45 protein-coding genes (1 of these 45 cut by a window edge) are annotated in these 45,469 nt (G+C 61.3%); 24 read left to right on the top strand and 21 right to left on the bottom strand.

From position 1 onward, the window contains the following. A protein-coding gene (locus tag ACQ4W6_RS06015) for a glycine zipper 2TM domain-containing protein (protein WP_436566269.1) crosses the window boundary here: on the bottom strand, positions 1-528 show its 5' portion. It extends 99 nt beyond the left edge of the window; 528 of the gene's 627 nt are visible here — the first part of the coding sequence; its start codon is at positions 526-528; the stop codon falls past the left edge of the window. 136 nt (positions 529-664) lie between these two features. Further along, a complete protein-coding gene (locus ACQ4W6_RS06020) occupies positions 665-1,099 on the bottom strand; it encodes an NINE protein (RefSeq protein ID WP_436566270.1) in 435 nt (144 codons plus the stop codon). A 287-nt stretch (positions 1,100-1,386) separates the two neighbouring features. Between ACQ4W6_RS06020 and rpsP the strand changes: the two genes are divergently transcribed. The 7 genes from rpsP (at position 1,387) to ACQ4W6_RS06055 (ending at position 5,903) form a co-directional block, all read left to right on the top strand. Further along, on the top strand, positions 1,387-1,638 hold the full coding sequence (gene rpsP, locus ACQ4W6_RS06025; RefSeq protein WP_010395524.1) for a 30S ribosomal protein S16: 252 nt from the start codon (positions 1,387-1,389) through the stop codon (positions 1,636-1,638). Between the two features lie 13 nt (positions 1,639-1,651). After that, positions 1,652-2,209, top strand: coding sequence for a ribosome maturation factor RimM (gene rimM, locus ACQ4W6_RS06030; protein ID WP_436566271.1), 558 nt, complete (start codon positions 1,652-1,654; stop codon positions 2,207-2,209). A gap of 50 nt (positions 2,210-2,259) precedes the next feature. Next, on the top strand, positions 2,260-3,006 hold the full coding sequence (trmD, locus tag ACQ4W6_RS06035; RefSeq protein WP_436566272.1) for a tRNA (guanosine(37)-N1)-methyltransferase TrmD: 747 nt from the start codon (positions 2,260-2,262) through the stop codon (positions 3,004-3,006). A gap of 131 nt (positions 3,007-3,137) precedes the next feature. Further along, the gene (gene rplS, locus ACQ4W6_RS06040) at positions 3,138-3,521 is read left to right on the top strand and encodes a 50S ribosomal protein L19 (protein WP_010395528.1); all 384 of its coding nucleotides are present in this window, start codon (positions 3,138-3,140) and stop codon (positions 3,519-3,521) included. 78 nt (positions 3,522-3,599) lie between these two features. Further along, positions 3,600-4,259, top strand: coding sequence for a CoA pyrophosphatase (locus ACQ4W6_RS06045; RefSeq protein ID WP_436566273.1), 660 nt, complete (start codon positions 3,600-3,602; stop codon positions 4,257-4,259). A gap of 97 nt (positions 4,260-4,356) precedes the next feature. Beyond that, positions 4,357-5,316: a CobD/CbiB family protein gene (locus ACQ4W6_RS06050; RefSeq protein WP_436566274.1), complete on the top strand. Its 960-nt coding sequence runs from the start codon at positions 4,357-4,359 to the stop codon at positions 5,314-5,316. A 251-nt stretch (positions 5,317-5,567) separates the two neighbouring features. After that, positions 5,568-5,903 (top strand): DUF3579 domain-containing protein, encoded by a 336-nt coding sequence (locus tag ACQ4W6_RS06055; protein WP_436566275.1) that lies wholly within the window; start codon positions 5,568-5,570, stop codon positions 5,901-5,903. A 116-nt stretch (positions 5,904-6,019) separates the two neighbouring features. Here the strand turns inward: ACQ4W6_RS06055 and ACQ4W6_RS06060 are convergent, their stop codons facing one another. After that, positions 6,020-6,178, bottom strand: a complete 159-nt coding sequence (locus ACQ4W6_RS06060; RefSeq protein ID WP_436566276.1) for a hypothetical protein — start codon at positions 6,176-6,178, stop codon at positions 6,020-6,022. Between the two features lie 329 nt (positions 6,179-6,507). Then, positions 6,508-7,248 (bottom strand): GntR family transcriptional regulator, encoded by a 741-nt coding sequence (locus ACQ4W6_RS06065; protein ID WP_436566277.1) that lies wholly within the window; start codon positions 7,246-7,248, stop codon positions 6,508-6,510. 389 nt (positions 7,249-7,637) lie between these two features. On the opposite strand from ACQ4W6_RS06065, the gene ACQ4W6_RS06070 reads away from it, so the two are divergent. The 3 genes from ACQ4W6_RS06070 (at position 7,638) to ACQ4W6_RS06080 (ending at position 12,956) form a co-directional block, all read left to right on the top strand. Further along, on the top strand, positions 7,638-10,400 hold the full coding sequence (locus tag ACQ4W6_RS06070) for a TonB-dependent receptor (RefSeq protein WP_436566278.1): 2,763 nt from the start codon (positions 7,638-7,640) through the stop codon (positions 10,398-10,400). 121 nt (positions 10,401-10,521) lie between these two features. Next, positions 10,522-11,847 (top strand): glycoside hydrolase family 18 protein, encoded by a 1,326-nt coding sequence (locus ACQ4W6_RS06075; protein WP_436566279.1) that lies wholly within the window; start codon positions 10,522-10,524, stop codon positions 11,845-11,847. Beyond that, positions 11,844-12,956, top strand: a complete 1,113-nt coding sequence (locus tag ACQ4W6_RS06080; protein WP_436566280.1) for an acyltransferase family protein — start codon at positions 11,844-11,846, stop codon at positions 12,954-12,956. The genes ACQ4W6_RS06075 and ACQ4W6_RS06080 overlap by 4 nt, the downstream gene beginning before the upstream one ends. A gap of 105 nt (positions 12,957-13,061) precedes the next feature. On the opposite strand, the gene ACQ4W6_RS06085 is transcribed toward ACQ4W6_RS06080, so the two are convergent. The 10 genes from ACQ4W6_RS06085 to ACQ4W6_RS06130 form a co-directional block, all read right to left on the bottom strand. Continuing rightward, on the bottom strand, positions 13,062-14,381 hold the full coding sequence (locus tag ACQ4W6_RS06085; protein ID WP_436566281.1) for a tetratricopeptide repeat protein: 1,320 nt from the start codon (positions 14,379-14,381) through the stop codon (positions 13,062-13,064). A gap of 171 nt (positions 14,382-14,552) precedes the next feature. Further along, positions 14,553-15,674, bottom strand: coding sequence for an ABC transporter ATP-binding protein (locus ACQ4W6_RS06090; protein WP_436566282.1), 1,122 nt, complete (start codon positions 15,672-15,674; stop codon positions 14,553-14,555). A 14-nt stretch (positions 15,675-15,688) separates the two neighbouring features. Beyond that, entirely contained in the window at positions 15,689-16,999 is a 1,311-nt protein-coding gene (locus ACQ4W6_RS06095) for an MFS transporter (protein ID WP_436566283.1), read from the bottom strand. Between the two features lie 26 nt (positions 17,000-17,025). Then, positions 17,026-17,874 carry a carbohydrate ABC transporter permease gene (locus ACQ4W6_RS06100; protein ID WP_436566284.1) on the bottom strand — a complete coding sequence of 283 codons (849 nt, stop codon included), beginning with the start codon at positions 17,872-17,874 and terminating at the stop codon, positions 17,026-17,028. A gap of 13 nt (positions 17,875-17,887) precedes the next feature. Beyond that, positions 17,888-18,757, bottom strand: a complete 870-nt coding sequence (locus ACQ4W6_RS06105; RefSeq protein WP_436566285.1) for a carbohydrate ABC transporter permease — start codon at positions 18,755-18,757, stop codon at positions 17,888-17,890. Between the two features lie 7 nt (positions 18,758-18,764). Then, the gene (locus ACQ4W6_RS06110; RefSeq protein ID WP_436566286.1) at positions 18,765-19,928 is read right to left on the bottom strand and encodes an ABC transporter substrate-binding protein; all 1,164 of its coding nucleotides are present in this window, start codon (positions 19,926-19,928) and stop codon (positions 18,765-18,767) included. A 193-nt stretch (positions 19,929-20,121) separates the two neighbouring features. Then, positions 20,122-21,135: an SIS domain-containing protein gene (locus ACQ4W6_RS06115; RefSeq protein ID WP_436566319.1), complete on the bottom strand. Its 1,014-nt coding sequence runs from the start codon at positions 21,133-21,135 to the stop codon at positions 20,122-20,124. Further along, positions 21,125-22,237: an N-acetylglucosamine-6-phosphate deacetylase gene (gene nagA, locus ACQ4W6_RS06120; protein WP_436566287.1), complete on the bottom strand. Its 1,113-nt coding sequence runs from the start codon at positions 22,235-22,237 to the stop codon at positions 21,125-21,127. Before nagA ends, ACQ4W6_RS06115 begins: the two co-directional genes overlap by 11 nt. Beyond that, on the bottom strand, positions 22,234-22,968 hold the full coding sequence (locus ACQ4W6_RS06125; RefSeq protein ID WP_436566288.1) for a GntR family transcriptional regulator: 735 nt from the start codon (positions 22,966-22,968) through the stop codon (positions 22,234-22,236). Before ACQ4W6_RS06125 ends, nagA begins: the two co-directional genes overlap by 4 nt. Then, entirely contained in the window at positions 22,962-23,843 is an 882-nt protein-coding gene (locus tag ACQ4W6_RS06130; protein ID WP_436566289.1) for a glucosamine kinase nucleotide-binding domain-containing protein, read from the bottom strand. Before ACQ4W6_RS06130 ends, ACQ4W6_RS06125 begins: the two co-directional genes overlap by 7 nt. A 346-nt stretch (positions 23,844-24,189) precedes the next feature. Between ACQ4W6_RS06130 and ACQ4W6_RS06135 the strand changes: the two genes are divergently transcribed. The 9 genes from ACQ4W6_RS06135 to bufB all read left to right on the top strand — a co-directional run bounded on the left by ACQ4W6_RS06135 (position 24,190) and on the right by bufB (position 32,691). Continuing rightward, the gene (locus ACQ4W6_RS06135; protein ID WP_086148127.1) at positions 24,190-24,477 is read left to right on the top strand and encodes a hypothetical protein; all 288 of its coding nucleotides are present in this window, start codon (positions 24,190-24,192) and stop codon (positions 24,475-24,477) included. 269 nt (positions 24,478-24,746) lie between these two features. After that, positions 24,747-25,280, top strand: a complete 534-nt coding sequence (locus ACQ4W6_RS06140) for a hypothetical protein (RefSeq protein ID WP_436566290.1) — start codon at positions 24,747-24,749, stop codon at positions 25,278-25,280. A 61-nt stretch (positions 25,281-25,341) separates the two neighbouring features. Continuing rightward, positions 25,342-27,009: an AAA family ATPase gene (locus tag ACQ4W6_RS06145; RefSeq protein WP_436566291.1), complete on the top strand. Its 1,668-nt coding sequence runs from the start codon at positions 25,342-25,344 to the stop codon at positions 27,007-27,009. Between the two features lies 1 nt (position 27,010). Next, the gene (locus ACQ4W6_RS06150; RefSeq protein ID WP_436566292.1) at positions 27,011-27,676 is read left to right on the top strand and encodes a general secretion pathway protein GspB; all 666 of its coding nucleotides are present in this window, start codon (positions 27,011-27,013) and stop codon (positions 27,674-27,676) included. Between the two features lie 110 nt (positions 27,677-27,786). Next, positions 27,787-29,274, top strand: coding sequence for an alkaline phosphatase family protein (locus tag ACQ4W6_RS06155; RefSeq protein WP_436566293.1), 1,488 nt, complete (start codon positions 27,787-27,789; stop codon positions 29,272-29,274). A gap of 108 nt (positions 29,275-29,382) precedes the next feature. Further along, positions 29,383-29,907: a molybdopterin-guanine dinucleotide biosynthesis protein B gene (gene mobB, locus ACQ4W6_RS06160; protein ID WP_436566294.1), complete on the top strand. Its 525-nt coding sequence runs from the start codon at positions 29,383-29,385 to the stop codon at positions 29,905-29,907. 58 nt (positions 29,908-29,965) lie between these two features. Further along, positions 29,966-30,166, top strand: a complete 201-nt coding sequence (locus ACQ4W6_RS06165; RefSeq protein ID WP_436566295.1) for a YjfB family protein — start codon at positions 29,966-29,968, stop codon at positions 30,164-30,166. Between the two features lie 483 nt (positions 30,167-30,649). Beyond that, entirely contained in the window at positions 30,650-30,970 is a 321-nt protein-coding gene (locus tag ACQ4W6_RS06170) for a BufA1 family periplasmic bufferin-type metallophore (RefSeq protein WP_436566296.1), read from the top strand. A gap of 32 nt (positions 30,971-31,002) precedes the next feature. Then, on the top strand, positions 31,003-32,691 hold the full coding sequence (bufB, locus tag ACQ4W6_RS06175) for an MNIO family bufferin maturase (RefSeq protein WP_436566297.1): 1,689 nt from the start codon (positions 31,003-31,005) through the stop codon (positions 32,689-32,691). On the opposite strand, the gene ACQ4W6_RS06180 is transcribed toward bufB, so the two are convergent. The 3 genes from ACQ4W6_RS06180 to fumC form a co-directional block, all read right to left on the bottom strand. Next, the gene (locus ACQ4W6_RS06180) at positions 32,688-32,972 is read right to left on the bottom strand and encodes a hypothetical protein (RefSeq protein WP_436566298.1); all 285 of its coding nucleotides are present in this window, start codon (positions 32,970-32,972) and stop codon (positions 32,688-32,690) included. The two genes, bufB and ACQ4W6_RS06180, sit on opposite strands and share 4 nt — an antisense overlap. 110 nt (positions 32,973-33,082) lie before the next feature. Beyond that, positions 33,083-33,304, bottom strand: coding sequence for an RNA-binding S4 domain-containing protein (locus tag ACQ4W6_RS06185; RefSeq protein WP_436566299.1), 222 nt, complete (start codon positions 33,302-33,304; stop codon positions 33,083-33,085). Positions 33,305-33,398: 94 nt separating this feature from the next. Then, positions 33,399-34,793 carry a class II fumarate hydratase gene (gene fumC / locus ACQ4W6_RS06190; protein ID WP_436566320.1) on the bottom strand — a complete coding sequence of 465 codons (1,395 nt, stop codon included), beginning with the start codon at positions 34,791-34,793 and terminating at the stop codon, positions 33,399-33,401. A 167-nt stretch (positions 34,794-34,960) separates the two neighbouring features. Here fumC and ACQ4W6_RS06195 point away from each other — a divergent pair, with 167 nt between their 5' ends. Continuing rightward, on the top strand, positions 34,961-36,115 hold the full coding sequence (locus ACQ4W6_RS06195) for a type IV pilus assembly protein FimV (RefSeq protein ID WP_436566300.1): 1,155 nt from the start codon (positions 34,961-34,963) through the stop codon (positions 36,113-36,115). A 445-nt stretch (positions 36,116-36,560) separates the two neighbouring features. On the opposite strand, the gene ACQ4W6_RS06200 is transcribed toward ACQ4W6_RS06195, so the two are convergent. Further along, entirely contained in the window at positions 36,561-36,857 is a 297-nt protein-coding gene (locus ACQ4W6_RS06200) for a flagellar protein FliT (RefSeq protein ID WP_436566301.1), read from the bottom strand. A gap of 237 nt (positions 36,858-37,094) precedes the next feature. Here ACQ4W6_RS06200 and ACQ4W6_RS06205 point away from each other — a divergent pair, with 237 nt between their 5' ends. Together ACQ4W6_RS06205 and ACQ4W6_RS06210 are read left to right on the top strand one after the other, a co-directional pair. After that, positions 37,095-37,730, top strand: coding sequence for a class I SAM-dependent methyltransferase (locus tag ACQ4W6_RS06205; protein ID WP_436566302.1), 636 nt, complete (start codon positions 37,095-37,097; stop codon positions 37,728-37,730). Positions 37,731-37,914: 184 nt separating this feature from the next. Further along, positions 37,915-38,100, top strand: coding sequence for a CsbD family protein (locus ACQ4W6_RS06210; protein WP_436566303.1), 186 nt, complete (start codon positions 37,915-37,917; stop codon positions 38,098-38,100). A gap of 84 nt (positions 38,101-38,184) precedes the next feature. Here ACQ4W6_RS06210 and ACQ4W6_RS06215 read toward each other — a convergent pair whose 3' ends face one another. Both ACQ4W6_RS06215 and ACQ4W6_RS06220 read right to left on the bottom strand, forming a co-directional pair. Next, on the bottom strand, positions 38,185-40,392 hold the full coding sequence (locus ACQ4W6_RS06215; protein WP_436566304.1) for a S9 family peptidase: 2,208 nt from the start codon (positions 40,390-40,392) through the stop codon (positions 38,185-38,187). A 204-nt stretch (positions 40,393-40,596) separates the two neighbouring features. Next, complete coding sequence (locus ACQ4W6_RS06220) at positions 40,597-41,991, bottom strand: MATE family efflux transporter (protein WP_436566305.1); 1,395 nt, start codon at positions 41,989-41,991, stop codon at positions 40,597-40,599. Positions 41,992-42,190: 199 nt separating this feature from the next. On the opposite strand from ACQ4W6_RS06220, the gene ACQ4W6_RS06225 reads away from it, so the two are divergent. Together ACQ4W6_RS06225 and ACQ4W6_RS06230 are read left to right on the top strand one after the other, a co-directional pair. Next, positions 42,191-43,147 carry a beta/gamma crystallin family protein gene (locus ACQ4W6_RS06225; protein ID WP_436566306.1) on the top strand — a complete coding sequence of 319 codons (957 nt, stop codon included), beginning with the start codon at positions 42,191-42,193 and terminating at the stop codon, positions 43,145-43,147. Positions 43,148-43,297: 150 nt separating this feature from the next. Next, positions 43,298-43,657 carry a beta/gamma crystallin-related protein gene (locus tag ACQ4W6_RS06230; protein ID WP_436566307.1) on the top strand — a complete coding sequence of 120 codons (360 nt, stop codon included), beginning with the start codon at positions 43,298-43,300 and terminating at the stop codon, positions 43,655-43,657. A 564-nt stretch (positions 43,658-44,221) separates the two neighbouring features. Here the strand turns inward: ACQ4W6_RS06230 and ACQ4W6_RS06235 are convergent. After that, the gene (locus ACQ4W6_RS06235; protein WP_436566308.1) at positions 44,222-45,232 is read right to left on the bottom strand and encodes a hypothetical protein; all 1,011 of its coding nucleotides are present in this window, start codon (positions 45,230-45,232) and stop codon (positions 44,222-44,224) included. Positions 45,233-45,469: the final 237 nt, after the last annotated feature.

Here is a 45,469-nt window from a genome sequence, read left to right on the forward strand (position 1 = left end):
ATATTGCACCGTGACGGTCCATGTCTTGGCGTTTTTCATGTGGCCTTCGACTTGCTTGCCGGCAAAAGCGCCACCGGCGGCACCGGCCAGTGTGGCCAGGTCCTTGCCGCGTCCGCTACCCACCTGACGCCCCAGCAGGGCGCCGGCCACGCCGCCGCCGATCATGCCCAGGGCGCCGCCTTCACCGGCTTTTTCGCTGACATTGACTGCCAGCACCTTGCCGCAGTCGGCGCAGATTTGCTGCTGTGCAGGCTTGCTGTTCTGGCCGGCATAGGAGTTGCCCGCTTTTTGTGCCGCCTTGGCGTGGATGATGGCCTGGTCGTACTCGCTCTTGGCGTCGCGCAGGCACTGCATGCGGGCTTTCGAACTGGTCTCTTCGGCGCACAATTTCTTATCGTCCGCATGACGCGTGCTGGCCTGCTTCGTATCGTAGGTGTATTGCGCCTTGGGCGAGAGGTTCTGCGCGAAGGCGGAAGTGCTGAACAGGGCCGTGATGGCCACTGCGAGGATGAATGGGCGACGTATCATGAACTTCTCCTGTGTGGGTGTTGAATGTGCCAGTAATGCCAGCATTGTGAATCCAGTATAGAGGAAAATCATGATTGCTTACCAACACTTACATGTGCGCCGGGTGCACATGACTGACGTGATTTTCACGCGAGAATTAACCGTAGGCGCCGCCCGTGTACAGCAAGTCGAACAGGCGCGCCATGGTAGCGATCAGCATGCCTGCGCCTAGCATCAAGGTGGCGACCAGCACCACGGCCAGTGGCCAGCCCGTGTCCGATTGGCGGCCTGTGCCGGCGTTGTAGCGCGCATCCCATTTGTCGTCCGGCATCAAGCCCAGTACCAGTGCTTCCAGGAAGCCGGCCAGCGCAGACAGGGTCAGGGGCAGGATCTGGTAAAACCAGTCGGCCTCGGGATACACCTGGCGCAGCAGCAGCGTGGCGGGCAGGGCGGCCAGGTGCAGCCAGCCCCAGGCATCCCTGATGCCGTGCAAATAAAAACGCTGCGCGCCCAGGCCACCCAGCAGGAAGGCCAGCAGGGTAGTGAACGCCTTGTTCTTGTGCGACTGTTGCAAAATGGTCGTGGTGGTCATGGGACTCCAGAGTTGCTTTTCGGTAAATATGGCCAGTATTGCGCATTGTCCGGCGCAGCGATAGCTCTTTCATGCAGCATTGTGCGATGATGTCGCGTGATCCAGCGGCATATTCATGCCATTGCCGGCACGATAGACGCACGCGCCTATTGCGTCTTCGGCGATGTCTGGTCATAATGTTTGATTAGCCCAAATTACACGCCCGTCATCATAACGCTTGCTGCCTGGCGGTAAAGCGCGCTATAATTTGCGGCTTTTTCCGCCTCAGCACACTTTTTGGAAATATTATGGTCGTTATTCGTTTAGCTCGTGGAGGCGCCAAGAAGCGCCCGTTCTTCAACATCGTCGCTACTGATTCGCGCAATCGCCGCGATGGTCGCTTCATTGAGCGTATCGGTTTTTACAACCCGATGGCGCAAGGTGGCGAAGTCCCACTGCGTATCACCGCAGACCGTCTGGCCTACTGGCAAGGCGTTGGCGCACAATTGTCGCCAACCGTTGCTCGCCTGGTAGCTAGCAACAACAAAGCAGCAGCTTAATTAGATCACTGGTTTGACGGTCAAGACTGCATCCGGGGTGAAAGTCCCCGATGACCTGGTACAGGTAGGCTATGTCTCCGGTGCCTATGGCATTGCTGGCGGGGTCAGGATCACTCCTTTCTCCGACGACGCGGATGCATTATTAAGCGTTAAAACCTGGTGGTTTGATAAACCGACCTTGCATGATGTCGAAGTCAGGCAGGCGAAGTTACACGGCGGCGACGTCGTGGCCCAGCTGGTGGGTGTGGTCGGGCGGGATGCCGCAGAAGCGCTGAAAGGCGTCTCTGTGCAAATTCCGCGTAGCCATTTCCCGACGCTGACGGCCGATGAATTTTATTGGTCCGATCTGATCGGACTGACAGTTGAGAATTTGCAAGGCGAGTGCCTCGGTGTAGTGACTGACATGATGAGCAATGGTCCGCAATCAATCTTGCGCGTTGCTCCGGTCGCCATTGCCGACGATTCCTTCGATAAGGCGCCTGAGCGCCTGATCCCGTTTGTCGGTCAATTTGTCATTAACGTTGACAAGACCGCCAACAAGATCACGGTCGACTGGGGCCTCGATTATTAAACCGCCTGCGCTTTATATTGCGCCGGGCAATGTTTTTGAGATGGCGAGCGATGCAATTTGATGTCGTGACCCTGTTTCCGGAAATGTTTGCCGCGCTGACGCAGTCGGGTGTGACCCGGCGTGCCTTCGAACAGAATAAATGTGGCTTGTCGCTGTGGAATCCCCGTGATTTCACGACCGATAATCACCGTACCGTGGATGACCGCCCATATGGCGGCGGTCCTGGCATGGTGATGATGGCCCGTCCGCTCGAAGCGACAATTAATGCCGCAAAGCAACGCCAAGCCGAACTCGGCCTGGCGGCGCCCCGCGTGGTGTTCATGTCGCCGCAAGGCCGTCCGCTGACGCACGAGCGTGTCACGCAGTTGAAAGCCGAGCCTGGCCTGGTAATCCTGTGTGGCCGCTATGAAGCCGTGGACCAGCGTCTGCTGGACCGTTGTGTCGACGAGGAAATCAGCGTCGGCGACTTCGTCCTGTCGGGCGGTGAATTACCCGCCATGGCGCTGATGGATGCAGTGATCCGCCTGTTGCCAGGTGTCTTGAACACCGAGGCATCGGCCATCGAAGACAGCTTCGTCAATGGCTTGCTCGATTCGCCGCACTATACGCGGCCGGAAACATATGAAGGCATGTTTGTCCCGCCCGTCTTGATGGGTGGCAATCATGCCGAGATAGGCAAGTGGCGCCGCCAGCGCATGCTGGAAGCGACCGTAAAGAAGCGTCCTGACCTGCTGGTCAGCGCGCGCGCCGCCGGCTTGCTCAGCAAGACCGACGAAAAATTCTTGGCCAGCTTGTAAAACCGTCTTCTGATGGCCAGCAGGGTGGTTGATAGTGCCGGGCATGTTGCCCATATGCAATACCCATCCTCTACCGGGCGGATAGTACGCTATCCACAGTGCGCCGGCATGATGGTTTTCGGAGTTATAAAATGGACTTGATTCAACAATTAGAGCAAGAAGAAATTGCTCGTCTGGGTAAAACCATTCCTGAATTCGCACCAGGCGATACCGTTATCGTCAGCGTCAACGTAGTCGAAGGTACGCGCAAGCGCGCCCAGGCATACGAAGGCGTCGTTATCTCCCGTCGTAACCGTGGCCTGAACTCGAACTTCATCGTTCGTAAGATCTCGTCCGGCGAAGGCGTTGAGCGTACGTTCCAACTGTACTCGCCGCTGATCGCTTCGATCGAAGTGAAACGCCGTGGTGATGTTCGCCGCGCCAAGCTGTACTATCTGCGTGAGCGTTCGGGTAAATCGGCGCGTATCAAAGAAAAATTGCCAAATCGCCGCGTTGTGGCGAAAGCAAGCGCGTAATATCAGCGTCTGCGTTGGGAAAAGGGTGCCTTTCGGCGCCCTTTTTTTATTGATGCTGTCTCAATGGAGAATGGCTGCATGGCCACCATCACATTTGATCCACAACAACTTGCCATCGATAGTATCGCAGGCGAAGCGGCGCTGGACGCCGAGCGCCTGACGGCCGGCTGGCTGCGCCAGCGCCTGCGCGAGCAGCCTGACTGGCGCCCCGAGATTACCCAGGATTTTCTGTCTGCCCGCGCCGAACCGGTGCCGGCCGCCGTGCTTATTGCCTTGGTGCAACGCCCGCAGGGCCTGACCATCCTCCTGACCATGCGCACCGATCACCTGAGCAGCCATGCCGGGCAGGTCAGCTTTCCCGGCGGGCGCAGCGAGCCGTTCGATGGCTCGCCGGTCGCCACCGCCCTGCGCGAAACGCAAGAGGAGGTGGGTTTGTCGCGTGCACATATCGAAGTGCTGGGCTGCCTGCCCGACTACCTGACGGGCACCGGCTACCGGGTCACGCCCGTGGTCGGCCTGGTCACGCCGCCGTTCGAGCTGCGCGCCGACCCGTCGGAAGTGGCGGAAATCTTTGAGGTGCCGCTGGCCTTCCTGATGGATGGCGTCAATCATCAGCGCCTGTCGGTGGAATTGCCGGGCGGACGCCGCTCGTTCTATGCCATGCCGTACGAGCGGTTCTATATTTGGGGTGCTACTGCCGGCATGCTGCGCAATCTGTTTCACCTCTTGCGCGCGTAAAATGGCGCCCCGCACGTAATAAGTTTGATTCCAGCACTGCACTGCGCTATCGTAGCGGGCATTGCGGTATTGCTGAAAAAGACAAAAAGGACGTTTGATGACATTTCTCTCCATACTTTGCGCATTGCTGATCGAGCAGCTCAAACCTTTGCGCGCGGACAATCCCATCTACGCCGAGATCAAGAGCCTGGCCATGCGCATGGAGACCTGGTTCAATGCCGGCCATGCCAACCATGGCCGCATGGGCTGGTTCCTCATGATCGGTGTGCTGATGGTGCCGACGGCGGGCGTGTACTGGATCTTGCTCCATTACCAGTTGACCCTGCTGGCCTTTGCCTGGAATGTCCTCATCGTCTATCTGACCCTGGGCTTTCGCCATTACAGTCATTACTTCACCTCGATCCAGCTGGCCTTGAGCGCCGGCGACGAAGCGACCGCGCGCACCTTGCTGGCCGAGTGGACCAAGCTTGACACGGTGGGCATGGAGTCGAGTGAAATTGCCCGCATCGCCGTCGAAAAAGCCCTGATCACCACGCATCGCAATGTATTTGGCGTTTTCTTCTGGTTCCTGTTGCCGCTTGGCCCTGCCTGCGCCGTGATGTACCGCGTGGCCGAATACCTGGCACGCGCCTGGAACGAGCCCGAGCACATGCGCAATGAAGCATTCGGTCAGTTCGCCGCGCGTGCCTTTTACTGGATCGACTGGATTCCCGTGCGCCTGACGGCCGTGGCGTTTGCCGTGGTGGGTAATTTCGAGGACGCCATCTATGCCTGGCGCAATTTCGCTCAGCGCTGGCAGGACGAGGCCATCGGCATCATCCTGACGGCTGGCGGCGGCGCCATGGGCGTACGCCTGGGCACGCCCGCAGAGACGGCGGCGCGCGTGGTCACCACACCGGACATGGCCGTCGATGACAGCGACAGCGAAGGCGATATCTTGCCGGGCGAAGAGCCGGGCGCGCGCGCATTGCAGAGCACGGTGGGCCTGGTATGGCGCGCCTTGCTGCTGTGGATGCTGCTGTTGCTGCTGATGTCGGGCGCCGTTTTCCTCGGCTGATGCCAGCGCCGCTACCGGCGCACAGCGCGCGTGCATGCGCCTTGCGCGTGGAACAGGGTTAAAATAGGGGGCTGACGTGCAATCCGCGTCAGCCCCTGTTTGCATCTGCAGGGCAGATCGAGGTAGAACCCAAGTCTTCTATAAGATATAATACTGACTTACCGCAGTACACGCAGCGCAGTTACACAACTGAACTACCAGCCCGGCTTACCCGCCGGGGCCATTCACGCAATCCAGTCCCGACAAGCCACATGGCCGAGTTATCTCAAAAAACAGGGGAACTCTCAGACGAGTTCTTCATCCTTGGTCTCACCAGCAATGGCAAGCAATTCCGACCCAGCGATTGGGCCGAACGCCTTTGCGGAGTGATGTCCTGTTTCAATCCTGAGGGTGGCGGGCGCAACGCGCACCTCCAGTATTCGCCCTACGTGCGTCCGACCGTCGTCAATGGCGTCAAATCGGTGGTGGTCAATACCAAGCTGCGCGAGATCGAGCCGCTGGCGTTTCACTTCGTGCGCGATTTCGCCAAGGATAACGACCTGCAGATCGTCGAAGCCTGCTTCCTGCCGCCACCCGAAGAAAAGTAAGACCCGTTCAATTGATTTGCCTCAAGCCCGCCACCGTGGGCTGGCGTAGCGTTGACATTCCGGTGGTGAGGGAGTGGCGACATGCGTATCGGCGCTATTGGCACTGTGCAAACGATTCATTGCCAGCGTGATACCCGCGTGATACCAGCGTGCAGCAAGCGGCGCCGCCGATGCGCCAGCACCACGTTGGCGACCAGGCCGTGGCCGGGCAGCCCAACGGCGAGCGCTCTGCCGTCGGCATCCTGGCCGAGCGCGCCATCGTCATCTCCGTCCATCTCCGTCATCGCCATCAGCGCACGCGCAAATGCGCTGGCCATGCAAATCGCTGCGATCGCACGCAAATGGCAGGCACATCGTCTCAGCCTGTTCAGGCGATCTTGGTACCGCGTAGAGCACGCGACAGGAAATGCTGCGTTCTGGTGCGCTGCGCCAATCCAGACCGCGCCAGCGTTTTATCATATTCCCCACGCGGCGACATAATCGCCGCTTTCTCTCACCATTGCCTTGCATATAGCCTGGCGCGATGCGGCAATAATATTGATTGCACTGCAATTGCACTGCAATCAGTGGTTTTGGCTGGTATGGGGAAACTCTACGATTGGTATTAATTGGTACTTAATTCGGCCACGAAGTCATACATATCGCCGCGGAAGTATGAGCGGCAAAATTCCACGGCGCGGCCATCGCGCAAAAAGCCCAGCCTTTCGACCGATAGCCCCGCGTCGCCTTCCTCCGCCTGCAGCAAACTGGCCTGGTCCCCCGTCAGCAATAAGGCGCTCAGGCGTTGCAAGGCCCGCGTGGGGCGGTTGCCTGCCAGTTCCAGCGCGTCGTACATGGAGACGTCGACGGCGTCCAGGCCCGGCAGGCAGCTGGCCACGATGGTGGCGTATTCCAGGCACATCGGCACGTCGTCCGCATAGCGGATGCGGTGGAAACGATAGACGGGCGCGCCCGGCGACAGCCGCAGGCGCAAGGCCTCTTCCGGCGTGACGGTTCCCTCTGAACGCTTGAGCCAGACGCTGCGCGGCGTGCGCCCGCGTGCGCGCATGTCCTCGGAAAACGAGGTCAGCTTGGCGAAGTTCTTTTCAATGCGCGTATTGATGAAGTTGCCCGAGCCGGGGCGCCGCACCAGCAAGCCTTCGTTGACCAGGCCATCGATGGCCTTGCGCACGGTGATGCGCGAAACGGCCAGGTCGCTGGCCAACTGGCGTTCGGCCGGCAAGGCTTCGTCGGGGCCGAGGATGCGTTTGTCGATCGCTTCGCGCAGCGCGCGCTGCAATTGCTGGTACAGGGGCAGGCTACTCGTCTGCCCCAGGCCTTGCATGATGTGAGCCAGGGTTGTCATACGCTTCAATGTCTCCGTTACGGCGCGTTGCAGACGCGCTCTGTCGCTGTTTTGTGTCGCTGGATAATACCAAAAAAGACCGTTATAAAACCAATTTCAATTATCAAGTCAACAATTTTTGTTTTTTCTCGCTGGTATGTCGTCCTGTCATACGGGCTACGCAATGAATGACCCAAAGTGGTCTGTGTGATGCAAACAACGTTATAAAAAAAAAGTTGCAACTGGTAGTGTTCTGGTATTGGATAGTAGTATATTGGCGTTGAATTGGTTTTGTAAGTGGTTGTGCCGAAGGGTCTGCAGTGTGCCAGCGAGAGTGGGCGGGCTGTAAAGAAGATCTACGTTAAAAATGAAAAGGTTCCAATCCTGGAGCTTAAATCAAGGGGGAGTACATGAAACGCAATTTGACAGCTAGCTCTGCAGCACGCAATTTGACGCCTATCGCCGCTGCTGTGGCTATGTTGATGGCAGGCGCGAGTTTTTCGGCGCATGCGCAGGAAGCCGTTGCAAAAGAGACCAAGCCTGCAGCAACGGCCGATGTGGATGCCGGCCAGACCGTCGTCGTGACGGGTATCCGTGCATCGCTGGAACAATCCTTGAACCAAAAACGTAATTCCGACAGCCTGGTTGAAGTGATCACGGCGGAAGACGTGGGCAAGATGCCCGATAAGAACGTTGCTGATTCCCTGCAACGCTTGCCAGGCGTCAGCGTGGCCGCTGCCGGCGGCGGCGAGGGCAGTTTTGGCGAGAACGACCGTGTCGCCCTGCGCGGCACACCGTTCGGCCTGACCCTGACCACCTTCAATGGCCACTCGGTTGGCAGCGGCGACTGGTTTGCCGACAACATCATCGGTGGCGGCCGCAGCGTCAGCTTCTCGCTATTCCCTTCGGAACTGATCGGCCGCGTGACGGTGCATAAAGGTTCGCAAGCCAACCTGCTGGAAGGCGGCGCCGAAGGCGTGGTCGATATCGAGAGCCGCAAGCCGCTCGACTTCAAGAAATCCTTGACGGGTCAGGTCAGCCTGGGCGCCGTCTATTCCTCAAACTCGGGCAAGAAAGATCCTCAGTTCAGCGGCATGATTAACTGGAAGAATGAAGCCAGTACGCTGGGCGTATTGGTGCAGGGTTTCCATCAGAAACGTACGCTGAGCCGCGTCGGCCAGGAAAATCAGATCTGGTATGACAAAGTCGAGCCAGGTTCGGCCATGGCCCAAGGCATCCCTGGTGCAGCTGGCGCCATGACCAACTATCTGGGTGGTACCGCCTGGTTTGAACAGCAGCGTACTCGCGATGGCGGCTTGATCGATATCCAGCTCAAGCCATCGAAGGACCTGATGCTGGACCTGACCCTGTTCCACTCGCAGCTCGACGCGCCGAACATCAACCACAACTTCATGCAATCGCTGGGCCGCGCAATCGGCAACACCTGGGCTTCGCCTGGCTATCCTGGCGCGAATGTCAGCGGTACCGTCAGCAATGGCGTCGTGACCAGCGTCAATACCACGATTCCCGCCAATTGCCCGACTTGCGCCACGATGTCCGGTTCGGTGCAGGAAATCTTTAGCCGTCCTGTCGCCAAGAGCAAGTCCGACTTCATCAATCTGGATGGCAAGTATCGCGTCAATGACCGCCTGATGCTGACCGGTAAGCTCGGCACCACCAAAGGTGTCGGCGAAACCGTGAGCGGCGCGCTCGGTGTCTGGATGCCTTGGACGGGCGGCGGCTACACCATGAACGGTGCAAACAATCCGATCAGATATAACATTCCTGGCGCTGACAAGTTTTCGATCGGCGGCAATAGCGGTGATCCATACACCTACGGCTCGCACGTGAAGGCAGTGGACAAGGAAACGTATGGCCAGGTCGACGCTACGCTGAAACTCGATTTGCCTGCCATTTCGTCCCTGCAGTTTGGCGTGCGCGTCGCGCAGCACGAGCGCAAACTGGATGCGATCGGCATCAATTCGAATGTCGCAGGCAACACCGCTGCTGGCGCCCTGGGCAATCCAGCCAATTTGCCATTCGGAGGCCTGACCTCGTTTCCAAGTGGTTTTAACGACCTGGGCACGAATGGCGCGGGCTATTGGACGTTCTCGCAAGATGCCGTCAATGGCTGGCTGAGCAAGTATGCCAACTACTCCGGCCACCTGCGCCAGAATGAATTCAACATCAAGGAGCCGACCCAATCGGCCTATGCAATGTTGAATTTCGGTGCAGACAGCTTCTCGGGTAATATCGGCGTGCGTTTTGTTCACACCAAGGAAGATGTCGACCGCTACGAATTGAATCCAGCGGCACAGTATGTCATCAAGAACTATACGAATACGTATAACGACTTCTTGCCTAGCGCTAACTTCCGCCTGGATGTGACGAAAGATGTCGTTGGCCGTTTCGGCATCAGCCGCACGATGGCGCGACCTGAACTGGGTATGATGGCTGGCCTGGACTTGCGCGATCAGCAATTGTTCGGCATTGTCGGCAATCCGGATCTGCGTCCGATCCGCGCCAACAATGCTGAAATCGGCGTGGAATGGTATTTCGCTCCGAAGTCGATGCTGTCGGCTGGCGCTTTCTACTCGGCACTGGATGGCTACGTGACGTATGGCAGCGGCAAGGCAACGTTCTTCAATCAGTTGCAAGATAAAAACACCGAGTACGTGATCGGCACCCCGATCAACACGACGGCTGAAGTCAAAGGTGTGGAACTGGCCTACGTGCAAGCCCTGCCAGCTGGTTTTGGTGTCAATGCCAACTACACCTTTACGGATGGCAAGGAAACCGGCAAAGCAGCAGGTTCGGCTTGCGGCGCCTTGGTCAGCCCGGATTGCACGCTGATCGGCACGTCGAAAAATGCGTACAACCTTGGCGGTTTCTTTGAAAACGACAAGTTCAGCGCGCGTTTGACGTACAACTTCCGTTCGGGTTACCTGAACGGCACCAGCCGTAACAGTGCGGCGTTCCAGTCGTCGATCGGTAGCCTGTCGGCATCGATTGCCTATCAGTTGACCGAAAACCTGGCGATCACGCTCGATGGCAAGGACTTGAACAATCCGACTGTGCGTTCCGTCATCCATACTCCGGGTGCCGGCGATATGCCAGGCGCGCTGTACAAGAACGGCCGCCAGATCTACCTGGCACTGCAAGGCAAGATGTAAGACGTTTTACTTAGTTGATGCCCCCCGGCGGACACCCAGGATGGCATGACACATGGCGGAGCGCAGCTGGCTCCGCCATTTTTTATTGCAAGACGGTTTTCCTTAGATTGAGATACATCCAATGACATTACACGCAATGCTGGCGTCTTTTGCCTGCGCGCTGCCGCTGGCCGCTGTTGCTGGCACCGCCGCCCCTGCCACCGCCGCAACCTTCGCGCCGGAAGTGGTGGCTTATTATCCAGGCTGGAAATCGGCCGAGTTCCCCGTCAATGAACGCAACATTCGCGCAGGCAACGTCAGCCTGATCCAATATGCATTCGCCGACATTTGCTGGGATGGCGAGCATGGCAACCCGGCGCCCGATGGCGGCGGCATCCAGGCCTGCCTGGATGGGGAAGGCAAGGCCGCCCGGCCGGCCAATGGCAGCATTGTGCTGCCGGCGCCGCAGGCCGATGCCGAAAACCTGCGCAGGCTCATTGCGCTCAAACAACACAACCCCCGCCTGCGCGTCTTGCTGTCGGTGGGCGGCTGGATCTGGTCGAACCGTTTTTCGGACGTGGCCGCCACGCCGGCCGCGCGTCTGGCCTTTATCGCCTCGGCGCTGGAACTGGTGCGCCGGCATGGCCTCGATGGCATCGATATTGACTGGGAACACCCGGCCACGGGAGGGATTCCCTGTATTGAAGGCAAGATCTGCCACCGCAGTGATGACAAGGAAAACTATGTACGCCTCGCTGCCGAATTGCGCAGCGCATTCGCGCTGGCCGGCAAGCAAGCTGCAGGCCGCCATTACCTGATTACCATCGCCGCCGGCGCGCATGCCAGCCTGAGCGACGACAGCGGCGCGGCGCCCGGCTGGGTGGCCCGCCTGGCGGCGCAGCTGGACTGGATCAACCTGATGACCTACGACTACCGCGGCGTGTGGGATGCCGGGAATGGCCAACTGGCGCCGCTGTATGCCGATCCGGCCGACCCGCTGCGCGATAAAAACCTGCATGCCGACGCCACCGTGACGCGCTTCCTGCGCGCCGGCGTGCCAGCGGCCAAGCTGGTGCTGGGCCTGCCTTTCTATGGCTATGGCTGGAAGCAGTGCGCCGCCGGTCCCCGGGGCGATGGCCTGTACCAGGCTTGCCAGGGCGCGGCCAGCGGCAATGATGGCTCGCCGACATTCACCTACCGGCATCTGATCGAGCAGGGCTACCTGGTCGGCGGCAAGGGCGCGCGCGGCTTCCAGCGCTACTGGAATGCCGAGTCGAAGGTGCCGTATCTGTACAACCGCGACAGTGGCGTCTTCATCAGCTACGAGGATGCGCAATCGGTGGCCGGGAAAGTGCGCTATATCCGTGCCAAAGGCTTGCGCGGTGGCATGTTCTGGGAATTGAGCGGTGATGCGCAACATGTGCTGGGCAAGGCCCTGGCGCCAGTCTTGTCGAAGAAGAAGCCATGACGCAGCGCTATCTTGCACTCGACGTCCTGCGCGGCCTGACCGTCGCGCTGATGATCGTCGTCAATACCCCGGGCGACTGGGGCGCCGTGTATGCGCCGTTTTTGCATGCCGAATGGCATGGCTTTACCCTCACGGACCTGGTGTTTCCCAGCTTTCTGTTTGTCGTCGGCAATGCCCTGGCGTTTGCACTGGAAAAATACGCGCACCTGGGCCATGGCGCCGTGCTGGCCAAGCTGTGCAGGCGCAGCGCCGTGATCTTCGTGCTGGGCTTTTTGCTGTACTGGTTCCCCTTCTTCAAGATCGATGACGCGGGCCTGTTCGCCTGGTCGCCCTTGTCGCAGACGCGCATCCCCGGCGTGCTGCAGCGTATCGCCGTGTGCTACCTGGCCGCCGCGCTGATCCTGCATTACTGGAAGACGCATGGCGCGCTGCTCTTCAGCGCCGGTGCCCTGCTGGGCTACTGGGCCATCCTGGCGCTGTGGGGCGACTACAGCTTGCACGGCAATGCGCCAGCCAGGCTCGATGTATTGCTGCTGGGCGAGGGCCATTTGTACCACGGCGAAGGCGTCGCCTTCGATCCGGAAGGCTTGCTCGGCACCTTGCCTGCCATCGTCAACGTGATCGCCGGCTACCTGGCGGGCAGCTTCCTGCGCCAGACTGCGCCGGGGCAGTTGCGTGCCAGCCTGGTCCGGCTGGCCGTGGCCGGCGCCATCTGCGTGGCGGTGGCCCTGTGCTGGAACGAAGTGTTTCCGATCAACAAGAAGCTGTGGACCAGTTCCTATGCCATGCTGGGCATCGGCCTGGACTTGCTGCTGCTGGCACTGCTGATGTTCATCATTGACGTGCGTCAAATGACGGGCTGGACGTATTTTTTTGAAGTCTTCGGCAAGAACACCCTGTTCATCTATCTGGTATCGCAGCTGCTGGCGACGGTCGCGTTTACGGTGCGCATCGGCGGCGTCGCGCTGTACCAGTGGCTGTACCAGCAGTGGTATGCGGGCTGGGCACCAGCACGGCTTGGGTCCTTGCTGTTTGCCGTCAGCTTCATGCTGCTGTGCTGGCTGATTGCCTGCGTGATGGACAGGCGCAGGATTTACATCAAGGTCTAGCCTTTACGCCGGCGCCACGGCGCGGCAGGCAGGCAGGAAAAATCGAAAAAAAAGCGGCCCCGGCGTCAACCGGGAACCGCTTTGCTCATGCCCGATGGGCAGTAATTACTTTGCCGCTGCTGCCGGCGCTGCCGCTGCCGTGGCAGGACGGTTCAGCCACACGATCCAGTAGCGGGCCAGGTCGCCCACGCCGTCGCCGCCCTTGACCGTTTCCAGGACCTTGATGGCGTCATCTTTCTTGCCGGCCATGGCGTAGGAGTAACCCAGGCGCAGCTTGGCATCTTCAGGACGCTTCAGGCCGCCCTTGGCGATGCCTTTCTGGATCAGGTCGATACCTTTGTCAAACTGGTCCATCGTCACAAAGGCGTAGCCCAGGTTGATCAAGCCCGTGCCGTCCTTGCTCTTCATGGCCGAAGCTTCGCCGCTGACAATGCTTTTCACATCATCGGCGGCGGCCTTGTTGGCCTGGTCGCGCAATCTCTTGTGCTTGGCGGCATTCGCGCCCGTGCCCAGAACGCCTTTGGCAAAGCCCGCGTCGAGGACTTTTTTCGCTTCCGTCGGGAACGCGTTCTGCAGGGCGATTTCAGCCATGTCGCTGTAATCTTGCGGCGACATGGTCCCTACGGCCTGGTTTTGCAGGCGCAGCACGTCGAGCGCGAAGCGGTCGGAATAGCCTGCCTTGCCCTGCAGGCGGCCCAGCAGGTCGCTCCAGTAGTCATCGGACGGGTAATAGCGCACCAGGTTTTCCATGGCGATCAGGTAGGTGGCCGGGTCCTTGCTTTTCGAGCCCGTGTTGGCCAGCAATTGCAATTCTTCGAGGGTCGGTGTCTTGCCCGCTTGCTGCTTGGCCGTCAGGTCGGCCAGCAGTTCCTGCTTGGCGCGCGCGAAATCATTGCTGAAGTAATAGGCGCGGATGATGTAAGGGCGCACGCTGGCCACGTCGCCCGTTTCCGTCTGGTAGCGGGTGAACCACTTGATGGCGTTCGGGTAATCCTTGGCGTTGTAATGATAGTTGGCCAGCGCCTGGATGAAGTCGCCTTGCGATTTCTTGTCGAGCTTGCCCGATTCGATCACCGCTTCGAGCGCCGTCATGGCCATGGGCGCATTGTTGGTAGTCGATGCCAGTGCCACGCGCAAGCGGTTCAGCACGAACAGTTCATAGGGCGTCAGGGCAGGCGTGGCGGCAGCCTGGTCGATGCGGCTTTGCACGTCGGCGTAGTTTTTTGCATCCATCGACGCTTTGACGGCGGTCGGATCGAGCAGCTTGAAAATTTCAGGGCGCACCGTGTCGGCCGGGACAGCGGCAGGCGCGCCGGCGGCAGGCGCTGCCGGTTTGGCATCCTGCGCATGCGACAGGACAGGCAAGACATTCAGGCCGATGGCGGCGAGGAGCAGGCTAAGACGGGCAAGGCGGAATTGGGACATGGTCAATCCTTCAATCAATAACAAAAATACGCACCGGCACTGGCTGCCGCAGCAGCGTGCAGCGGCATTGCCAAGGGGCAAGGAAGCTAAAAAAACAGGTATTCTGCCATTCAGAGCGTATTAGGCCAAGGGTGGCAGCATGGTAAACAGCGGCTATTGTCACATAAACGGCTATGCCGGGGCGGCAAACGTGCGCGCCAGGGCTTGCCCTGCAGCATCAAACAGCAGGCAACGCTGCGGCGGCAAGTGCAGGCGCATGGCGTCGCCCGCCTGGCACAAGCCATCTTCGGCAGGCAATTTGACGGCCAGCATCTCGGCCACGCCCGGCATGCTGGCGTAGACGATGGCCACGTCGCCCAGGTATTCGACATGGCTGACGGCCACATCGACGACGTTGTCGCCCGCATTGGCATCGTCGCGCAGGCTGACATGCTCGGCGCGCACGCCCAGGGTCAGCCCGTCGCCCGGCGCGACCGTCTCGCCATGGGCTTCGACCTCGATCACGGCGCCGCCGGGCAGGCGCACGCTGACTGCACCGGCGCTGCAGGCGACAGCCTGGCAGGCGATGAGATTCATCTTCGGCGCGCCGAGGAAACCGGCGACGAACAGGTTGCCGGGATTGTTATATAGCGCGTGCGGGCTGCCCACCTGCTCGATGCGCCCGCCATTGAAGACGACGATGCGCTCACCCAGGGTCATCGCCTCGACTTGGTCGTGCGTGACGTAGATCATGGTGGTTTTCAGTTCCTGGTGCAGGCGCGAGATTTCCACGCGCATCTGCACGCGCAGGGAAGCGTCCAGGTTCGACAGCGGTTCGTCGAACAGGAATACCTGCGGTTTGCGCACGATGGCGCGGCCGATGGCCACGCGCTGGCGCTGGCCGCCCGACAGATCCTTGGGTTTGCGCTGGAGCAAAGGCGTGATCTGCAAGATCTCGGCGGCGCGCTCGACGGCGGCGCGCACCTCCATCTTCTTGTGGCCCGCCAGACTCAGGGCGAACGCCATGTTCTCGAATACCGTCATGTGCGGATACAGGGCGTAGCTCTGGAAGACCATGGCCAGGCCCCGCTCGGCCGGTGCGATGTCGTTGGCCAGCTTGCCGCCGATATGCAGTTCGCCGTGCGTGATGTCTTCCAGACCGGCGATCATGCGCAGCAAGGTTGATTTACCGCAACCGGACGGCCCCACGAAGACGACGAATTCGCCGTCGCGTATGTCGAGGTCGATGCCGTGGATCACCGGATGCTTGTCGTCGTACAGCTTGACGATATTCTTTAAAACGATATTTGCCATGAGGTGGTTCTATCCTAGCTCGCGCTGGCCGGCGTGGAATTGGCGCCGGCGTCGGGTTGGTCTGCATCTTCCTTGGGCCCGATGCGCATGAAGCGCGACAGGATCAGCACGGGCACGGCCGACACCAGCACCCACAGGAAAAAGGTTTTATAGCCGAGCGCCGTCTGGATATCGCCGCTGATCATCTTGAACAGCACGAAACCGAGCTGCATCACGCCGGTGGCGAACGCATAGTGGGCCGTCTGGTATTTGCCCACCGAGACGACCTGCATCATGAACAGGATCAGGCCGACGAAGCCGAAGCCATAGCCGAACATTTCCACGCTGAGCGCGGCCGTGATCAGGGTCAGGTCGGTCGGCATGCTGTGGCTCAGGTAATAGAACACCAGGTTCGGCAAGTTCATGGCCAGGATCAGGAACAGCATGGCGCGTTTCAGGCCGAGCCAGGAAGTAAAGTAGCCGCCGCCTATGCTGCCCAGCAAGAAGGCCACCGTGCCGGCCGTGCCGTACACGGCGCCCACTTCCGTCGTCGACAACCCCAGGCCGCCCAGTTCGCGCGCTTCGCGCAGGAATAGCGGGCCGATGGTCTGCACTTGCGCCTCGCCGGCGCGGAACAGGATGATGAAGGCGATCATGCCCCAGATGCCGGGTTTTTTCAGGAAATCGACCAGCACGTCCCACAGCGCGCTCTTGACGCCTGCCACGCTCTTGTCGGCGACGGCGGCATTGCGCACCTGCGGCAGCGCCCACAGATGGTAGGCGGCCAGCGACAGCATCATCGCGCCGATGATCAGGAAGATTACCGACCATGCCGGCTTGACGCCGATGTTTTTCTCCAGGTAGCCGGCCAGGATCACCAGGCCGCCCAGCGAGATGAACTTGCCGGCGTTGAAGAAGGCGCCCTGCCAGCCCGCGTAGGCCGCTTGCTGCTTGTCGGACAGGCTGGCGATATACAGGCCGTCGCAAACGATGTCGTGCGTCGATGAGGCCAGCGCGGCGACAAACAGCACGGCGATGCAGGCGGCAAACCACAGCGGCGTTTGCAGCGCCAGCGCGATCAGGCCCAGGCTCAGGCCACCGGCGAACTGGAACAGCACCACCATGGTCTTCTTGCTCGACGCCAGCTCCAGGAAGGGGCTCCACAGTGACTTGAAGACCCAGGCAAAGCCGATCAGGCCCGTCCAGCGGGCGATCTGGTCGTTCGGCACGCCCATGCTCTTGAACATCAGGCCGGCTACCAGGGCCACGGCGTAAAACGGCAGGCCCTGGGCGAAGTACAGCGTGGGCACCCAGGTAATCGGGTTGCGCACATTTTTTTTGTTCATGGAGTCTTTCTTGTCGAGGGACGTTTTCATTTGACGGCGCCGTCCATGCCGCGCATGAAGAAGCGCTGGGTAAACAAAAACGCCAGCAGGGTTGGCACGATGGTGATCAGGGTGCCGGCGGCGATCACGCGCGTGCTGCTGCCGAACGTGCCGCGCAAGTACAGCACGCCCACCGAGAGGGGGAATTCATCGGGTTTGCTCATGACGATGGACGGCCAGATGTATTCATTCCACGATTCGACTGCCGTGAGGATGCCGACGGTGGCCAGCCAGGGCGTGATCAGGGGCAGCATGATGCGGCTGAAGATGACCCACTCTGAGGCGCCATCGACACGCGCCGCATCGATCAGGTCTTGCGGCACTTCCTCGAACGCCTGCTTGAGCAGCAAGATGGCCACCGCCGTCACCACGTTGGGCAGGATCACGCCGGTGTAGGTGTCGACCAGGCTCATTTGCGTGATGGTGATGAAGTTGACCAGGAAATTGACTTCCGACGGCAGCACCAGGGTGGCCAGGATCAGGCCGAACACCAGTTTGCGGCCGCGAAATTTCAGGCGCGCCAGCGGATACGCGGCCAGTGAGCACAGCAGCAGTTTCCAGAAGACGGTGAAGACGGCGATCAGCACCGAGTTCTTGAAAAACGACCAGATCGGGATCGCCCTGAACACTTCGATGAAGTTTTCCAGCGACGGCGCCTTGGGCCAGAAGGTGGGCGGGAAGGCGAAGATATTGCCTTGCGTGGAAATGGCCGTCACCAGGGTCCACCAGAAAGGGAAGACGCAGACGACGGCAATCGCGCACAGCACGGCATAGTGGCCGGCATATTGGCCAATGAGCTGCAAGCGGATTTTCAAGGGGCGGGAACGGGTTTTCATGGTCATCCCCATGTCAGCGGTGCTTGGGTTTGAGATAGCGCAGGCACAGCAGGGCGATGCCGATGCAAAATAGGGAAACGACGAAACTGGCGGCCAGCGCGCGCGGCAGTTTCAAATGTTTCAGACCCTGGTCGTAGGCGTAGTACAGCGCCGTGAAGGTGGAATTCATCGGGCCGCCCTGAGTCAGCACGTCCACTTCCTGGTACGCCTTCAATGCCGCCAGCACGGACAGGATGGAGCACAGCATGATGGTTGGACGCAGCATCGGCACGGTGATTTTCCAGAAACGCTGCCAGCGGTTGGCGCCATCGAGCATGGCCGCTTCCTGCATGTCCGACGGAATCGATTGCAGCGCCGCCAGGTACATCACCATATACCAGCCCAGGCCGCGCCACAGGGTGACGAACATGACGGCGAACAGGGCCAGGCTGTCGTTCGTCAGCCAGCCCACGGGGGCGTTCACCAGCTTCAGCGTCAGCATCACGTAGTTCAGCGCGCCCTGTTCATGGAACATGAAGCCCCACATGATGCCGACCACGGAGACGGTGGTCACCACCGGCACGTAGAAGGCGGCGCGGAACAGGCGGATGCCGGGCAGGCGGTTGTTGACCAGCACGGCGAGAAGGATGGCGCCCACTTGCACGAAGGGCACCATCAGCAGGAACATGAGCGAGTTTTTCAGGCCCGAGACGAACATCTCGTTATTGAAAATGTAGCGGAAATTATCCAGGCCGACAAAGCGCGTCTCGCGTATTAGGCTGTAATCGGTAAACGCCAGCACGGAGCCGTAGCCGACGGGCCAGAACGAAAAGGCGGCCAGCAGCAGCAGGGCCGGGGCGAGGAATAGCCAGGCTTGCAGGGAGTGGCGGTGGGCGAGTTTCATGTTGTCCTTAGTGGCGCGGCAGGGTGGCCAGCTTCCTGTTCCAGATGGCGACCGCCTGGTCCAGCGCCTGCTGCACATTTTGCTTGCCCGTCACGCCCGCCTCGACGGCTTTCACCAGCGAGCGGCGCAATTCGTCGTAGTCGTCGATGCCGGCCACGTACAGGGTGCGCGAATGGCCCATCGACAGGGCCCCCGCTGCCACGGCTTTTTCGGCCGCGCCCGCGTTCTTTGGCGTGGACAGGAAAAACGGATCGGCCGCTGCCTTGACGGTGGTGGGGAAGACGCTGGCCTGGCGCGCGAAGGCCAGCTGGTTTTCGTCGTTCGTCAGGAAGCGTGCGAACTTGCCCACCGAAGGCAGCAACTGCGCCGGCACGCCCTTGGGGATGGCGAAGTGCACCAGCCAGCCGCCGTCGGCGATGCCGGTGGGGCCCAGCGGCGCGGGTGCCACGTCGGTGATGGCGTAGATGTCTTTCGCATCGCTGCCGATGCGCTGCATGGCCGTCGGCGGCGCCAGCAGCATGCCCAGGCGGCCGCCTTTGTAGGCGTCGATTACGGCCGGGAAGTTATCTTCGGCGAACAGGCTTTCCTTGAGCAGGCCGCCCACTTTATAGGTGTCGGCCAGTTTTTGCACCAGCGCCACGTGCTGCGGCGAATTGAAGACGGCCCGCTTGTCAGTGATGACGGCCAGGCCCTGCTGCATGAACAGGCCGTCGATCTTCGACAGGGCCGGGGCGATGCCTGCCTTGCCCGTGCGTTGTGCAATTTGCCGCGCAAACGCCAGCTGTTCATCCAGGCTGGCCGGTGCGCGCGTGAGGCCTGCCTGCTTGAAAATGGCAGTATTGAAGGCGATCACCGCGACATTGCTGTACATCGGGAAGCCATACGTGCGGCCCTTGAAGCGCAAGTCTTCCAGGGCGCTGGGAAGGTAGCTGGCGCGTGCTTCCCTGATCAAGCCATCGACGGGCGTGAGCAGGCCGTCGCGCGCATATTCATCAGCCCAGGGCACGTTCAGGCTGACCAGCGCGGGCGGCGTGCCGGCCACGATGCGCGTGACCAGCTTGGTCTGGATGACATCCCAGGGGAAGTCGATCCATTCGATCTTGACGTTGGGATTTTGCGCCTCATAGCGCGCCACCACGGCATTGAAATACGGCGTGAACTTCGGCTTCATGCTGAAGGTCCAGAATTCTATTTTTTCGACAGCGCATGCGTGTGGCGCGAGCAGGCTCGCGCAGGCAAATGCTGCCAACAGTCTCTTGATCATTATTATTATCCTGGCGACTGACCCCGCAAGTGCTGGGGTCGGACCCTCAGGGGCCGACCCCCGTCTCTGCCTTTGGGGGACGTCAGTTATTACTTGTTGCTTAGTTGGTTTTTGTGACCTTGCTCAAGTGACGCGGTGCATCCGGGTCCATGCCGCGCGCAGCCGACAGTTTTGCCGCCATCACGTAGAAGGACTGGATGGCGAGGATCGGGTCGAGATCCGGCGTCGCCGCCACGGGCAAGGTCAAGTCGCGCTCGGCCACGTCGTTTGGTGCTGCCAGCAAGACCTTGGCGCCGCGGCCGCGCATTTCGCTGGCCAGTTGCAACAGGCCGGCCTGGGTCGGACCACGGGTTGCAAAAATCAGCAGCGGGTAGCCGTCTTCGATCAGCGCCATCGGGCCATGCTTGATTTCGGCGCCGCTGAATGCTTCTGCCTGCAGGGCCGAGGTTTCCTTGAATTTCAGTGCCGCTTCCAGCGCCACGGGGAAGCTGATGCCGCGGCCGACGACCATGATGTTGCGCGCCGGTGCCAGTACGTCAATGGCGGGCGACCAGTCGATGCGGGTCGCTTCGAGCAGTGCTTCGGGCAGCGCTTCCAGGCCAGCCTGCAGTTCCGGGTCATTCTGCCACTGCGCCACCATGCGCGCGCCGGCGACCAGGCTGGTAATGAAGCTTTTCGTCGCGGCGACGCTTTGTTCCTTGCCCGCGCGCAGCGGCATGGCCCACTCTGCGGCGTGCGCCAGCGGCGATTCGATATCGTTGACCAGGGCCACGGTGGTGGCGCCGCCGTCGCGGAAGTAGCGGATCGGTTCGACCACGTCAGGGCTCTGGCCCGATTGTGAAATCGAGATGGCCAGGGTGTCGCGCGTCACCAGCGGCGACTTGTTCAGCGTCACCAGCGACATCGGCAGGGACGCCACGACCCGGCCCAGGCGGGCCATGATCAGGTAGGCGACGTAGTTGCAGGCGTGGTCCGAGCTGCCGCGCGCGATGGTTAGCGCGGTCGAGAACGAGGTGCTCCTCAATTTGCGGCCCAGTTCCGCGTAGCGTTCCGTGTCGCTGGCCAGTTGCAGGGCGACGCATTCGGCGGCGGAAATGGCTTCTTTAAGCATCATTGAGGTCACAGATTTCTCCTTCTATATACACAGCTTTGAGTTTGAGATCGCGATCGAGTACCACCAGATCGGCGTAAGTACCGGGGGCCAGCCGGCCACGTTCTTCCAGGCCCAGGTAATCGGCGGCGTTGGTCGATACGCGCTTGGACGCGTCGGCCAGGTCCAGTCCCAGCCCCACCAGGTTGCGCAGCGCCTGGTCCAGGGTCAGGGTGCTGCCCGCCAGCGTGCCGTCGGGCAGGCGCACGCCGCCCATGCATTTCTGCACGGCGTGGCGGCCCAGCATGTATTCGCCATCCGGCATGCCGGTGGCGGCGGTCGAATCGGTGACGCAGTACAGGCGCGGGATGGCGCGCAGGGCCACCTTGATGGCGCCCGGATGCACGTGCAGCAGGTCGGGAATCAGTTCGGCGTATTCGGCGTGCGCCAGGGCGGCGCCGACCATGCCCGGTTCGCGGTGATGCAGGCCGCTCATGGCGTTGAACAGGTGGGTAAAACCCATCGCGCCGTGTTCCAGCGCGGCCACGCCGTCTTCATATGAGCCCAGGGTGTGGCCGATCTGCACGCGCACGCCGGCGTCGGCCAGGGTACGCACCAGCTCCAGGTGGCCGGCGATTTCCGGCGCCACGGTGATCACGCGCAGCTTGGCCAAGGTTTGCAGGCGTTCGATTTCGGCCAGGGTGGCAGCGCGCGCATAGTTGGGCTGCGCTCCGAGCTTGCCGGAATTGATGTACGGGCCTTCCAGGTGGGCGCCCAGCACGCGCGCCGTGTTCGGGCGGCGGTTTTTTTCCGCTACACCGATGGCCTTCAGGGCCACGTCGATGTCTTCCGGTGGCGCCGTCATGGTCGTGGCCAGCAGGCTGGTGGTGCCGTGGCGCGCATGGATGGCCGCGATGGCGTATACGGCTTCGCCGCCTTCCATGATGTCCTTGCCGCCGCCGCCATGCACGTGCAAGTCGATGAAACCGGGCAGGATGTAGTCGTCGCTGTTGTGCGACGGATGGGTGGAACTGCCGGCAATGCTGTCGACACGCTCGCCGAAGGCGATGGCGCCGTGGATCCAGCCGCCGGGGGTAAGGATATTGCCTTTGATAGTGCTGCTCATCTGCGCGACTCCGCTACGAATTCATAATAATCACTGCGGCAATACGAGTGGGTCAGTTCCACCGCTGCGCCGTTGTCGAGATAACTGACACGGGTGATGTGCAGCATGGCTTCACCCGTTTTGATATTGGCCAGCTTGGCCTGTTCTGCCGTGGCGTTGACGGCGCGGATATGCTGCAGCGCGCGCATCGGGATGGTGCCGCGCGACTCCAGGTAGCCGTACAGCGAATCGGTCACCTGCTGCGGGTCCGGCATGTACAGCGCCGGAATGGTGGTCGTTTCGATCGCCATCACCACTTCGTCGGCCGTGCGCAGGCGGCGCAAGCGCGCCACCGGCATGTGCGGCGACAATCCCAGCGACAGCAGTTCCAGCGGCGCGGCCGAGCCGATGTCGCGCTGCAGCCAGCGCGAGCCGGCCGTGAAACCGCGCTGGCGCAATTCTTCCGAAAAGCTGGTCAGGCGCGACAGCGGCTGTTCCAGCTTGGGCGTGATGTAGGTGCCCGAGCCGCGCTTGCGCGTCAGCATGCCCCGCTCGCACAGCATGTCGATGGCCTTGCGCGCCGTGACGCGCGAGATTTCAAGGATTTCCGACAGCACGCGCTCGGAAGGCAAGGCCTGGTTGGCGCGCCAGTCGCCGTTGGCGATGCCGTCCGAGAGCAAGTTCGCCAGCTGCATGTAGAGCGGCGTGTCGCTGGCCGGATTGGGTTTGAAGGCGGACAGTTTGGCTAGCATGGCGATTGCTCCCGCAAGTGCTGGCGTATCAGGCGCAGGCCGCCTGCTGCCGAGTCGCCCTGTGCCGGCACGACCAGTTGCAACAGTTGCGCCGGCAGGTAGGCCGACAAAGGCGCTGCCAGGCCGCCGCACAGGGCCACCGGCAAGCTGCCGGCCGGGTCGAGCGCCTTGGCGATCAGGGCGACTTGCTGGCCCGCTTCGACCAGGATGGTGCGCGCCAGCGCATTGCTGGCGGCGTGTTCGAGCACCAGCCGCGCCAGTTGCGCATAAGTGGTCTGAGAGGCGCTGGCCAGCCAGGCCTGCATGGCGTTGCGATGGCCGCCGCAGGCGTCGATGATGGCCGTGGCGAAGGCGCTGCCGGGCACGCGGCCATCGACCACTTGCTGCACGTGATTGACGGCGCGCATGCCGATCCAGGCGCCACCGGCTTCGTCGCCGGAAGGGAAGCCCCAGCCGCCCACTTCGTGGCGGCTGCCGTCCGCATGCAGCACTTCGCCCACGCTGCCGGTGCCGATGGCGACAATCGCGCCCGGTTTGCCGGCATGCGCGCCCAGCAGGGTGGTCAACGCATCCGATTCGAGCGCCACATGGGCATAGCCGGGATTGTGTTCGAGGAAGCTGGCGGCCCACTGCTTGTTATGCACGCCGGCCAGGCCCAGGCCAATGGCCATGCGCTGCAGGGGCGGCTGCTCCAGGCCGGCGGCGCGAAAGGCCAGGGTGACGGCATGCGCCACCGCCGTCCAGGCGCTTTCGATGCCGTGCGCCAGGCCGGAAGGCCCGCTTTGACCTTGCGCCAGTTCCTGGCCGTCGAGGCGCGCCAGGCGTACCCGGGTACCACTGCCCCCGCCGTCGACGCCGATTATGTATTCGATCATGGTTATGCAGTCCAGCGTAGGGTTGATTGCGCCTGTCCCGGTTTTTTTATTTGTCGGGCGGCGAAAAAGCTGAAAGCACTATATTGTTGCCCCGATGGCTTGTCAACAGGTATTTAAGTGGTATTGACAAATGTTGTTGCGTATGCCGCGCCATCCCCGAGATTATGATTGCAAGTTATTGTTAATAAAGGTTTTTTTGTTTTTTTGAATGGTATTGAAATTGGCCTTGTTTAATGCCACTTCTTCCGCTGGCTTGTGCCAGGTGTTGCGCTATTGCTTTTACGCATGCTTGGCAAGCGTGGCCATCAAGAGTAGAGTCCGCCTTTTACACCTGAGTTGGAAGAGCATGATGAACGACAAGGCAGCAAAGAGCGCGTATTGGGACGACTGGCAGCAAGAGGCGCTGGCCGCTGGCGTGTCGGCACCGCTGGCCGCGCTGGGCATGGAAATGATGCGCACGCACCGCAAGAACCGCTGGCCAAAAGATTTCCTGGGCCGCGAAAGCGATGGCCCGGTCATGATCGAGATGTGCCTGGAAGACGAGGCGGAAACGGAATTGTTCTTTATCGAGAACCTGTATCCCTACGATGCGGCACTCATCGAGAAGACCCGCCGCCGCCTGTGCCTGCACTAGGCAGACAGGCGCGCATGACCGGAACGGCCGCCTTGTGCGGCCGTTTTCGTTTGGCGCACTGAACGCATGGCAGAATGGCGCGCCAGGGAAATGAGGTGGCATTTTGATGGGGGAGTGTCATAATGGCTGTGGCATTCCCGCCCAAGCATGGAGTAGATAATGAGCAAGGCACAGGACAGCAAGAAAGAAGGCAAGAAAGAACCGGCGAAGAGCATGAAGGAAAAGAAGGAAGCCAAGAAGGTCAAGAAGGAAGAACGCAAACGCTGATCATGCGTGCACGCCGTCCCTTGTTGCGTCCGCTGCGTGCGTGGCGCTCGCCGGCCTTGCTGGCGGCGCTGGGTGTGCTGGCCTTTGGCGTGCCCGTCTCCAGCGCGCTAGCGCAGCAAAAGCCGCCACCGACGACATTCGGCCAGGTGGTGGGCAATGCCGTGCTGTGCATCGACCAGATCGACAACAAGGCCTTTTACCATTACCTGTTGACGGCCTTCGGTCCCGCCTACAAGCATGAAGGCGGCGCCTACTGGTTCCGCACGGACACCAGCCTGTGGGGCGCACCTATTACCGATGTGATTGTCAGTGACGACACCAGTGCCCTGGTCTTCATGGGCGTGGTGGCCGACGCAAGTCCGGAAAAGCTGGCGCCGGCCATCCGCAGCGCCTCGGGCATGCGTTTTAATCCACTCGATCATTCCGCCTTTCCTGTCCGTGCTTCCGTGCCTGGCAGTAAAATCGTCTACTTCCGCAGCAAGGCTAAAGTCTATTGCGCCAAATACAAGCCATTGCCGCCCGCTCACACGCGGTGAGTCGCCTCTTGTCGCGCCGGCTTGCCTAGTCGCATTTTGATCGTTTCATCGCAGGGTCTCCATGTACACGCATTATTTCCAGCTCAAGCAATCGCCGTTTTCGATCGCCCCCGATCCCCGCTATCTGTACATGAGCGAACGCCACCGCGAGGCGCTCGCGCACCTGCTGTATGGCGTGGGCAGCGGCGGCGGTTTTGTGCTGCTGACGGGAGAGATCGGCGCCGGCAAGACCACCGTATGCCGCTGCTTCATGGAGCAGATTCCGGAAAATTGCCAGCTGGCCTATATTTTCAATCCGAAACTGTCGGTCGAGGAATTGCTGCACTCGATCTGCGAGGAATTCGGCATCGCCCTGGCGCCCGGTGTTGCCAGCGTGAAAGGCTATGTCGACGCCATCAACGCCTACCTGCTGGCCAGCCACGCGCAGGGCAAGAACAATGTGCTGATCATTGACGAAGCGCAAAACCTGTCCGCCGCCGTGCTGGAACAATTGCGTTTGCTGACGAATCTGGAAACGAGCGAGCGCAAGCTGCTGCAGATCATCCTCATCGGCCAGCCGGAATTGCGCGCCATGCTGGCCCGCCCCGAACTGGAACAATTGGCGCAGCGCGTGATCGCCCGCTATCACCTCGGTTCGCTGTCGGCCGACGAGACGGCCAGCTACATCCACCACCGCCTGGCCGTGGCCGGCAATACGGCGCAGATGCCGTTCGCGCCGCGCCTGATGGCGCATATCCACACCCTGAGCCACGGCGTGCCGCGCCGCATCAACCTGCTGTGCGACCGCGCGCTGCTGGGCGCTTACGTGGAAAACCAGCCGCAGGTGACGCGCCAGATCTTGCGCCGTGCCGCCGGCGAAGTGTTTGCCGAGGCGGGCAGCAAGGCGCCTGCGGGGGCCTTGCGCTGGCCGCACGTGGCCGGCGGCGTGCTGGCCGGCGCCGTCGTCACGGCCGCGCTGGCCTGGCATTTCATGCCGCACGCACCCGCCGTGGCGTCCGCAGCGAGGGTGCCTGCCGCCTTGGTGGCGCCAGCAGCAGTGGCCGCCTCTGCGCCCGCGGCTGCTGCCCCTGCTGCTGCTCCTGCTGCTGTCGCTGCCAGCGTGCCGGACCGCAACGCCGTGCTGCGCCAACTGGCTGCCTTGTGGGGCGAAAACTTGCCTGATGGCGACGCTTGCCAGGCCGCTGCCCGCGCCGGCTTGCGCTGCCTGAACAGCCGCGGCGGCATGGCCGAACTGCGCGTGCTGGACCGGCCCGCCATGCTGGCGCTGCGCGACGGGGCTGGTGCGCAGCAACTGGCGCTGTTGACGCAAGTGCAGGGCGCGACGGCGACGGTATTGATTGATGGCAAACAGCAAAGCTTGCCGCTGGCAGAGCTGACACAACAGGCGCAGCGCAGCGATGCCAGCTTCACCACATTCTGGCGCGCCCCGCGCAGCTGGCGCGACGAGGTGCCGGCAGGCGCCCGAGGTGCAGACGTCGACTGGCTGGCGCAGCGCCTGGCGCAACTGCACGGCTTGCCCGCGCCGCAGGCGAATCTGCCGCTCGATGCCGAGATGCAACGTCTGCTGCGCGACTTCCAGCAGAGCCAGAACCTGAAGGCCGATGGCCTGGCGGGGCCGAAAACTTTCATGCGCCTGATGCAGCTGGGCGACAACTCGGAGCCGCGCCTGTCCGGTGCGGCTCCTGCCGTGGCCGCGCCTGCCGCGACGGCGCTGGCGGCAGGGAAATAAGATGTCATACATACTCGAAGCACTGAAAAAATCGCAGGCCGAGCGCCAGCTGGGCGAATTGCCCTCGATCCACGCACCGCAGGTGCAGTTGCAGGGCAGCGCGGCGGCCAGCACTGCGCAGCGCGCACCAGTCTGGCTGGCGCTGGGCGGCATGAGCGTGGCCGTGGCCGCCGCACTGTTGTGGTGGCAGCCCTGGCAGGTGGCAACGCCCACACCTGCACCTGCACCTGCGCCTGCAGTCGCTCCCGCAGCCGTGGTCGCCGTGGCTGCTGCGCCTCTAGCCCTGCCGCCTGCTCCCGTGGCCACTCTCGTTACTGCTCCCGTGGCCGCTCCCGCGCCGCGCGCCGCGTCAGCACCCATGCCTGAACCGAAGCGGGTAGCGCCGCCTGCGCCAGGCGTCGCGGCCGCTCCGGCAGCACCCGTCCCAGCTGTGGATGAGAGCGTGCCTGGCATGCGCGACTTGCCCGAGCCGATACAGCGGCAGATTCCGCCGATTGCCATCGGCGGCTATATTTATTCGAAGAATCCGTCCGACCGGCTATTGCTGATCGATAAGGTCCTGCGCCACGAGGGCGAGGAACTGGCGCCAGGGCTGGTGCTGGAAAAACTGCAGCCGAAGGCAGCCATCTTCAGTTTCAAGGGCTACCGCTACCGCGTGCCGTATTGAGTTGCCTGGCTTGATGTGCATCAAAGCCAGGCCCCGCTAGCCGAACCATGCTGGCGCGATGCTGGTCGAACCAGAGTCGCCGTGCCTGTGCGCGCGGCAGGGGAGTGCCGATGACCGCTGCTCAATCTGTTTCTGTTGCCGATCCGCTGGACAAGCTGGCGCACATCGAGCATATCGTCGTGCTGATGATGGAAAACCGTTCGTTCGACCATATGCTGGGCTATTTGAGCCTGGAAGGTGGGCGCACCGACATCGATGGCTTGCGCGCCAGCCATGCCAACGTGCATGCGGGCGTGGCCTACCCCGTGCACCACCTGCAGCGCACGGCCTTTGGTGCGCAGCAGGACCCGTCGCACACGGGCGCGTCGGTGGCGCAGCAGTTGCACAACAATAACGCTGGCTTCGTCGACGATTATGCGCAAACGCATCCGGGCGACCCCGATATCGACCTGGTGATGGGCTACTACAATGGTGCCGATGTGCCCATGTACGACTTCATGGCGCAGCAATTCTGTGTCTGCGACCGCTGCTACAGCTCGGTGCCGGGCGCGACCTGGCCAAACCGCCTGTATGCCATCAGCGGCATGGCGGCCGGCAGCAAGGACAGCAAGCGCGTGCCCCTGTATGCGAATAAATCGTTCGTGCGCCAGCTGGAGCGTGCCCAGGTCAGCTGGAAGTTTTATTCCGCCTGGAAACCATGGAGCCTGGCATTGAGCGACGACCACTACCGCTCGTCCGAGTTTTACGAGCCGTTCGGTTCCAGCCAGCGCCGCTATGGTTTTATCGGCGATGCGCTGGCGGGCAGCCTGCCCTCGGTCAGCTGGATCGATCCGCATTTCTTTGCCAATGACGACCATCCGCCTTCCGATATCCGTGCCGGGCAGGCGCTGGTGGCCCAGGTGTACCAGGCGCTGGCGCGCGGACCGGCCTGGCAGCGCACCTTGTTCATCCTCAGTTATGACGAGCATGGCGGCTTTTTCGACCATGTGCCACCGCCCGCCGCCGCCGACGACGACCCCGCGTTTCGCCAGTATGGCGTGCGCGTGCCCATGCTGCTGGTGTCGCCGCTGATTGCGCTAGGCAGCGTCAGTCACCAGGTCTACGATCACACCTCCATCATCAAGACCATCTTGCAGCGTTTTTGCCGCGCCGGCGATGGCAGCCTGCCCGACATGGGCGCGCGCGTGGCCGCCGCCAACGGCCTGGGCGAAGTGCTCAGCCTGACCCGGCCCCGCGCCGCGCCCGCCGTGCCCGCCAGCGTGCAGGCGCAGCGCGCGCAGTGGGAGTTTGAAGTGCGCAGCATGGACTTCGCCACGCCGCCCGAAAGCCTGCCCGGTGGCAATGCGGCCTACGCAGGCGGTGCCGGCGTGCCGGTCATGTCCGATGCCGAGGCGGGGGCGATTGCCGCGCACCGGCAACTGGCGCGCAGGGCCGGGAATGCCCTGGCGGGAAATGGCAAGATGGCAAATGGCAAGATGGCGCCGCAGTCGATGGGACGGCGCCGGCGTGGCAAGGGCGATGCGGCTGGCGCGCCAACCGAAGTGGCCGCTGGCCAGGCAGAGGGCAGGCGCGGCGGCAAGGCGGCGCGCCGCACTTGATCGGGAAATGCTTGATATGGGCTAGCTTGGACAAAGCTGGGCGCTGGCGTCGTGCCGTTGCCAAGGGGGGCTGCGTATAATGGCTTATTCTCAATGAAGGAATAAGCCATGCACGATGCAATGCCCGCGCACCCGGTACTGGGCGTGATCGGCCGCTCCGGTAGCGGCAAGACGACCCTGCTGGAATTTGTAGTCAAGGAAATGGCGACGCGCGGCTTGCGGGTCAACCTGGTCAAGCACAGCCACCATGACCTGGCGCTGGAGCCGCCGCAAAAAGACAGCGCCCGGCTGCGCCTGGCCGGTGCGGCGGAAGTGCTGGTGGCGTCGCCGTATCGCTACGCTATCGTGCATGAGTTGCGCGGTGCGCCCGAACCGAGCCTGGCGCAGCAATTGTCCCGCATGGGGCCGGCAGACCTGACCCTGGTGGAAGGCTTCAAGACCGACCCGATAGCGAAACTGGAAGTGTTTCGCCACGCAGTGGGGCAGGCGCCGCTGTATCCGCACGACCAGCATGTGATCGCCGTGGCTTCCGACAGCCCTGCACCGGCCGATTTGCGCGACGGCGTGCAGTGGCTGGACTTGAATGCGCGCGAGCAAGTACTGGCCTGGCTGCTGCAAAGACTGGAAAAATAAGGCTAAAGGTTTGCCTGCGTCATCCGTTAACAGGGGTAGAACCTCATTGGAGAACCGTATGGACGTCGGAAGCATTGCTCAACTGTCAACTACGATGGCGGAGACCGGTACGCGCCAGGCCGTCGGCCTGACTGTCCTGAAAAAAGCCCAGGATATTCAAAGCTCGACCGCCACTGCCTTGCTGCAAGCCTTGCCGCCCGTACAATCGGCAGCGAACCTGCCGGCGCACCTGGGCAGCCGCATCAACACGACTGCCTGAGCGGCGTTCCACTGCGCGCTCCTGGCGCCTGATATGCCTATTATGCCTATTATGCCTGTCTTGCCGGCACCACCGTTACCGACGGTGGCGAGTGAGTCTTGTTTTGTGTTTTGACGTCGTTCGCGCCCTTCCTCTGCGTTTTCCTTTTTACCAAGCTTCCGCCTGAGCATCGTGCCACGGCGCGCTCCTGGCGCCTATTATGCCTATCATGCCTGTCTTGCCGGCAGCACCGTTACCGGCGGTGGCGAGCGAGTCTTGTTTTGTGTTTTGACGTCGTTCGCTCCCTTCCTCTGTGTTTTCCTTTTCGCCAGACTTGCCCTTGTGCGGTCATTCCCATGTATTCCACGTCGGGACTTCTATTGGGTATTATTCGCCACGGCGCAGCCGATTCAGTAGAATGATGTGCATTGCGGCCTGACCGCCAGCAGCGCCGCCTGGGCTGCCATTCCCCCTGATTACCATGACCATGCAAGAGGATTACCCATGAATAAACGTCAAGCTCTCGTTGCGGCCGCCCTCGCCAGCATCTGCGCCAGTACCGCCGTCAGCGCGGCCGCGCATGATGGCCCCGCTTCCGGTGACAAGGAAAAATGTTACGGCGTGGCAAAAGCAGGGCAAAACGATTGCGCCTCGTCCGACGGCGCACATTCCTGCGCAGGCCAGGCCGCCACCGACAATCTGCCCACCGAATGGGCCTATGTTGCCAAGGGCACGTGCACCCAGGCGGGCGGTTCCTTGAAGCCGATGAAGGCCGCTAAGGCCGCCAAGGCTGCCAAGGGCGACAAGCCGGCCATGCAGCCATAAGCATTCCACGCAGCATTGCACCCAGCATAACCATGCCGCAGCCCGCCCATGCGCTATCCGGCGTGGGGGTGGGCTTGCGGGCCGCGCATTACCGCGACTTCCTCGAGCGCCGGCCCCGTGCAGGCTGGCTGGAAGTGCATACGGAAAATTATCTGCAGCCGTCGGGCTGGGACTGGCATGTGTTGCGCACCTTGCGCCAGGATTACGCCATCAGCCTGCATGGCGTGGGCCTGGGCCTGGGCTCGGCGCGGGGCTTTTCCCAGTCGCACCTGCAGCGCGTAAGCGCGCTGGTGCAGCGCATCGAGCCGGCCCTGGTCTCGGAACACTTGTGCTGGGGTGCCGTGGCGCAGCAGCAACTCAATGATCTGTTGCCGCTGGCCTTGAATGGCGCAGCCCTGGACTTGCTGTGCGCGCGCATCGGCAGGGTGCAGGATGCCTTGCAAAGGCCAATCTTGCTGGAGAATGTCTCGACTTACCTGCGTTTTCGCGATGATGCCATGAGCGAAGCGCAATTTTTGGCCGAGCTGGCGCGCCGCAGCGGCTGCGGGCTGCTGCTCGACATCAACAACCTGTATGTGAACCAGTGCAACCACGGCGAAGATGCCCTGGCTGCCTTGCAAGCCATCGCGCCAGGCAGCGTGGGCGAACTGCACCTGGCTGGCCACCTGGTCACGCCGCATGCCGTGATCGACCACCATGGCACCACTGTCGCCGCGCCGGTCTGGGATCTGTATGCGGCGGCTTTGCTGCGCTTTGGCGCCATTCCCACCCTGATCGAATGGGATACGGACTTGCCCCCGCTCGCTGTCTTGCTGGGCGAGGCGGACAAGGCGGATGCCATGCTGGGCCGCCATGCGCCGCACTCCCCGTGGCAAGGCCAATGCATGGCGCTGCTGGCCGCGCCGCCACCGCCAGTGTCCGAGCAGGCATTGGCCATCAGCCAGCAAGCATTCGCCACGGCCTTGCTCGATCCCGCGCAAAGCACGGCAGTGCTGCAGCAATCCCAGGGGCCAGCGTCGGCCGAGCGCCTCGGCCTGTACCGTGGCAATCTGGCTGCAACCTGGCGCCGCACCCTGGCGCACGCCTATCCCGTCGTGCTGGCGCTGGTGGGCGACGAGTTCTTTGGTGGCATGGCGCGCGCGTATGGCCGGCAGACTGCGTCAGATAACCCTGATTTGAATGAATTTGGCGCCCGTTTCGCCGATTTTATCGTGACATTTCCGCCTGTGGCCGAATTGCCCTACCTGCCCGACATGGCGCGCCTGGAATGGGCCTTGCACCGGGCCCATTACGCGCCAGATGCGCCGCGCGTGGCGCCTGAGGCGCTGGCCGCCTTGAGTCCGCAGCAGCTGGAAGAGAGCCGATGGACGCTGCATCCCGCTTGTTCCCTGCTGGCGTCAAACTGGCAAGTGCCGGCCCTGTGGCAGGCGCATCAGGCGGGCGAAGGGCAGGGGGTATTCCCGCAAGCAATGCAGGTGGCTAGCCAGGCGCTGGTGTGCCGGCCGCTTTGGCATGCGCAAGTGCTGGCGTTGGATGGGGCCGCGCATGCGGCGTTGGCGGCATTGCAGCAGGGGCAGACGTTTGGCGCCGCGCTCGATGCAGCGTTCGCGCTGGACGAGCAATTTGACCTGGGCGGGCAGCTGCGCCTGTGGCTGGCGCATGCGGTGCTGGTGGCAATGTTGCCTGGCCCGGTAACTGATCGAAAGTTAATCGACAGCTAATCGAAAGCGCGCAGCAGGCGCGCTTCGCCCGTATGATCGCGGTGCAAGGCGTTGGCGGCCACGGTGGCGTCCATCATGCGCACCACTTGCTCTTCTTCGAAACGGGCGAGCTCGGCCGTGGCCGCGACGAGGGCCACTTCCAGCCTGGCGCGCGCGCTCTGGTACAGGCTGCTAGTGTATTTGTCTGTGTTGCGGAGCAATTCTTCCGCATTTTCGATGACCTGGCGCAAGTCGCCGATCAGGCGCTCCTGGCTGCGCGTACCTTGTTCGGGCGTGTCCATGGCGCTTCCCTTCTGCAATCGATAAAGATGTGGCGAGCGTATCGTGGCAGCTTGAGTCAGGCATCCGGGCGGGCTGGAAGCATGGGCCGCTCGCGCGCCCCATGCCGGGATCAGGCGGGAGCGACGACCGTGATACGGATATCGCCCACGCTGACGAGCTGGCCGGCGCGGATCTTGGCAGTCTTGCGCAATTCCTTCTTGCCATCGACCTTCACTACGCCGCTATCGACCATGACCTTGCCTGCGCCCCCGCTGTCGCACAGGCCGACCAGCTTCAATAGCTGGTTCAGCTCGACGAACTCGGATGTTAGTTCAAAGCTTACTTTTTGCATTGTATCCCTTATTGCAATGATGTGTTTTAAACACTTGATGGCGAACTAAACTAATCCATAGTTTACCTGAAGCCGCCAGCAATGCAGGGTGCATTCAGCTTTTGTTGGGGCGCGTCATCTCCAACGGCACGATCCACGCGCCAAATTGCTCCTCCGTCAGGAAGCCCAGCGCCAGCGCCGCTTCTTTCAAGGTCGTGCCTTCGTGCTGGGCCTGCTTGGCAATTTGCGCGGCCTTGTCGTAGCCGATGTGCGGCGCCAGGGCCGTGACCAGCATCAGGGAACGTTCCATCAGTTCGGCGATGCGCTCGCGGTTCGGCGCGATGCCATGCGCGCAATGCTCGTCGAAGCTGCGCATGCCATCGCCCAGGAGGCGCGCGCTTTGCAGGAAATTGTGCGCGATCAAGGGCTTGAAGACATTCAGCTCGAAATTGCCCGAGGCGCCGCCCACCGTGATGGCGACGTCGTTGCCAAACACCTGGCAGCACAGCATGGTCAGCGCTTCGCACTGGGTCGGATTGACCTTGCCCGGCATGATGGAGCTGCCCGGCTCGTTTTCGGGTATCGTGATTTCACCGAGGCCCGAGCGGGGGCCTGAGGCCATCCAGCGCACATCGTTGGCGATTTTCATCAGCGCCGTGGCCAGGGTTTTCAGGGCGCCGTGGGCGGCGACGAGCGCATCGTGGGCGGCCAGGGCGGCAAACTTGTTGCTCGCCGTCTCGAACGGCTGGCCCGTCAGGCGCGCCAGCTCAAAGGCGATGCGGCTGGCAAATTCCACGTGGGCATTCAAGCCCGTGCCCACGGCCGTGCCGCCGGCGGCCAGTTGCAGCAGCGGCGGCAGGGACGCGGTGATAATGTGCTCGGCAAAGTCCAGCTGCGCCACGTAGCCGGAAAATTCCTGGCCCAGGGTCAGCGGCGTCGCATCTTGCAGGTGGGTGCGGCCGATCTTGACGATGTCGGCAAATTGCGTGGCCTTCGCGTCCAGCGTGGCGCGCAGCTGGCGCAGCGGTGGCAAGACGCTGTTGGCGACGGCCAAGGCAGCCGCCACGTGGATGGCGGTGGGGAAGATGTCGTTCGAGGACTGGCCCAGGTTGACGTCGTCGTTCGGGTGCAGCAAGCGCTCGGCGCCGCGCAAGCCGCCGATCAGTTCGGAACCACGGTTGGCCAGTACTTCATTCATGTTCATATTGCTTTGCGTGCCAGAGCCCGTCTGCCACACGGCCAGGGGGAACTCGGCGTCATGCTTGCCGGCCAGCACTTCATCGGCCGCCTGCGTGATGGCCACAGCCTTCTTGCCATCCAATAAGCCCAGGTCCAGGTTGACGTGGGCGGCCGCGCGCTTGACGGTGGCCAGGGCGGCGATCAGTTCGGGTGGCATCTTTTCCGTGGAGATATGGAAGTGCTCAAGCGAGCGCTGCGTTTGCGCTCCCCAAAGCCGCTCGGCGGCTACGTCGATCGGGCCAAAACTGTCGCGTTCGATTCTGCTGCTCATGGCATCTCTTTCATCGATGGTGGGTGGATCGAGTGTACTCCAGGCGCCAAAAAGGCACAGGATGATGCTGTATTGCATCATTTTTTCCTGGCCTGGCTACATTTCTGCGATTTCCTGCCGTTAAAGACAGGCGAGTTCCCATTATTTATTATCAAAGCGATCAGTCCATGCCAAGTAACGTCTTTAACCGTTGGACCCTGATCGCGTGCACCGCCGCCAGCCTGGCGTTGCCGCCTGCCATGGCGGCCGAACTGGGTGAGGTGACGGTGCTGTCGCATGTGGGCCAGCCTCTGCTGGCCGAGATCGAATTGACGGCCCTGGCGCCCGGGGAAGTGAACGGCGTGGCCGTGCGCCTCGCCTCGCCCGATGTGTACCGGGGCGGCGGCATCAGCATGGATACGGCCCTGCAGGCATTGACTGTCACGCCGGTCGAGCGCGATGGGCGCCGCTATGTGCGCGTGAGTACCCAGCAGGCGATCCGGGCTGGCCACGTGCATATGTACTTGTTGCTGGGCAATGGCGGCAGCGCCATCGTGCGCCTGGCAACGTTGTGGCTGACGCCTGCGCCAGCGGCGGCCATCGCACCGCTCAAGCCTGCGCCAGCGCCAATATTGCCAGTATCGCCAATAGTGCCAGAATCTCCCGCAGCGCCCGATGCCGCCGCGCTGGCGGCGCGCGCGCGTGCCGCAGGACTGCTGCGCCCTGCCAGCGTGTTTGTTGCGCCGCCCGCCATGCCGCGTAGCGCGGTTCAGGCAGTCCGCCCGCCCATGGCCGTGCGTGCGCCAGCGCTGCGCCGTCCTGCCGCGCCGGTGGCGGCATGCGCGCCGCAGGCCAATGCAGCGCAGGGACTGGGACAGGGGCAGGGGCAGGCTGTAGCTTGCCTGGTGCTGGACCAGAAAAACGCGGCCCTCAACGACAAGCTGGGCGAACTGGAAGGCAAGATCGGCGTCCTGCAGCAAGCGTTGGCGCTGCCTGCCACGGCTGTAGCGCGCGCCGCCGTGCCGGGTGATGCTGCGCCAGCGCATGCCAAGCCCAGGCCTTTGCCGCCACCAGTTGCCGAGCAGAAAGCGGGCGGCAATGGTTTGCTGTGGCTGGGGGGTGGCACAGTGGCATTTTTGTTGCTGACGGCGTTCATCGTGTATGTCTTGCGCAAGCGTAAGGAGGCGGGTGAGCCAGCGGCGCCGTCGAAATACTGGGTCTTGCTGCGCAAGCCGTTCCGACGCAAGAAGCAGGTGCCCGTCCTGACGGAGGCGGTGGCGATGGAAGTGAATGAGGCGGAAGCGGCGGGCGGCGAGTCCGTGGCAGCACCGTTTTCGCGCTAGCCATGCGGTCAAGTCGCGAAAAAATTTGATCTAAAAAAAGATATTGAGAAAAATGCATGAAAAACGCTGCAGCGGTGTTGCTAATTTTTTAAAGATGGCGATATAATTAATTCAGTGGACTTGCTCTACGACAAAACAGTCCCAGCCTGGCGCAGCCACCAACGATAGTGTGGCGCGGAAAACAGGTGTAGCGTTGCATAAACGCCTGGGTCTGGAAGCGGTCTGCGATGCCAACGATGTGCTCGCGGACGCCGGATGCAACCGGCAGCGAGGCGACGCCAGGAGATACCTGGGGTTCGCCTTCCAAATTCCCCCCCCCCTCTTGTAAATAATGTATTGCGCGTAGCGCGCCGCAGCGTGCCACGGCAGCGCACCTTGCCATGGCGGCAGACGTAAAAAAAGCACCCGCGGGTGCTTTTCTTGTATGCGCCGTGGCCGTCCCGTCTTACATGCAGGCGCGCGATGCCGGCATCACGCTGGCCAGTTGCGCCATCCATGGTTCCGTGATGGTGCGGATTTCGCGGTCATTCGCCAGGATTTGCTTCAATAAATCGATCTTGCGCAGGCGTGCGGCGCCAGCGAGGGCAGGCACGCTGCCTGGCAGGGCGGCGCTGGCGGCACTGGCGCACTGGTTTTCCAGGGTATTCAAGCCATTCCAGTCGTTCGTACGTGCGGCCGCAACCATGTTATTGGTCAGTCCTGCAATATTTTCGTACATCGAGAGAACGTCGTTGGAGGTCATGAGCACACCCGTGAAAGTGAATGGATTACCGCTTGTCTAGATTAACGGCAGCCGCATTCGGAACTTGAGGGTTTTTTTGAAAAAAAGTGTCAATAATTTCAAAAGAGTGTCCTGGCTTGCCAGAATCGCCTGACAACCTGCATGGATGCTCGCTTGGCTATGCCGGCCGAGCGCAGCAGCACCTGCGCAACAAGCGCGCGCCAACACCGTAAAATGCTGCTATCTATGAGGAGCGCCATGAAGCCGAACCCACCGCAAGACCCCATCCACGCCATCACCAGCCGCACGCTGGCCCATTACGACGCCAGCGCCGAGCAGTTTTTTGAAGGCACGCGCGACCACGATGTCAGCCAGAATATCGATGCGCTGCTGCATGCCATCAATAAGCCCGCTCCGCTGGAGCTTCTTGACCTGGGCTGCGGCCCGGGCCGTGACTTGAAGGCGTTCACCGCCATGGGCCACCATGCGACGGGCGTCGATGGCTGCCCGCGTTTCGTCGAGATGGCGCGCGCCTACAGCGGCTGCAGCGTATGGCAGCAGGATTTTGTCAACCTCGACCTGCCCGCCGCGCAGTTCGACGGCGTCTTCGCCAATGCCGTGCTGTTCCACGTGCCCAGCGCCGCCTTGCCGGGCGTGCTGCGCGCGCTGCATGCGTGCCTGAAACCGGGCGGCGTGCTGTTCAGCTCGAATCCGCGCGGCCACAACCAGGAGGGTTGGAACGGCGCGCGCTATGGCAGCTACCATGACGAGGAACGTTGGGCCGCGTATGTGCAGGCGGCCGGTTTTAGCCTGATCGAGCAATATTACCGGCCGCCAGGCTTGCCGCGCGAGCAACAGCCGTGGCTGGCGACGGTGTGGCGCAAGGCGCTGTAAGCGTTGGAGTAGGGCTGGAGTACCTGCAGTGAGCATGTGTTAGGAAGCGTACATAGTCTTTGCGACATCGGGCGTAGTATGGACTCATCGACACGCAGCAAGCAGTTTTGAACTGGCGTGTGAGCCGCAGTGCCGGCCCCTGAGGCCGGACCACAGAGGTACCAACTACAGTGAGGATGTCATCATGAACAAAGATCAAGTCGAAGGTAAGCTGAAGGAAGTCGGCGGTAAAATCCAGGAACAAGCTGGCAAACTGGTCGGCAGCGAAGAACAGCAAGCCAAGGGCCTGTCAAACCAGGTCGAAGGCAAGGTACAAAAGAAAGTTGGCGATGTGAAAGATGCCGTAGAAACGGTCACGCGCAAGCCGTAATTCTGGCGCAAGCATAAAAAAACCGCCGCCTGTCGCGAGACAGGCGGCGGTTTTTATTTGATTTCTACTGGATGCAGGTCAAACTTACTTCGCCACACCCAGGTTTTGCTTGAAGAACGTTTCGATTTTCTTGTACACGTGGCGCTGGCCCGCGCGCGACGAGATGCCGTGCTTGGCGCCCGGATACGTCATCAGGTCGAACTGCACGCCACGGTTGACCAGCGCGTCGATCAAGCGCGTGCTGTTGGTAAACAGCACGTTATCGTCGGCCATGCCGTGCACCAGCAGCAGCGGCGAAGTCAAGCCGTCGAGGTGGGCGAACACGGTGCTCTTCTGGTAGCCATCCACGTTTTCCTTCGGCATGCCGAGAAACTGCTCAGTGTAATGGGTGTCATACAGCGACCAGTCGGTCACGGGCGCTACCGAGACGCCCATGGCGATCTTGTCTGATGCGGCGGACAGCAGGCGCAGGGTCATGAAGCCGCCGTAGCTCCAACCAAACACGCCGATGCGTTTCGGGTCGACGAAGCCTTGCTTGCCCAGCCAGTCGATGCCGACCAGTTGATCGGCCACTTCCGCTTTGCCCAGGTTGCGATAAATCGCGTCCGTGAAGGCGCGCTCGCGGCGCGAGGAACCACGGTTATCCAGGCGGAAGACGACAAAACCCTGCTGCGCCATGTACTGGTCGAAGTTGTTGCCCCAGCGGCGCGCCACGTGCTGCGAGTGCGGGCCGCCATAGGTCGACAGGAAGACTGGGTAGCGCTTGCCCGCGTCGAAGTTCGACGGTTTCAGCAGCGAGTAATACAGGGTCTGGCCATCGTTCGATTTCAGCGTGCCATATTCCGTCGGCAAATGATCGGCCTTGTATTTCGCGTATGGGTGGCTGGCGTTGAGCGCATTTTCTTCCAGCCAGCCCACCATCGTGCCGTCTTGGCGGTGGATGCTCACTTGCGGCGGCGTGGCCGGGTCGGAATACGTATCGACGAAGACGGCGCCGTTGCTGGCAAAGGTCGTGTCGTGCCAGCCATCGGCGCGGGTCACGCGCTGCGGCTTGTCGGCCGTGCTGCCATCGAGCGCCAGGGCGTAGGTCTGCTTGTCGATCACGGCGTCGCGGTTCGAGGCAACGAACACCTTGCCGGTTTTCTGGTTCACCGCCAGCACGCTGTCGATGCCCCATGCGCCGGAGGTCACCGGGTGCAGCAGCTTGCCGCTCATGTCGTACAGGTACAGATGGTTGTGGCCCGTGCGCTCGGACGACCACAGGAACTGGCCGTTGGCTAGGAAGCGCAGGTCGTCATGGATGCTGACCCAGGTTGTCGATGTCTCTGTCAGCAAGGTACGCTGCGCCAGGGTGGCAGCATTGACGGCGATCAAGTCGAGCGTCTTCTGGTCGCGCGACTGGCGCTGGTAAACCAGCGACTGGCTGTCCGCGCTCCAGTCGGCGCGCACCAGGTAAATGTCCGGGTTCGTGCCCAGGTCCACCTGGCGCTGCACGCCCGTTTCAGGCGATACGATCAGCAGTTGCACCAGCACGTTTGGGTCGCCGGCGGCCGGGTAGCGCTGCTCGACGACGTCGGTGCGGTCGGCGAAGATTTCGAAGCGGCGCACCACGGGCACGGGCGCTTCGTCATAGCGTTTATACGCGATGGCGCTATCGTCCGGGGCCCAGTAATAGCCGGTGCGCTGGGCCATTTCTTCTTGCGCCACGAATTCAGCTTCGCCGTTGTGGATGGTGCCCTTGCCGTCGGTCGTCAGCTGGCGTTCCTTGTCCGTCTTGAGGTCGATCACATAGATGTTTTGATCGCGCACAAACGACACGTAGCGGCCTTTCGGCGAGATTTTCGGATCGAGAACATTGCCCTTGGCGACCAGGCGCGCCTTGTCCGGGTGGGCCGCATCGACCAGGTACAGATTGCCGGCCAGCGGCACCAGCAGCTGCTTGCCATCGGGCGACCAGCTGTAGCTGAGAATGCCGTTCAGGCTGGCCGTGCGCTCGCGTTCGCGGCGCGCCTGCTCTTCGGGCGAAATCGTTTCATTCGGCACCAGCGCCTTGGAATCGACCAGGCGGTGCGTGCTCTTGTCCTTCAGCTTGAATTCCCACAGGTCGAGCTGGAACTGGTTGTCGGTGCGGCCGCGCAGGAACGTGACGCGCTCGCCGTCGGGCGAGACCTTCAGATTGCGCACGCCGGGGCCGGCCAGCGCAGGATCGGCGTGGATGCGTTCCAGGGTCAGCTTTTCAGCCGATGCGGGAACACTGGCCATCGCGGCCAGAAAACAAAGAATAAAACGCATGGATGTCTCGGTGATGGTAAAAGATTGGTCAAGAACAATTCTTGACGGCAAACGATACCAGAGCACGGCGTTTAATGCGATAGGGCAGGCCACGGAATAAGCCGGGGATTGCCTACTTTACTTTGGCGGAAACTGAAGGATGCTGATGCTTTGTATGGTCAAGCAGGGCAGGCGGCGCGCATTCATTGCGCGCCGCCTGTTCATTCAATGGCCTTCGTGCAGCCGGCGCAGCGACAGCCGGTTCAGATACCAGGTCAGCAGCACGGCGGCCACCGTCAATCCCGTGACCAGGCCGATCCAGAAACCGGCGGCGGCCATCGGCTCGGCCGGCGACCAGATGAAGCCGGCCGGCGCCAGTCCCAGCACATAGCCGATGGGCAGCGAGAAGCCCCAGAAGGCCAGCAGCTGGATCAGCATCGGCTGGCGCGTCACCTTGTAGCCGCGAATCGCGCACGAGGTGGCCACCTGCGTCGCGTCGGACAGTTGGAACAGGGCGGCGAATAGCAGCAGCTGCGCGCACAGCGCCTGTACCTGCGGGTCGGAGGTATACGCTTGCGCGATCTGGTGGCGGAAGACGGTGATGATGGTGGCCGAGACGATGGCCGCCGTCAGCGACATGGCCACGCCCACCCACGAGATGAAGCGGGCGCGGCGCAAATTGGCTTCGCCCACGGCATGGCCCACGCGCGTCACCAGCGCGATGCCGAAGGTGAGCGGCACCATGAAGACGACGGACGAGAAATTGAGGGCAATCTGGTGCGCCGATACCTGGATCACGCCGAAGCGCGCTACCAGCAGGCTGATGACGCCAAACGCGCTCACTTCGGCAAAATAAGTCACGCCGATGGGCAGGCCCAGGCGCAGCATGGGGCCGATGGACGCCACTTGCGGCCATTCCCAGTGCGTGAACGGGTAGGTGGGACGGTAGGCGGGCGCGTATTTGATCCAGGCCAGCATGGCCACGAGCATCATCCACACGCAGCAGGTGGTGGCCACGGCGCAGCCGATGCCGCCCAGCTTGGGCAAGCCCCAGTGGCCGTAGATCAGCAGATAGTTGATCAGGATGTTCAGGCCCAGCGCGGCCAGTGCGATGAGCATCACGGGCTTGGTCTGGTTGATGCTGGTGCTGTAGCCGTACAGCGCGCGGTAGGCGGCGAACGGCGGCAGGGCGCAGCTGATGATGTGCACGAACAGCTTGGCCTTGGCCGCGACGGCAGGATCGAGCATCAGGTGGTCGAACACCAGCGCCGCCATGTTCGTCAGCAAACACGCCACCAGGCCCACGGCCAGCGCCTTCCACAGCGACTGGCGCACGATGTGCGGCACCTTGTCGTGGCGCGCCGCGCCGATTTCATGCGCCACCAGCGTATTGATCGCCATCATGATGCCGCTCACGGTGATGAGCACGATGGACCAGATGGCCGCGCCCAGCGACACGGCCGCCAGCTCCTCGGGATTGGTGTGCCCCGTCATGGCCACGTCGGCCGCCCCCATGCCGACGGTGGCCAGCTGGCCGATCAGGATGGGCCAGGCCAGCTTCCACAGCGAGGAAACTTCTGTGCGGATGGCGGGCAGGGTGAACGAGGTAGTGTGGGGCATGGGCAGCGACGGTGACTAAACACGCGATTCTACTGATATTGTGCCAACTTGTCCCCCCGTGCAGCCGCATGCCGGCGCGGGTGGCATTTTCTTTTGGTAACAAATTATTGTGTATTTCCCCACATTTGTTACACCGTTTTTCCATCAGGCGGCTACACTGGCAAGAGTAGCAAGACATTAATTAACGGAGACCTTCCCCATGAACCGCCCGCTTAGCCAAGCCCTGCTGTGTGCAGCCACTTTCCTCATCCATCTCGGCGCCCATGCAGGCGAAATCACCCTGTTCGAGGATGATAATTTCCGTGGCCGCGCGGTGACCGTGCGCGAAACAACGGACGATCTGTCGCGCCTGGGCTTCAACGACAAGGCCTCCAGCATCCTGGTGCGTTCGGGCAGCTGGGATGTGTGCACCGATTCCGGTTTTCGCGGCAATTGCAAGACGTTGGGGCCGGGCGAATACCGCTCGCTGCCGGGCATGAATGACGCCATCACCTCGGTGCGCGAAACGGGGCGCGGCAATGATTACGGGCGCCCGGGACGCGATCCCGATCGTGGCTATGGCGGTAATGGCGGCTATGGCCGCGGCTCGACCCTGGAAGTGTATTCGGGCGCGGGCCAGAATGGCGGCTCGGCGCGCCTGAACCGCGACGCGGACGATTTCATCAGTATCGGCTTCAACGACCGCACCACCAGCATCGCCATCTCGAATGGCTACTGGCAATTGTGCAGCGATTCGAATTTCCAGGGCACCTGCCGCGTGTTTGGCCCTGGCCGCCACGACGACCTGGGACGCGGCCTCGATGGACGCGTCTCGTCGGCGCGCATGGTCGACGAACGCGCAGCGCGGCGCCAGCAGCAATATGAGCAGCAATATGAGCAGCAGAACCTGCAGCCACAATACCAGCAGCGCGGCGCCATCCTGCTGTTCCCCGATGCGGGCATGCGCGGCGAACCGCTGGCGCTGGACAGCAACGCGGAAGACCTGGTGCGCCTCAACTTTAACGACCGTGCTTCGTCCATCGTCGTCAACGAGGGCGAGTGGCAAGTGTGCAGCGACTCGCACTTCCGCGGCCGCTGCGAAGTGATCGGGCCGGGCCAGTATGGCAGCCTGAACGGCCTGGAAAACCAGATTTCCTCGCTGCGCCGCGTGCGCTGATTTTCCCATGGCGTCATGCTGACAGGCCGTCTGCCGGGTATATCCCGCCAGGCGGTTTTTACATTCCCTGGCGTGTGCTGACATCGTTACACTCGCCGCCTGCCGCCTGGTCTACACTGGCGTAAATATCATTCATTTCTTGGAGGTCCCATGTTTCGATCTTTCCGGCCTGTCCTGTTCTGCGCCGCCGCTTTTCTTGCCCCTGTGGCCGCCTTTGCCGGTGAGATTATCTTGTTCCAGGATGCCAATTTTCACGGCCGCAGCCTGAGCGTGCGTTCCGATGCGAGCGATTTGTCGCGCCAGGGTTTCAATGACAAAACATCGAGCGTGATCGTGCGCTCGGGCACCTGGGAAGTGTGCAAGGATGCCAGATATCGTGGCGGCTGCCGCGTGCTGCAACCGGGCCGCTACAAGACCGTGCCGATGAACGATGCGATTTCCTCGGTACGCGAAGTGCGCCGTGGCGGTAATGGCAGGCACGAACCAAACCAACCTCCACGCCGCCATTGATGTCGCTGCGCCAGGTGCGCTAAGCGTTCCCCATGCCCCTTTCAGGCGCCCGTGCGACCCGTGTCCCGCGGGCGCTGTTGTATTGTGCGCCCGCTGTCTTTCGGCCAATTCGTGTACTCTTCCCACAGGCGGTTCAACCATGGGGAGCAGGCACGGTGGATTACAAGGACTAACTAGAGGATCGGCAGAAAGCTAGGAAACATGCGGATTTCCAGGCATCAAGACCTTTTGTGCAAATTCTGCACGAAATTTGTGAAATTTTTCCGCGTCGTATTTCACAATTTCCACGATCACGTAATTCACTTCTTCACCACTTGAACAACTCGCCGCCATCGACTAATGGCATTGATGCGACTGCTTTACTCATCTGGCTTTTCGATCTAACTGTGCAATGCGCTACAGGCGAGCGCTTCTCAGCCAATACCCCAATCGAAGCTATCTTGATAGGTTTCTTTCTGTGTCTTGTAATCCCATTGCTTACTTCGGATAACTCGTGTGGTTAAATGCGCCGTTTTGTGCGGTTGATGCTGGTACTTCAATCATGTTCTGTAATAGCTTTAACAGTTAGGTCTTGTTTGTGCGGAGCTGAAATTTACTAGCATCTACTACTAGCTGGTATTTTACTGGACAAAGGGGCTTCGGTACCTCGATCTGCTGCATAAGCATCGGCGGAAAGTCTGGCAAGTTTGACTCAATACAAGCAATCAACATCGTCTCAGCGAAGATCAAAAGATTATTAAGCATTATAGGTAATTCATCAACTATCGATGTTGGCTGTTCATCCTCCAGATTCCAGATAGGGACATGCACTTCATTTGTGGGGAGCAGGAAAAAATTCCTTATAACGAGCGGAGTGCCTTTAGTCGTGCTGACATGTTCCTGGCCGTTTCTAAAATTGACGATTCTTGAGATATCAGGAACTATCGACGTAAAAAAATCTACCATACGATGATCTCTTCCGAGAAGTGGTATCAGCTCCTTAGTGATTAGATTATCAAGCGTACTATGCTGCCTCTTTAGATCCCAGAAAAAACCCGGAACTTGAAGTACGTCAGTTACTACGCGTCGTGCGGGAGTTAAGAAATTAGTTATTTTTTCGTCTATGGCTGGCACAACTGGAAAATTTTTATAGGCCTTTTCATTCGCTGGCTGATCCGTACTACTGAATAGATCACCAGCTTTGTGTTCCGACTCTAGATAGATGTCTTGCGCCAGTTCACACTGAAGAAGACTATTCTTTATCTTGTGCATCAACTTGTGGACAGCTATGCGAGCATCGTCTTTTAATACCATGCGGTCTCGCAAAATGTCGTGTGCTTGGATTATTGTTCGCGCTACTATGGGCGATGCTGAGCCTACGTCTGCAACTTTCGCAACCACCCACATGGCGTTTGCGTTCGTGCGAGCTGGGTCAACCGACTCCGGGGTTTGTACCTTGAAGCTTTCCTCGGGGGTGTAGACTTCCATAAAATCACCTAGATGCACCATACGCTGGATTGCGCCTTCCTTTGTAGACGGAAGCTTGAAAGATCCACCTCCGTCTCTAGGGTACATCGGTACTCGTTGATTGGTCATCGAATGATCTCGTATGCTGTCGAAGGGAGAATGACTTGTCTAGAATCCGGCTAGCCGGACAATCGCCTGCGCCGAGTGTAGCACCGGACAAGTTGACTACCCTAGATTCCGCATTAAGTCCCAGGGCGATTGCATGAAGGATAAGTGGTCGGTTAGGCCATAGGGCAAAAATATTGCTTGTAAACCTGCCAAGAAAGGCGTTTACTTTCGATATTTGGACGCGCAAATGGCAAACGA

The sequence above is a fragment of the Janthinobacterium woesei genome (assembly GCF_051380875.1).
In the GTDB taxonomy this organism is placed as follows: domain Bacteria; phylum Pseudomonadota; class Gammaproteobacteria; order Burkholderiales; family Burkholderiaceae_D; genus Janthinobacterium.

Excerpts from the sequence above, each read along its gene's own strand:
- ACQ4W6_RS06020 (WP_436566270.1), bottom strand. The coding sequence starts at position 1,099 with ATGACCACCACGACCATTTTGCAACAGTCGCACAAGAACAAGGCGTTC.
- rpsP (WP_010395524.1), top strand. The coding sequence starts at position 1,387 with ATGGTCGTTATTCGTTTAGCTCGTGGAGGCGCCAAGAAGCGCCCGTTC.
- trmD (WP_436566272.1), top strand. The coding sequence starts at position 2,260 with ATGCAATTTGATGTCGTGACCCTGTTTCCGGAAATGTTTGCCGCGCTG.
- rplS (WP_010395528.1), top strand. The coding sequence starts at position 3,138 with ATGGACTTGATTCAACAATTAGAGCAAGAAGAAATTGCTCGTCTGGGT.
- ACQ4W6_RS06045 (WP_436566273.1), top strand. The coding sequence starts at position 3,600 with ATGGCCACCATCACATTTGATCCACAACAACTTGCCATCGATAGTATC.
- ACQ4W6_RS06050 (WP_436566274.1), top strand. The coding sequence starts at position 4,357 with ATGACATTTCTCTCCATACTTTGCGCATTGCTGATCGAGCAGCTCAAA.
- ACQ4W6_RS06055 (WP_436566275.1), top strand. The coding sequence starts at position 5,568 with ATGGCCGAGTTATCTCAAAAAACAGGGGAACTCTCAGACGAGTTCTTC.
- ACQ4W6_RS06060 (WP_436566276.1), bottom strand. The coding sequence starts at position 6,178 with ATGGACGGAGATGACGATGGCGCGCTCGGCCAGGATGCCGACGGCAGA.
- ACQ4W6_RS06065 (WP_436566277.1), bottom strand. The coding sequence starts at position 7,248 with ATGACAACCCTGGCTCACATCATGCAAGGCCTGGGGCAGACGAGTAGC.
- ACQ4W6_RS06070 (WP_436566278.1), top strand. The coding sequence starts at position 7,638 with ATGAAACGCAATTTGACAGCTAGCTCTGCAGCACGCAATTTGACGCCT.
- ACQ4W6_RS06075 (WP_436566279.1), top strand. The coding sequence starts at position 10,522 with ATGACATTACACGCAATGCTGGCGTCTTTTGCCTGCGCGCTGCCGCTG.
- ACQ4W6_RS06080 (WP_436566280.1), top strand. The coding sequence starts at position 11,844 with ATGACGCAGCGCTATCTTGCACTCGACGTCCTGCGCGGCCTGACCGTC.
- ACQ4W6_RS06085 (WP_436566281.1), bottom strand. The coding sequence starts at position 14,381 with ATGTCCCAATTCCGCCTTGCCCGTCTTAGCCTGCTCCTCGCCGCCATC.
- ACQ4W6_RS06090 (WP_436566282.1), bottom strand. The coding sequence starts at position 15,674 with ATGGCAAATATCGTTTTAAAGAATATCGTCAAGCTGTACGACGACAAG.
- ACQ4W6_RS06095 (WP_436566283.1), bottom strand. The coding sequence starts at position 16,999 with ATGAACAAAAAAAATGTGCGCAACCCGATTACCTGGGTGCCCACGCTG.
- ACQ4W6_RS06100 (WP_436566284.1), bottom strand. The coding sequence starts at position 17,874 with ATGAAAACCCGTTCCCGCCCCTTGAAAATCCGCTTGCAGCTCATTGGC.
- ACQ4W6_RS06105 (WP_436566285.1), bottom strand. The coding sequence starts at position 18,757 with ATGAAACTCGCCCACCGCCACTCCCTGCAAGCCTGGCTATTCCTCGCC.
- ACQ4W6_RS06110 (WP_436566286.1), bottom strand. The coding sequence starts at position 19,928 with ATGAAGCCGAAGTTCACGCCGTATTTCAATGCCGTGGTGGCGCGCTAT.
- ACQ4W6_RS06115 (WP_436566319.1), bottom strand. The coding sequence starts at position 21,135 with ATGATGCTTAAAGAAGCCATTTCCGCCGCCGAATGCGTCGCCCTGCAA.
- nagA (WP_436566287.1), bottom strand. The coding sequence starts at position 22,237 with ATGAGCAGCACTATCAAAGGCAATATCCTTACCCCCGGCGGCTGGATC.
- ACQ4W6_RS06125 (WP_436566288.1), bottom strand. The coding sequence starts at position 22,968 with ATGCTAGCCAAACTGTCCGCCTTCAAACCCAATCCGGCCAGCGACACG.
- ACQ4W6_RS06130 (WP_436566289.1), bottom strand. The coding sequence starts at position 23,843 with ATGATCGAATACATAATCGGCGTCGACGGCGGGGGCAGTGGTACCCGG.
- ACQ4W6_RS06135 (WP_086148127.1), top strand. The coding sequence starts at position 24,190 with ATGATGAACGACAAGGCAGCAAAGAGCGCGTATTGGGACGACTGGCAG.
- ACQ4W6_RS06140 (WP_436566290.1), top strand. The coding sequence starts at position 24,747 with ATGCGTGCACGCCGTCCCTTGTTGCGTCCGCTGCGTGCGTGGCGCTCG.
- ACQ4W6_RS06145 (WP_436566291.1), top strand. The coding sequence starts at position 25,342 with ATGTACACGCATTATTTCCAGCTCAAGCAATCGCCGTTTTCGATCGCC.
- ACQ4W6_RS06150 (WP_436566292.1), top strand. The coding sequence starts at position 27,011 with ATGTCATACATACTCGAAGCACTGAAAAAATCGCAGGCCGAGCGCCAG.
- ACQ4W6_RS06155 (WP_436566293.1), top strand. The coding sequence starts at position 27,787 with ATGACCGCTGCTCAATCTGTTTCTGTTGCCGATCCGCTGGACAAGCTG.
- mobB (WP_436566294.1), top strand. The coding sequence starts at position 29,383 with ATGCACGATGCAATGCCCGCGCACCCGGTACTGGGCGTGATCGGCCGC.
- ACQ4W6_RS06165 (WP_436566295.1), top strand. The coding sequence starts at position 29,966 with ATGGACGTCGGAAGCATTGCTCAACTGTCAACTACGATGGCGGAGACC.
- ACQ4W6_RS06170 (WP_436566296.1), top strand. The coding sequence starts at position 30,650 with ATGAATAAACGTCAAGCTCTCGTTGCGGCCGCCCTCGCCAGCATCTGC.
- bufB (WP_436566297.1), top strand. The coding sequence starts at position 31,003 with ATGCCGCAGCCCGCCCATGCGCTATCCGGCGTGGGGGTGGGCTTGCGG.
- ACQ4W6_RS06180 (WP_436566298.1), bottom strand. The coding sequence starts at position 32,972 with ATGGACACGCCCGAACAAGGTACGCGCAGCCAGGAGCGCCTGATCGGC.
- ACQ4W6_RS06185 (WP_436566299.1), bottom strand. The coding sequence starts at position 33,304 with ATGCAAAAAGTAAGCTTTGAACTAACATCCGAGTTCGTCGAGCTGAAC.
- fumC (WP_436566320.1), bottom strand. The coding sequence starts at position 34,793 with ATGAGCAGCAGAATCGAACGCGACAGTTTTGGCCCGATCGACGTAGCC.
- ACQ4W6_RS06195 (WP_436566300.1), top strand. The coding sequence starts at position 34,961 with ATGCCAAGTAACGTCTTTAACCGTTGGACCCTGATCGCGTGCACCGCC.
- ACQ4W6_RS06200 (WP_436566301.1), bottom strand. The coding sequence starts at position 36,857 with ATGACCTCCAACGACGTTCTCTCGATGTACGAAAATATTGCAGGACTG.
- ACQ4W6_RS06205 (WP_436566302.1), top strand. The coding sequence starts at position 37,095 with ATGAAGCCGAACCCACCGCAAGACCCCATCCACGCCATCACCAGCCGC.
- ACQ4W6_RS06210 (WP_436566303.1), top strand. The coding sequence starts at position 37,915 with ATGAACAAAGATCAAGTCGAAGGTAAGCTGAAGGAAGTCGGCGGTAAA.
- ACQ4W6_RS06215 (WP_436566304.1), bottom strand. The coding sequence starts at position 40,392 with ATGCGTTTTATTCTTTGTTTTCTGGCCGCGATGGCCAGTGTTCCCGCA.
- ACQ4W6_RS06220 (WP_436566305.1), bottom strand. The coding sequence starts at position 41,991 with ATGCCCCACACTACCTCGTTCACCCTGCCCGCCATCCGCACAGAAGTT.
- ACQ4W6_RS06225 (WP_436566306.1), top strand. The coding sequence starts at position 42,191 with ATGAACCGCCCGCTTAGCCAAGCCCTGCTGTGTGCAGCCACTTTCCTC.
- ACQ4W6_RS06230 (WP_436566307.1), top strand. The coding sequence starts at position 43,298 with ATGTTTCGATCTTTCCGGCCTGTCCTGTTCTGCGCCGCCGCTTTTCTT.
- ACQ4W6_RS06235 (WP_436566308.1), bottom strand. The coding sequence starts at position 45,232 with ATGACCAATCAACGAGTACCGATGTACCCTAGAGACGGAGGTGGATCT.